This window comes from Gallibacter sp. Marseille-QA0791 (genome assembly GCF_965119705.1).
GTDB lineage: Bacteria > Bacillota > Clostridia > Peptostreptococcales > Anaerovoracaceae > Lentihominibacter > Lentihominibacter excrementipullorum.
The window spans coordinates 344917-402587 of sequence record NZ_CBCPMH010000001.1; the positions used below are offsets into that span (position 1 = coordinate 344917).

Consider the following 57671-nt stretch of genomic DNA (forward strand, 5'->3'; position numbering starts at 1 on the left):
AGACATCGAGTATTTCTGCTCCGGGGAAAGGATAGGGCAGCTTTTGAACCGAGCCATGGGAAGGGATCCGCAGTATCTTGATTTTCATGAAAGGCCTAAAGAGTACAAGGGATACGTTTTCGATGCTTTTTATCCCTTTGAGAAAGATGGCGTATACAGGGCCGGGAAAACATATGGAGTCAGGCTGAGGACCGTACGGGAAAATCTGGCGGAGTTTTTCCTGGAAAACCTGACTGGTGAGGAGACTGCGCACGTGAGATGTATGAAAGTGGATATCAGGATAATCCCAAGGAAGGACATCCAGAAGCTATACAGCCTGACGCCTGCTGTGATGAAGAATTATCCACAGGGCTACTGGCGTGACAACATGACTGTAGCGCAATTTGAAAAGCGGCTTACGGACAACCTTATGAAAAAGTATAAACAGTTGACTGGGACGGAGCTGGATGAGGATCTCATGTTGTACAACGGAATAAAATTTATCAACGGCAAACCTGTCAAGGTCTCGTATAAAGGGATCACGTTGCTTGGCGATAAGGTGGAGCTGTTGGCGGCCAATGAGGAGATGGCTCAGAAACTGCTGTACATGGCTCTTGGAACAGGGATATTGGAGAACAACGGAGCGTGCGGATGCGGATTTGTAGATTTTTTGTAAGGCGGGTGAGATGATGCTGCGGGACTGTATTGAGATTTTCAAAAAAATATATGATGAAAAGGGCGAAAGACTGATATTGGACAGCTATGAACTGAGTGCCGGTACTTACAGAACGATCCTCGTTGAAGACGATGCCTTCAGAGTCATTGAAACTGTCGAGATAGGGAGGACAAAAAAGGACGAAAATCAAGGGGACGGTATGGATCCCGGTCTGTATTATGAGCTGAAATTTTACGATTATCACAGTAAGCTGCTGGGGACAAATAAAGCTGTCGATACGAAAAAGGCTATACATTCCAATAACTACATGGCTTTTTTCGTCAAGAAGAACAGCATAGCTGAAGGGAAGATAGATGGCGGAGCCATGGACAGGTATTACGACACGCTTAAGGACCCTTTTATAAAGTACAAGAAAGGCAATACTGCCGATATATACAGAGAATTCGAGGGGACAAACGGTGCTCCGGACGGAGAACTGATCGAAAAGATAAGGCTCTTTGTCAAGTCGGGGAAATGCTGGGATGATATCGACTGCAGCCGGAAGGATTATCTGAAGATATTTTTTCTGCTGCCAGATAAGGATGAAACGGAGACGTTGTACAGAAAGGAAGGCGCGCGATATCTCGTTCCCAACCTGTATCTGAACAACGATTATAACATTTCCATGCAGGACAGGACCTTAGGTCTTCCCGGCAACAACATGGGAATGAACTCGAAGAAACCGTATCTTCTCCATAAGACGAGAATGGTGGAAACGCCTTATCTGCTGGAGCGGGAGACGGCCATGATGCAGAATCTGTTTTTCGACTATCTTCTGGGGAATGTATCGAAGGGAAAGGCCAATATCTATCTGGGAGACGGCGGAGGAAGGCCGATGATGATATCGGTCTCGGACTGGGAGACGCCGGGAGCGGTGAGCGACGGATATTACCTCAGACTGCAGAAGGGAAAGAACGGTGCTGAGATAATAAAGGCGGATGTGGTGACGCATTACAGTTCCAGCATGGAGGAACCGTTCATATTGAAGACTTACGTTCCCAGCGGGGCGAAGCCGGAAGAGAGCCGGCTGCCGTACGGGGAGAAGATACGTAAGCTGGAGAAATTAAAAGAGCTGATAGACAAGGTGTTTTTCAACGGGCTTCTCAGAAGCAACTTCTTCACGGATTCCAGGGATATTCCTGCCGGGGAAGCTGCGGTGAAGCGATGTATGCTGGAAAGCCGCGACACATTGCACAGCTGGTTTTACATGGGAAACCCGAGAAACGCAGACAGGGTGCTGGAAAAGGTCTCGTGGGAATTGATAAAAAGCTCATTGAGCAAAGAGGATGGGATATACGAAGCGAGAAGGAGAGGTAATCTGAGATGGTCCCTCATGGACTATTTCAGCGGTGATGAAAGGATGTGGAAAAGTATGGGAGATGTCAGGACAAGGCTCAGGGAGCATATAAACAGCGGGGAAGAATGGGTTTTCGATGATGGCAATGAACTGTCATATGCTATAGGGCAGGCTGTGAGATACCTGCTGAGCAAGAGCCGGGCCGCGAAGCTTCGGTCCGATGTGATAAATCCGTTTATACGCAGCAGGAATTTTGCCAGTATCAAGAGAAGGCTGCTCCAGCTGTACGAAAGATACAATTACGACATATACGCTGTGAAGGGCAACAGGGCACACAGTATGATGAGCCATATCCTGAGAGCGGGAGAGGACCTGGAGATGAGCAGGGAAATGATAGCGGCAGGCTTTATGGATGATCCTATCATCTATGAGCCGAAAGAGGACAGGAAAGGAGCAGAAGATGATGAATAAGAGAGTGTACGGTGTAATAGGGATATCGTCCATAATGGCCAACTGGAATGCCGATTTTTCCGGATATCCGAAGACTACGACGAAAAACCACATATTTGGCAGTGATAAGGCCGTCAAATATCCGGTGAAGAAAATGTGGGACGATGAAGGAAAGCCAGTCCTTTACATCAAGTCCATGACTTTCAACGAAAAGAAGGAGCTGGCGCCGCGAACTTTGAAGGAACGCTACGAGCAGATTTTCAAGGTAGAGGATCTTAAAAAGGAAAAGGACAGCAGGACAGTGTTGAAAAATCTTTTCACGGCTGTGGACGTGAAGAATTTCGGCGCCACCTTCGCTGAAGAAAAGAACAATATTTCCATCACGGGAGCGGTGCAGTTTGGACAGGGGTTCAACAGGTATGAGGATTCGGAGGTTCAGGAGCAGGAGATATTGTCTCCATTTAAGAACTCAAAGAAAGAGGACAGCGCCCAGTCCAGCCTGGGACGAAAGATCGTCAGCGATGAAGCTCATTATTTCTATCCATTCGTGATAAATCCGCTGGCTTACAGGGAATATGTGGAGCTGGGAGTGACGGAAGGCTACACGGAAGAGGATTATGAGAATCTCAAGCGGACATTGTTGGTGGCGGCTACTGCTTTCAATACCAATGCGAAGGCGGGCTGCGAAAACGAATTTGCGATGTTTATAGAGACTGATCCGGAATGTTACATCCCGGACCTTACAGGATATATCGAATTTGAAAAGGGCAGTGACGGAGACAGAAATAAGATACGGCTGATGTGCACGGATATGCTGAAAAAACTCAGTAGCAGGATAATCTCTGCGGAAATCTACTATGAGCCAAGGACTACGGAGCTTTCCGTGGAGATCGAAGGAGCCAGATATTTCGACATCGTGACCATGGAAGAGGTGTGATATGAAGAGCCTTAGATTCACCTTGTCCGGAAAGACCGGTTTTTTCAAGATACCGGAGGTCAATGCAATCCACTACTTCACCTACGGGAATATCCATAAACCTGCGCTTTTGGGGATACTGGGAGCAGTCGAAGGATATGGAGGATACACTCAGCAGAAGGAAAGGGGCAATGCGTTTCCTGAATACTATGAGAGGCTGCGGAAGCTTGGCATTTCCATCGTACCCTTGGCCGAAAATGGATATTTCGAGAAGAAGATACAGCAGTTCAACAATTCCGTCGGCTATGCTTCAGGTGAAAATGGTGGCAACCTCATCGTGTTCGAGCAGTGGCTGGAAGAGCCTGCATGGACTGTATATGTGAGGCTGGACTGTCCCGAGGCGGAAAAGGTGGCTGACAGGATGATGAGGGGCAACTGCATATATGTGCCTTATCTCGGGAAGAACGATCATCCTGCGTCCATAACCGATGTCGAGGTGGTGGAGCTTGAGGCCGCAGATGCCGAAGGCTGCGTGCTGGATTGTCTGACCCCCGCGGATATGAGGGAAGATGATGGCAGATACGATTTTCGCTATCAGGAATATCTGCCGGTGGAGCTGGAGCCGGACACCAATCAGTATATTTCACGCAAATTCATATTGACCGATGCTGAGCTTGTGCACTGTGATCAGCAGGTCTATGGGGATGAGGGAAGGCACCTGGTGTTTTATTGATGTTGAGGGCCGCAGGGCGGGAAATGTCCTGCGGTCTTTTGAGAGGTGGTCATGAAGGGTTATCTGAAGGAATTGCTGGAGCAACAGGAGTACGACGTGTACGCTCATCCGGGAGAGCTTCTGGAGGAACACGTAGCGCGCTGTCTGGGATATTTTGAGAAAATCGATGGCGAAAAGGACTTAAAAGGCATATTGGCCAGGTATATAAGGGAAAAAAGCGGAGTCGCTGACCCCGGTCTGCTGGACTGGGCGTGGCAGATGTTCAGGGACATAGTGACATCACACGACATAGGAAAAGTGACGCCTGAATTTCAGAGGCAGAAAATGAAAAACTGCAACGCGCCCCACGAGGTGCTGCTGGACGAGAGGGCCAGACACAGCCTGCTGTCGTCAGTGATATATCTCGACTATTACCTGGGAGAAATAAGGGGTTCGGAGCTTGATAAAGAGACGCAGAAGCTGCTGGAAAGACTGGCAAAGCTCAATTCGTACGTCATATCCAGACATCATGGAAATCTTTCCGCTGTAGGTGATTACTTCAACGGACTTAAAGAAGGCGATGGAAATGATGTGCTGACGGTCCTGCGGGAGGGGAAGCTCAGTGGGTGCGTCCCTGAAAATATCCGCAATAAAGATCTGAGGATGAGGTCAGAATATGACAGCTTCGATTACTTCTATTGCAGACTGGCATATTCGGTGCTGGTGGCATGCGATTATTACGCCACTTCGGAGAATGACAGTGGTATGAAAATGGAGGGATTCGGAAATATCCATCTGCCTGATGAGCTGGAGCGAGGATATGAAGGTACATCGTTGCAGCAGTCTATCAGGAAATTTGAACGGGAGCAATTCGGCAGAATGAAGGCAGAGGACGCGGAGGACATAGACCAGCTTCGAAGCACGATGTTCCTGGAAGCGGAGAGGGAATATGAGAAGGATGGAGCTGGAAATATTTTCTATCTAGGTGCTCCTACAGGGAGTGGAAAAAGTAATATAGCTCTGGATATAAGCATAAAGATGATGAAAAATCGCGGAAGGAAGCTGTTTTACATCTATCCCTTCAACACGCTGGTGGAGCAGAACAGGAGCACGCTGGAAAAGCTACTCCCCTCGGAGATGTACGATGAGATAGCCGTGGTCAACTCCCTGACTCCCATAAAGACCGGCGACGAAGACGGTGAAGGGCGACAGCGCTATGAGAAAGCATTGCTTGACCGACAATTTTTCAATTATCCTATCGTGCTGTCGACCCACGTCACTTTTTCGGATATGATGCTGGGAACGGGGCGTGAAAACGCTTTTGGGTTCCATCAGCTCAGCGGCGCTGTCGTAGTGCTGGATGAGATACAGAGCTATCGAAACAAGATCTGGGGAGAATTGATGATAATGCTTCAGAGCTGTGCCAGGCTCATGGATATGCAGATCGTGATCATGTCGGCTACGCTGCCGGATCTGACTGTACTCAGCGGGGTAACAGACGGAGTCTCTCGATTGCTGAAGGATCCCGGCAGATATTTTCGTCTGCCTTTTTTCCGGGACAGGGTGAAGATATCGTTGGAACTTCTTGAGATAAAGAATTTTTCACTGCAGCTGTTGAAAGACCATATCAGAAACAATCACGGCAGTGGTGAACGGGTTTTGGTGGAATTCATGTTCAAGAAAACTGCGGATGAGTTTTATCGGATGTTGCGGGAGGACGATACCATGGATATCCCGATCTTCTGTATAACAGGAGACGATTCCCTGTTTCAGCGTGAAAAGATATTAGCTCCCATAAAAAACGGAGAGATTAGGGAGTGCATATTGATTTCCACCCAGGTCCTGGAAGCTGGTGCCGACATCGATATGGACGTCGGATATAAGAACATTTCCAAGCTGGACAGTGAAGAACAGTTTCTCGGTAGGATAAACAGGTCCTGCAGAAGAAGCGGCATCGTATATTTTTTCCAGTTAGATGATGCCGGAGCGATATACAGGGGAGATTACAGGATGAGCAGGGAGTTGACACTTGAAAATCCCGGGATGGTGGATATCCTTTTAGATAAGGATTTCGACAGCTATTACGCATGTGTGTTGCAGACGATGAAAAAGTACGGACTTGAAAGCACAGGTGAGGACGGTCTGGAACGATTCGAGATCCATCAGCTGGGTATACTGGATTTTCCGGCTATCGCCCGAAGGCTCAGACTCATCGAAAAGGATAAACTGGTTCAGGATGTATTTCTTTGCCGGAAGATCACGCTGGAAAACGGTCAAGTACTCGATGGTGCAGAGGTTTGGTCTCAGTACAGAGCTTTGCTTTACGATGAGGATATGCCTTTCGCTGAGAAAAAGGTGAAGCTTTCCCGGGTGAGGGCCAGAATGTCACACTTCATCTATCAGATAAGAATGAAGGATGGAGCGATTCCGGATGAGCAGCTGGGGAGCCTGATGTTCTTTAAAGAAGGCGAGTCCTTTTTCAGGAATGGTAGGCTGGACAGAGAAAAGCTGGAGGAAATGGATGGGCTCTTTGTATAAGGAGGTCGACGTGTTGGAAATCAACGGTACGCTTGTGAATTATTATGTGCATTGTAAAAGGCAGTGTTACCTTCATGGCAACCGGCTTAATCTGGAGGATAACAGTGAACTGGTAAAAACAGGAAAGGCGCTTCATGAAGCGAAAGATGACGGGGCGGATACTGAACTGAAAATAGAAAATATAAAGGTAGATAAACTGACAAAAGATTATCTTATAGAAGTGAAGAAATCCGATGCCGATTTAGATGCCGCGAAATGGCAGCTTCTGTACTATTTATATGTATTGAAATCCAAAGGTATCGAGAGAAAAGGAAAACTTCAGATCATGGAAAGGAATAAGCGTGAAAAGAAAACGATGATAGTAACGCTTGACATTGAAAGCGAGGAGAGGCTGGCAGTGATGAAGGAGGAGATAAGGGAACTCATAGGCAGTGAAAGAATCCCTCCTGTATTGAAAAAGGTCACATGCAGAAAATGCGCATATTTTGAATACTGCTATATCTGATTATGGTCAAGGAGGTGTAGTTTATTGGGAAGCACCAGGTATATCACGTCTATGGGTGAATTGTCGAGAAAGGATGATTCACTTTGCTTCAGGAAGAATGGAAAAAACGTCTATATCCCTGTGGAAACGACGAAGGAGATTTTTTGCCTCAATGAAATCTCTATAAACAGTAAACTTCTCGATTTTATAGGCCGAAACAATATCGTCATGCATTTTTTCAATTACTATGGAGGCTATAGCGGAACATTCTATCCTAAGAATCAGTATATGAGTGGTAAACTTCTGATAAAGCAGGTAAAGACCTTTGAATGCGACAGAATAACCGTGGCGCGAGCCATTGTTGACGGAATTGGGAAAAATATCAAGGAAGTCCTTTATCATTACTATAAGCATGAAAAACCGGAAGTAAAGCCGGTCATAGATTGGTTGAGCGGAGAGTTTAGAAAATCGACAGAAGCCGCAGAAGATATTCCGGAGTTGATGTCTTATGAAGGAGAGGCCTGGGCCAGATTTTATGGGACCTTTGAATTTTTCCTTCCGGAAACTTTTATCATGAACAAGAGAGTGAAGAGACCGCCGGACAATCCCATAAACGCACTTATTTCGTTCGGAAACACTTTGCTTTATGCCAAGACCGTGTCAGCGATATACAGGACGCACCTCGATCAGCGTATCAGTTTTTTGCATGAGCCTGCAGAACGACGTTTTTCTCTAAGTCTTGATATTAGCGAGGTGTTCAAACCGGTAATCGTTTTTCGCACCATATTTGATCTTGTAAATAACAAGAGATTGCAGGTGGAAAAACATTTTGAGAGGAAAATCAATTATTGCGTTTTGAATGATGAGGGCAGAAGAGTGTTCATAGAAGCTTTCGAAAAAAGAATGGAATCGGTTTTTATGCATAGTCGTCTGAAGCGGAGGGTAAGTTATAGGACTGCGATAAAATTGGATTGTTACAAACTGATAAAATTCATAATGGAAGGGAAAGCGTTCGTCCCATTTTCATTGAAAGAAGGTGTGTGATGAAGAAGAAAGAGTATAATTATAATTACGCTTTTGTATTCTATGATGTAAATGAAAAGCGGGTACAGAAAATATTCAAGATATGTAAAAAATATCTGTCACATTTCCAGTATTCCGTCTTTCGAGGCGAAATCACACCGTCTTTACTGATAAAGCTGAAGAATGACTTGAGGGTAGCAGTGGATGAGAAAGAGGATTTTATCTGTATTATAAAGATGAAAAGTGAAAATATGTATGGAGAGGAGACGATAGGTAAAAAAGACAGGCAATCAGGAGAAGAGCTCATGATATAATATTATTCTCATTGGTAGCTTGAAGAAAGCAGGCAATAGAATTTTACCAGACGCCTATTTGAAGAAAAATCAACAGAACATTGATTTTTCAACAAACTAAAAGAAAAGAAGGTATAGATGAAAAATCAGCCGTGTACCTGGTAAAACAACTTGAAATCCTCCAAAATCAATGATTCCCGGTGGGGAATGAGAATTTGAGGGTGTAATTACAATGGTTTAACAGTAACAGTGGTTGTATTTAAATTGCTATTGTTTTTGGTTTGAATATACCCGATCTGGTTTAACAGTAACAGTGGTTGTATTTAAATCTTACCCATATAAGAAAAGGCCGAAGGCCGTCACGGTTTAACAGTAACAGTGGTTGTATTTAAATATAACGCGCCGCCCACGTTCCGTGGCGGAATACGCCGTTTAACAGTAACAGTGGTTGTATTTAAATGCAAATAAAGATGGTCTTTTACCACTTCTTTCGCTTGTTTAACAGTAACAGTGGTTGTATTTAAATATTATTCGGCAGGTTTTTCCTTTGTTTTATTTCATAGTTTAACAGTAACAGTGGTTGTATTTAAATGAACTCTTCCAACGCTTAGAATCATCACCCAATAGTTTAACAGTAACAGTGGTTGTATTTAAATGAGTCTTGATGTATGGCATCTCGGTGATGATTATTCGTTTAACAGTAACAGTGGTTATATTTAAATTTAGAACGTCGTGTATCTATTCTTTTGCTGATTGGTTTAACAGTAACAGTGGTTGTATTTAAATTAATAATGCTGGTGGCGGTGATGGTTTTGAAGTATAGTTTAACAGTAACAGTGGTTGTATTTAAATTTGCAACAGCGGAAAAAATCTTTTGTTGCAGCATCTTGTTTAACAGTAACAGTGGTTGTATTTAAATTCGTCTTTTGCTACCGGTATTATGTGGTGTACGGATGTTTAACAGTAACAGTGGTTGTATTTAAATATGGGGGGGCGAAGAAATGATTAACCTACGAGAAGAGTTTAACAGTAACAGTGGTTGTATTTAAATTGATTATTTTACATCTTCTCTTCCGTCTCCTCAAAAGTTTAACAGTAACAGTGGTTGTATTTAAATGAAGAAGAAGCTCCTGCACCATACCCAATAGATACGTTTAACAGTAACAGTGGTTGTATTTAAATACAATTATGGTCTAAAGAAGTAAGAAGAATTAAAAAGTTTAACAGTAACAGTGGTTGTATTTAAATTTTATTATTTCCTCCGAAAATCATAAGCAGAATGCAGTGATGAAAAAAAGAACGCCAAAAGGATTCATCTAGATAACGGATAAAAGTATGAATATCCGAAATCCTTCTATGGTAAAATGTTACATAAATCAGTGCCATAGGAGGATTTGCAAGAACATGGCAAACAGGCAGAATAGATTAAAGAAAGAAGTCGAAAAAAATTACAAAGATAAATCTGTGCCGATTAAACTTGAAAAGAAAAAGCTGCAAAACTGATATAGTAAATCTGGCTTGGAGTTTTGACTTAAAAAATCGATGAAAAATAACATCGAGACAGCAGAAGACATCGCTTTTAAAACAGAATAGGAGTGGCTGTATTCAAAGATCGAAATTAAAATTCCATACAAGATAAGGATTTCCTCCAGAGCATTAGGGAAATCAATGATGGAAGCAGCTGAAGAATGGATGAACTGACACCGATATACAAATTTTCTTGGATGTATGAAAGCTATGAAGCAATGATCCATTTCCAAGACACAGCCCTAAATCTGTACCTGGCAACATTACACGTCCGCAACTGGGCGTATGCAAAATCCAAACTTCCGGAAAGAACTAAAACAACAACCTTTTGAGGATTTTTTATGGCAAACAGGAAGAAATTTTACAAAGTTAAACCATTAAATGAAAACAAGAAAAACATCATGAGCTGCACTAATCGATGAATATAACATCGAGACAGCAGAAGACATTCAGGAACTCTCAAAGATCTTCTTGGAGGAGCATTAAAATAATTGGAAGCAGAAATGGAAAAGCAAGCAACAATCCAAATTACCGAAATGGAACTAAAACAAAGACTGTAAAGAAATTTTGGCGAAATTACTCAAGTACCACAGGACAGGGACAGTCATTTGAACCAGATTATAAAGAAACGCCAAAAGGATAAAATCAGAAAATCAGCATGTATGCAAGAGGACTGACAACAAGACAGATATCCGAACAGATAGAAGAACTGTATGGGTTCGAATGCAGCGAAGGATTCATCTCGGATGTAACGGATAAAATACTGCAGGATATCACAGATTGGCAGAACAGGCCACTTGACGATATATATCCGATCCTGTTCATAGATGCAGTGCACTTTTCAGTAAGAGAAGATCATATCATCAAGAAGCTTGCAGCATATGTGATTCTGGGAGTTACACTTGATGGCAGAAAAGATGTCATAAGCCTGCAGATCGGAGAGAATGAAAGCAGTAAATACTGGCTTGGAGTTTTGAATGACTTAAAAAATCGTGGAGTAAAAGATATCATGATAATTTGTGCCGATGGACTTACAGGAATCAAGGAAGCTATAAATACAGCTTTTCCTAAAACAGAATATCAACGCTGCATAGTTCACCAGGTACGAAATACGTTAAAATACGTTCCATACAAGGATAAGAAAGCTTTTGCCACAGACCTTAAGAGCATTTATCTTGCGCCTAACGAGCAGCAGGGACATGAGAATCTGGAGCGAGTGGCGGAGAAATGGAGTGAAAAATATCCAAATGCGCTGAAGAGCTGGGAACAGAATTGGGACGTTCTGACACCGATATACAAATTTTCTTCAGATGTAAGAAAAGTCATATATACTACTAATGCCATCGAGAGCCTGAACAGCACCTACAAAAAACTTAACCGTCAAAGATCCATATTTCCTAATGACACAGCCCTTTTAAAGGCTCTGTACCTGGCAACATTACAGGCTACTAAAAAATGGGGGCAGCCACTGAGAAACTGGGCAAAAGTATACGGGGAATTCAGCATAATGTATGAAGGCAGACTTCCGGACTGATCTGATTTTCTATTGATTACACAGCCTCTACAGGACCAGGCCGGATTATTTTACCAAAAAAAGTCAAGAAACCATAGAAATGAGCTCTTGACTTTTGTTTTTGATTAAATTATATTGTGATTATCAATTCGAGGATAGCTGTCTTTGGCAGACCTCACATCTAAATTACCATAGAAGGATATTTTACAGAAATTATTTCACACACGGGGGTGCGGACAAAAACCTGGACACATATAGGGCTCTGAAAGGAGTAATTGATGTATTCAGAAGAACAGAGAATAAAGGCGTTACGTATGTATCATCGAATAGGTTCTGTTACAGATACGGTGCGCCGATTAGGTTATCCCAGCAGAGAACAGTTGCATGCCTGGATTCGTAACGATGGAAAGCCAAAGGAAAGACGAAAGAAGCTGAACCTAAAAACACTACCGAACATCCTCGAAACCCTCCGGCGGAGTTTAAGATGGAAGCGCTTCGTCGTTGTTTTGAGAACGGAGAAAGTGTAAAATCAGTATCAGAGGAGGTTGGATACAGCCGAGCCAGCATATATATGTGGCGAAAGCGATATCTTCAAGGAGGTGCAGCTTCTCTGATGAATACGAAAAATATCAACCCTGAAAAATTACCGGACATGAATGAAAAGATATCTTCCGAAGAGGTCGAATCACTCAGAAAGCAGATGTATGAGCTTCAAATGGAAGTAGATATCTTGAAGGAGACAATCAACGTATTAAAAAAGACCCCGGCGTCGACTGGAAGGACCTAAAGAACAGGGAGAAGGTAGCGGTGATCGACGCCATAAAGGAGAAGTATCCGCTACCGATTCTGCTTCGAAAGATGGGACTATCAAGAAGTAGTTACTACTATCAAATGAAGGCTCTTGCAAAAGAGGATAAGTATGAGCCTCTGCGAAATGAAGTTACCAGGCTATTCTTCGAAAACAAAGCCCGATATGGGTATCGCAGAATACATGCAGAACTAAAGAAGATTGGAATAAAGGTATCTGAAAAAGTCGTTCGCAGAGTAATGAAGGACGAAGGGCTTGAAGTAAAGATCCGAAAAACGAAGAAGTACAATTCGTATAAGGGAGAAATCAGTCCATCTGTTCCCAACGAAGTGCAAAGGAACTTTCATAGCGAGAATCCATATGAACTCCTTTTGTCGGATATCAGCGAGTTTGCTATCCCTGCAGGCAAGGTGTATCTGTCGCCGGCAGTGGACTGCTTTGATGGAATGCTAGTCACATGGCGAATAAGTGAACATCCAAATGCTGATCTCGTCAATGGCATGCTCGACGACGTGATTGCAAATATGGGCGAGAAATCAAAACCGATTATTCATACGGATCGAGGCTGTCACTATCGCTGGACAGGTTGGATCGAGAGGATGGAGACAAACGGATATACCAGGTCGATGTCACAGAAAGGATGCTCTCCAGATAATGCTGCTTGTGAAGGTTTGTTTGGACGAATAAAGAATGAGTTCTTCTACAATCAGGACTGGCAGGACGTGACCATAGAGGAATTCTCACATGAGTTAGACCTGTACCTTCGTTGGTACAATGAAAAAAGAATTAAGAAATCGTTAGGGTATCTGAGCCCTGTGGAGTACAGGCGATCTCTTGGATTAACTGCATAGGCTGTCCAAGAAAACGTCCGCACCCCCCACTCTTTCCTCCTCTTCAAACACTTTTCCGTCGGTTTAACAGTAACAGTGGTTGTATTTAAATAACATAGATATCCCATGACTTCATCTTCGAAAAAGTTTAACAGTAACAGTGGTTGTATTTAAATCTGTTATTGTCGCCTACGATGTTAGCTACAGCCTGCGTTTAACAGTAACAGTGGTTGTATTTAAATTTACTGGTGTTTTCTGTGCGTTTACATTGATATCTAGTTTAACAGTAACAGTGGTTGTATTTAAATAAGTGCCAGTCCCTGCAACGTTGTAACTTACGTCGGGTTTAACAGTAACAGTGGTTGTATTTAAATTCGTTGTTTGTTACTGATATAGGGTAAGAACCGTCTGTTTAACAGTAACAGTGGTTGTATTTAAATCAAAATCCGATGTGGTCACCGTCTCCATCACCGTCGTTTAACAGTAACAGTGGTTGTATTTAAATTCACGCACATATGCTAATTTAAAACTGCTGTTCGTGTTTAACAGTAACAGTGGTTGTATTTAAATAGGTCTTGCGAAACACGGTTGACGGCATGTTCGGGTTTAACAGTAACAGTGGTTGTATTTAAATGTCGCATACGCCATAGTGATATCAGTTGCGTCCGGTTTAACAGTAACAGTGGTTGTATTTAAATTATTAAATGACGGGCTGGAATTTCAGGAGGCGTCAGTTTAACAGTAACAGTGGTTGTATTTAAATTCACGCGCTAAACTTTGGCACAGCTTCAAACGTGAGTTTAACAGTAACAGTGGTTGTATTTAAATTAATATATCTCATTGCCGTTCCCGGGCAGGATTAGTTTAACAGTAACAGTGGTTGTATTTAAATCGGTATGCGATGTTTCCAATGCCGCAGATCCGGGCGAGTTTAACAGTAACAGTGGTTGTATTTAAATGTGTTTTCAGTGTATGGATAAAATGTTTCCACCACTGTTTAACAGTAACAGTGGTTGTATTTAAATCAAGACCTTCTTCGTACAGCAATGAATTGTACGCGTTTAACAGTAACAATGGTTGTATTTAAATGGCAGCAAAGCGATGTTGAAAGCGGCGACATTGCTGTGTTTAACAGTAACAATGGTTGTATTTAAATCGGTAGGAAACATCGATATCGAATTAGAGGAGCCGAGTTTAACAGTAACAATGGTTGTATTTAAATTAGACCGCGTCCGGATGTACGATAGCTACATAGTAGTTTAACAGTAACAAGGCTTGATTGCCGGTAGGGACAGATTTAACATGGCACAAATCAGAGCTGGATATCTTAAAAGAATTTGAAAAGATGTGGACTGACGGCCTTATGAGGGCTGCAGAAAACAGAGTGGCAGTAGGCTCTGTGGGCACAGAAGTAAGGCGGCAGGCAAGGCAGAGGGTGCAGCCATTCGATATAACGAGGAGTGAGATTCTTGAAAATATGAAAAAGGTGACTGAAATGTCTCCTGTAGTCACGCTTGATGGTTCTGGGTTTGAAAAGCAAGAAGGTCGTTCGCTTTCGCAGGCCGTGATGGATTATTACGGAGGAGAGGAGTTTTACGCAAATAATCCGACCCTCGGAGAGGTGAGAGTCGGTAAGCGCGGGATAAAATCGAGCGTTCAGCACAGGCCACTATATGGCATGAAAATAGAAGGGTTTAAAGCACTCAAAGAGATAATATCTGATGGGGGTGGTTATTAATGCGTCTCGGAATTATGCAGGCAAGCGTAATGACAGAATATGTGTAGCGGCGCCAATCAGAATAGGAGATGATATTTATTATGCTGGAGTAATAATAAATAGAAATGCTGATGAAGATATGCAGAATTATTATCTGCATGACGTAATCACAATAGAAAAAAACAGTCTCTCCTTAAAAGATACGGAGGCTCAATATGAGTCTGCACGTATGGATGAAACTGTTTCTCCTTATACTATATTCCAACAGCTCAATAATATCAACAATTTATCTGAAAATGATGTGATTTCTGATGAGGGCAGGTTTTCCCTCCCGGATACCGATTCTGAGGGAAATAGCCTCACGGACGCCCAGAAAGAGTATTTCAAGGGCAGTAAAATTGTTAATGGCGAAGGCAAACTCATGCCTGTGTATCACGGAACTGCAAATGATTTTACTGAGTTTGACTATTTCATGAGGGGAAATAATACCCATGGAATAACTTCAGATTTGTTTTTTCTTTTCCAATGAATCTGATCATGCGGAGTATTGGAGCAACGAGGCGGCGGGAAACTCCAACATGGAAGGGACTCCACGCGTTATGAAGGTCTACCTTGATATTAAGAACCCGTATGAGTTTGACTTCGATTTGTTGAAAGACCAAAGAGATGACAATGGCAATACGTGGGAGGAAGATGTAGAGGAAGCCGCTTATATGGATGAATATGATGGCGTTATTGCAAGAAACGCGGAAAATGACGATTCGGGCAAAAAACGCACCATTATATTTACTTTTGAACAAGGCCAGATAAAGGTGTCGTCATATCAGTATGGCTTCAACAGGAAATACACCAAAATACTCCTGTCATGTGTTATAATAATCAAAAGTCCTTTTATCAAGGGATGACGAGGTATGTACTATGGAAAAGATACAGAAGTATTTCGATTTGTTGCATGATGCGGGTGTCTGCCGGGCGGAGAGGATACAGGCCGATTCGATCGTTACTGCGCCATGGACGATCTATAAATGCAGATATGGTTGTGATTTTTATGGAAAAAGCGCTTGCTGCCCTCCTCACGCGCCTACGTGGAAGGAGACGAAAGAGATCGTCGACTGTTATGATTTCGGGATATTGTTCAATACTAATGACGATAGTTGGACGGGGATTACGCCTCTTGCGGTGGAACTGGCCAGGGTGGCATTTTTGGATGGATACTATAAAGCCATCGCTTTCGGTAGCGGGCCCTGTGGGATTTGCGAGGAATGCAGTGTGGATCATTGCAGGTTTCCCAAAAAGACAGTACCGTCCATGGAGGGGTGTGGTATAGATGTGTTCGCTACGGCAAGGAACAACGGCTTTACGATAAATACTGTAAAGGAAAAAACGGATCAGCATAATTACTTTGGTCTCGTACTTTTCGAATAGCAGCGATGCCCATTCTCGGATATGACTGACAGGGGAAAGTCGCGGCCATACTTTCATGGATATATATTGACGTCATGATATCGCAGGTTTTTATAGAAAGGCTTGCGGTATTTTTTTTTGAAGGAGAAGCTCACTGGGATGATTTTTCCACAGTGATATATGGATAATAGTAACCGTGAAGAGTGATAGGCGGAGAAAGGAGCGGATCATGAGCGGATATTTTACTTATAACGGTTACATGGGATATGTGGATGGAAAGTACATGCTGTTTGCCAGCGAAGCGGATTATGCGGACTATATGGAGGAGTAATGAAATGAATGCTGTGTATATAACTATTTCAGGAACAAATCATTATTACGGAAACGAATTTATGAAAGCGGGAATGACTGTGGAACTGGTGAAGGAGCCGGACAATGAGCATGACTGTGAAGTTATCATTGCAAAAATGGATGGACTTGGACGAGTAGGATATGTGGCTAACAGTCCTTTCACCGTGCTGGGTGAAAGCATAAGTGCAGGAAGGCTATATGACAAGATAGGGGAAAAGGCGGAGGCTGTAATAGTATATGTATTGCCTAAAGGTGTTATTTGCCGTGTGGATACCGGAAGAATGCCGCAGGCATGAGGTTGAAGCCGGACTTTCTTTATAGTAAAATCGAAGAAGATTTAAGAAGAAAATAGACAAGGACGATCGGCACGCCAGAAGCACAGAGCAGGAAATGTTCGGGACAGGAGGAAGATATGGCAGTTTCAAACACGAAGCTGAGGACTTTATATATAATGAAGACTTTGCTGGAACGCAGCGATGAGGAGCACGTCCTGTCGGCGGCGGATCTGGAGAAGGCATTGAAGGCTCAGGGGCTTACAGCGGACAGAAAGACCATATACGGGGATATCGAGACGTTGGAGAGCTTTGGACTGGATATCGTTCAGGTCAAAGGCGGTGTAAAAGCCGGATGTTACATCGCGTCAAGGGATTTTCAGCTTCCGGAACTGAAGCTGTTAGTGGATGCTGTACAGGCATCCAAATTCATAACGACGAAGAAATCACGGGAACTGATTTCCAAGCTGGAAAAGCTGACTAGTGAAAACAACGCGAAGCAGCTGCAACGTGATGTTTTCATAATCAACAGGCCAAAAGCGGATAATGAGACCATATATTACAACGTGGACAGGATACACGAGGCGCTGTCGCGGGACAGGCGGATAGATTTTCAATATACTGAATGGAGCATGGAAAAGAAATTGGTACCGAAGAGAGGCGGGCGATATTATAACGTCAGCCCGTGGGCTCTCACCTGGGACGACGAAAATTATTATCTGATCGCTTATGAGGAAGAGTCCGGAAGAATAAAGCATTATCGCGTTGACAAGATGAGAAATGTGACGGTTTCCGGGGAGATGCGTTTGGGGCGTGAGAAGTTTGACGGTTTCGATCTGGCTTCGTTTGCCAAGAAGACTTTCGGGATGTATGGTGGAGTAGATGAAAAGGTCAGCTTGTTATGCGAGGCAAGACTGGTGGGAGTGATGCTGGACCGCTTCGGCAGGGAGATCACCATAGTGCCGGAAGGCAGTGAACGCTTCAGATTGACTGTTCCTGTTTCCGTCAGTCCTCAGTTTTTCGGATGGATAACCGGATTGGGAAGGGGCGTATCGATAGAAGGTCCTGAGGATGTAAAGGAAGAGTATAAACGGTACATCGAAGGTATATTGGAAAGATATGAGGGGTGATGGATGGTATGCAGACGATAGACCAGGCATTGGCCAGGCTCAGGACGTCGAAGTTCCGTGCCGGATTCCATCTGGATGATAAGGAACGGCGTTATGTGGAAGAAAAAGGTATGGAAGTCATCAGGAGCCACGCGGAAAGATTTATCGCTAAGCGGCTGGCTCCTGCAGAGATATCCAATGATGGAAAACAGACGCCTATGAGGGGCCATCCGGTGTTCAAGGCGCAGCATGCCTGTGGATGCTGCTGCAGAGGTTGTCTGGAAAAGTGGTATCGTGTCCCACGGGGGACGGAGCTTACGGCGGATCAGCAGAGGCGGATAATAAACTTGCTGATGGCATGGATAAAGCGGGAAATGGAGAATATATAGCGGTGAATGGGACCTGCAGTTTTAAAGCCTGCAGGTTTTTATTTGCGTTGGACAGGGTGACTGAAGATCGTCATGGAGTGCTTTTTGATTTGCCACAGGGAAAAGAGAAGAGAAAAATAATTTTTGAAAAACAGCAAAATTTGACGAAAATGAAATGTGAAAATTGCGGGGAGAAATCCATGAAAACATTGACATTTCAACGTTTATGCGGTATCATATGTACACAAAAATGCCAAAAAAGAGCGCAGAAAATGCACAAAAATCAGGTATACTGATTTTGAGTTATGTAAATTAAAATGGCGGAAAAGCGTTCCAAATGACGAAATTGAAAAGGGAAAACCCCGAGATGCGGCAGAAATACAGAGATGGTGACGTGGAAAAAAATCTCTGGGGAAAAATGGTAAGAAAAGGTTTTGAACCAAGAAAGTGATTTACATAATATAGATATGGTAACCACGAATAAACACTTTGCGTAAATGTGATGACTGGTATAAATGTTAAAAAAAGTCAGAAAGGAGGGGCGGTATACGGGATTTGTCATCACACAGGCTTGGCGAAACAGATGGATTTTTATCTGCAGATATTATTTCAAGATGTTTTAAAAGGAGGACAGAGGTGAAAAGACGAAGATTATTGGTGTTCGTGCTTTCACTGTGTATGATCTTTAACGGGGTATCTTTATTGGAGAGCAGCGCAGCGGAGGCAAATGACGGACAAGGGTCACAAACATCGGAGGAACCGCAGGTTCTGGAGGACGAAAACCAAACGAGAGAGGATTCTGTGACTTCGATGGATGTGAATGGTAACATCGAGGAGGTTGGCGATACTGACGGTTCGATGGAGGATGAGGCGGTGAAAAACCCGTCGGCTCAGTCGAAGCTCCGATCGGCCAGCAGTACGACATACGTTGTGAATTTCAATACCAAGAGTAATGAGACTACTTCATATACTGAGTACGGTACGGGAGCTTCAGGATACACCAATGGAGATTACGGTGCGGATGCGGCCTATCTTGGGACAGAGAATGGCAAAGTGAAGTTCATGCTGTCAGGAGTCATTGGCCTTGTCAGCAGCTCAGAGGTGGAAGTGATACCGCTGAGCGAGGCGGCGGTAGTCAGCGGATATTACGTCAGCAGTGGGAGACTCATCCATGGTATAGTGTGCGATATGACGACTCCGGGATACAGAACGACGCTGGATAACGGAGAGGCTCCTTCTTATCTGAAGTCGGGGACGACTTATTACAGCTATGATGGTCATTATTTCTATACTAATTATGCTACCATGCTGTCAGATTATCGGAACAACACGAGGGACAATTCGGTGAACCCCGACGACCCTTATTACAGTTACTATCAGTACCTGCCTATGAGAAGCACTACTTCCTATAGCAGCAGCACTCTCAATTCCATGATAAACAGCAAGGTGAGCAGCAGCTCCAAGATGTACAACATAGGGAGCACTATCGTCACCAACCAGGATACATATGGTGTCAACGGACTGCTGATGGCTGGCATAGCCGCCAACGAGAGCGCCTGGGGGACAAGCAACATCTGTCAGAGCAAGAACAATCTCTTCGGACTCAATGCGGTAGACAGTTCACCGGGCACCAGCGCCGATACATTTGCCAGTGTGGCGGCATGCATACAGGACTTCGCCAATGGATATATGTCCAGAGGGTATCTGGATCCTGAAGACTGGCGCTATTTCGGCGGATTTTTGGGCAACAAGGGCAGCGGACTCAATGTGAAGTACGCTTCCGACCCGTACTGGGGAGAAAAGGCGGCCAACGTGGCCTATACATTGGACAAGTCTCAGGGCAGCCAGGATTACGACAAGTATACTATAGGGATCAAGGATACTATAAATTCAAATCATGATACGGTCAATGTAAGGAATGGGGCGTCCACGTCCAGCACGGTGCTTTATGATACGGGAGCGGTATCTAATTACGCGGTACTGATACTGGATGAAACAGCTACCAACTCATTCTACAGGATACAGAGCGACGGCGTCCTCAACAGCGGAAGGACAGCTCTTAACAGCAGCTCCGGCCAGTACAGCTTCAGCAGTATGTATGCTTACATATCATCTGATTACGTGGATATCGTCAACGATGGGAGCAGCACTGAAGAATCGGAGCCTGAGCCGGCAACGCTTTCATCCATCTCTATAACCACGGCGCCGACTAAGACAAGCTATACGGAAGGTGAGAAATTCGACGCGACCGGTATGAAGGTGACTGCCAAATGGAGCGACGGCACTGCTACCGATGTGAGCGGTAGTGTTTCATATTCGACGGACGCTCTCAAAACCAGCGATACCAGCGTGACCATAAGCTATACCAGCGGAGGCGTCACCAAGACAGCTTCCCAGGCCATAACGGTAAAAGCGAAAGCCACTGTGGACGAGGTGAAGATCGATCCTTCGGAGATATCCCTTGAACAAGGCAGCTCCAGGACTTTTGGCGTGGCAGTATTGGGAACAGGAGATCCATCTCAGGAAGTGACATGGTCGGTACAGGGAAATGAGAGCGATTCGACATCTATAGACGAGAACGGAAAACTGACCATAGGCGAAGATGAGAGTGCGAAAACGCTGACGGTAAAAGCCACCTCGACGGTGGACAGCAGCAAGTCAGCTTCAGCAACGGTCACGGTCACGGCGAAAGCCGAGGAAGTGTCTGACGATCTGCAGCTTGTCGATGAAGAAACTGGTCTGGAAGTTTCCGCTGTCTTCGGCGACAGCGTGGATCCTGAGAAGGTTCAGCTGACCGTCGAGAGCATCGATGAAAAGAATGATTCTTACGAAACTCTCGTCGAGCCTGTTTCCGACATGGATATACTGGGTGTATATGATGTTTCTCTGAGCGAGACGGCCGAGTCCATCGTTCTTACCTTTGATGTGGGTGAGGAATATGATGGCAAGGATATAACAGTGCTCCATTATAAAGAAGTGGATGATGTCACCTATATGGAGACATATGTCGTGACGGCAGAGAAGGGGAAGGTAACAGTGGAGCTGGATAGTCTGTCTCCGATAGTATTGGCGGTGGAGAGCGCAGCAGATGACTCAGATACATCTGAAGATGATACTTCCGCAGGCAGCGATAATGCTGTCGACAACGGAGTCTCCGGCGGCAGTGAAAGCGACAGCACCGGAGGCAGCGGTGAAGAAGTTCAGTCGGATGATTCCGGGAATTCAGGTGATGCCAATGGTTCCGGCAATGAAGAGGGCAGCACGGATACCGTGACTGCTTCCAATGATCAGACGACGACCGGAGACGGCAACGCTGACGGAACTTCCGACACGACTGCCGGAAGTACAGACGCGGCGGCTCAGGATGATAAGAGTGCTGCAACAGGCGATGCATCTCTGATTGGACTGTGGATGATGTTGGCGACTGCAGCCGCTCTTGGAGCGACAGTACTCATCATTACCAGAAAGAAAAGGATCGATAGCTGAAAATAAGAGATAAAAAGGCTGCCGTGTTGACGAGATCCCTTCGTCGGCGCGGCGGCCTTTTTTCATATCGCTCTGAATCAGAGGACTACTGTTATCCTGGTACCTACTTCTTCCATAGTCAGGACCTTGAAATGGCCGCCGTGTCTGTCGACTATCCATTTGGCGATGGAAAGCCCCAGGCCTGTGCCTCCGCTTTCCTTAGCTCTGGCCGGATCGGATCTGTAGAACCTGTCGAATATATGGGAAAGGGCTTCTGATGATATCCCTATGCCTTCGTCCTGGATAGTGAATGCGGGACGGGCTGCTTCATCTTCTGAGATCTCCATGGATGTGCTCATGGTGATGGCGCCTTCTTCAGGCGTATATCTGGCTGCGTTTTCCGCCAGTATCCTGGCTGTCTGTTTCAGCATAGCCATATCACCCGTGACGCGTATATCGTCGTTCCATGGTTTGAAGATATATTTATGTTTTTCGTCTATCATCGAGGACTCGTCGCATACTTCCTTCATCATATCGTTTAGGGAGAACTCTTCCATGGTAAGTTTGGTCCTGCCGCTATCACTTCTGGCCAGGAACAGCAGCTGCTCCACCAGCTTTTTCATGTGTTCCGTCTCGCTCTTGATGGCGTCGATAGATTCGTCCAGTATCTTTTCGTCATCTTTGCCCCAGCGATCCAGCATATCCACATATCCCTGGAGGACGGAAATGGGAGTCCGCAGTTCGTGGGAGGCATCGGAGACGAAGCGCGACTGCTGACTGTAGCTTTCCCTCATCCTTTCCAGCAGGTGGTTTATGGAGGTTTCCAGATTTTCCATTTCTGAATTTCCCGTATGTATGCGGGCTCCTTCACCTGACGGGCTTATAGCGTCGATAGCGTCCTCAAGCTCCTGGAGAGATTGCTGGTCGAAACGGGCGGCATCGCTGAGGAATTGGGCTTTGAAAGCCAGTTCATCCAGCGGAGCCAGATAGCGCCTTATTTTCCGCGCTCCTGATATCAAAACGCCTGCTATGGTCAGCAGCTGGATGATGGCCGTGATATACACACATGAAAACAGGCTCAGCAGGAATGTGCCTGAATAGACGTGACGCATTTTGCCGCTGTCGTCCTCGTAACTGTACATGCTTTCTGCGAGAGTGTCTCTGAATTTCCCGGGAAAAACCGAGGAGATGTTGTTGTCCTTTGCTTTAAGATAATCGGCATATGCTTCGTGTATGTCCTGTGCATCGGAGACGTCTGAGCTTCCGTTTTTTTCATCAGGCTCGAGAGAAGTCACTGATGAAAAGCTCCGTTGATTGGAAATGCTGAATTTGTCGCCATTACCCGTTTCGGCGGAATGGCACCAGAAAAAGACGGCCATCACCACGATGATGATGTCCATCAGGATGAAGGAGGAGAGGAGTTTCCTCAGCAGCCGTCTGTTTATCTTTCTCGATATGGATCTGGTCCTTTTGTTATCGCTGTTTTGTCTTTTGCCGCTGTTCATTTTATCACATACCCCACGCTTCGGACTGTTTCAATGATTTTTTCGCCGAATCTGTCATCTATCTTATTCCTGAGATAATATATGTAGACGTCGACCACGTTGGTTTCTCCCATGTAATCATAACCCCAGACCTTTTCCAGGAGCGTGTCTCGGGAAAGGACGATGGACCTGTTTTCCATGAGGGTCTCCAGCAACAGGAATTCGCGGTTGGTCAGATCCACAGTCTGTCCATCGTAAGTGACGGTATGGGCGTCTTTGTCCAGCGTTAGCTTGCCTGCCGTCAGGACAGAAGAGGATCTGTCCGCAGACCGATTGCGTTTCAGTGCTACTCTGATGCGAGCCAGCAGTTCTTCGATAGCGAAGGGCTTGGTTATGTAATCGTCAGCGCCCATGTCCAGTCCCGAGACCTTGTCATTGACTGCATCCCGGGCAGTCAGCATGATGACAGGGATATCGGAGGAACGCCTGAGGCGCCTCAGTACTTCCAGTCCGTTGAGCTCCGGAAGCATGATGTCCAGCAGGATCAAGTCGAAGCGGCCGCTTTCGGCCGCTTCAAGCCCTGTCCTGCCGTTATTTTCCTTAGACACATCGTAGCCTTCGTGGGAAAGCTCAAGTTCGATGAATCTGGCAATCTTATCTTCGTCTTCGATTATCAGTATTTTTTCAGTCATATCTTACCTTTTCATATCCTTATCATCAGTTGAAGGGGCATCTTCCGATCCGGATCCTGTTTTGTTGGCATCTGCGTGAGCTCCGTCATCTGCGGCTTGTGTGTTCCCGTTGCCTTTTTCCGAAGAAGCCCTTTCGTGGTTATGGGCCTCTGAGATGATGTCAGCTTTTATGTTCTCTGCCATTTCGCTGGCCCTGCCCATGGCATTGTTGACATTGTCGCGTCCCAGTTCAGGGCCTGAGAAACCATAGCTGAACCCGCAGAACAGGCTGATGACCATCAATATCAGAAGTATCCAGAAGAAGCATATCATCAGGATCGCCATCAGAAGGACTGGCATTTCCATGATGATCTTGCTGTCTTTTTTTACTATGAAAGTATTTTCACAGCTCTTTTTCAGGACCAGCTTTATTGCTTTCCACAGTGTGTGAAAAGCACTGCGCTCCTTGTTCTCATGGTTTTTGGTATAATCCTCATAGCTTTTTGCCATTTCCTGCGGGCTTTTGGAGTCCTGTCCGCCGGCGCTGCCGTCGGTGGAGTAAGATGCGGTAGAGGCGTTTTTTTTCAGCTTTCCCTGGGACTCAAGCTTTACTACGGCTTCTAAGACATCCCAGTCACATTCCTCCAGCACAGCCTTTGCTTCTTCATATGATACGTCAGCTCTTTCCATGAGCTTTTCCACTTTTTTCAGGTTGTCCATTTTTCATTCCTTTCTCTCAAACAGTTTTTATTTATCCGATGATCAGATAGTAGACTATGGAGATTAAACGACTATTTGAGAAAAATTAGAATTCCATTAGAAATAACAGGAGCGCCCGGCGAAGCCGTATCCAATCGCAGAGTTCATTATAACACGCGAGCTTGTCGAAGCGTGTTTCAATGAATACTACCTTTCGGCGAAGCCGTATCCAATCGCAGAGTTCATTATAACACGCGAGCTTGTCGAAGCGTGTTTCAATGAATACTACCTTTCGGCGAAGCCGTATCCAATCGCAGTATTCATTATACCACGCTCCTGTACCACATCAAACCGCTATCAATGTGATTTCCGTAGGATAGATAGGGGAGCCTTTGAACCTGAGATAAAAATCGTAGCCCTCCGCCATCTCATCTATCATCTTCGGTATCTTCCACAGATCCTCATTACTGTGATATACGGAGATCAGCAGTTTGGGATGATCTTCCGCGATATGCCTTCTGGCTCCCAGCAGCGCCTTCTGTTCGAAGCCTTCGATGTCAGCTTTGATGAGTGTAAGGGGTTCACTGATGTCCTCATCCAGCGTAGTGACGATGATATCAGTGTCGAAGTCACAGTGGCTGCCCTGGTCCTCATCTGTTCCGGCTGCTGATGCTAATCTGTTGGCTGAGGAGCTGGCGTCATTGGTGGAGAGAGACATTTTCCCGGGTCTGTCGCCGATCCCTTTCATGCGAAAGTGGATATCTCTTAGTCCTTTGAGGTTCGTCTTCAGCATCTCAAAGACGTCGGGCGTGATCTCATAGCAGTAGATTTTCCTGTAATTGTCACCATAATTATTGATATATGAGAGGACAGTGTCACCGGTGAATGCGCCCAGGTCGGCGATGACTTCATTTTTACCGCACTTGACGATATCCAGGTCGAAGTAGTCGTCAAACATGTATTCCCTAGCCTGGGTCGTGGAGGTGAGATCGTATCGGTACCAGTTGTTGAGGATGGCGTAAAGAGTCTTTTTGGAGCGAAAGTCGGCCAGTCTGCCGTAGAGCCAGATGAAATCGTCTGTGTGGTCGTGCAGAGTTTCGGCTTTCATTTCTATTTCCTCGTATATATCATTGTCGGCATCCAGCTTTCCCCAGTAGTTGTAGCTGGCAAAGAAATCGGCGCAGCTTCTTTTTGTGGAAGCAGGGATGAGGTCGAAGGCATTTCGCATCCTGTGATAGATCTCTTTTTCGCTGAGGCGCCGCAGTTCTCCAGTCAGTTGATGGAATTCTCTGTCTATAATGTTCATAAAAAATCACTCCTGTCTGAATCTTATATGTTAATATATGAGAGTACGGCTTTCGATTTACAACAATTCTTGCCGGATTTAAAAAAATTGCCGCAAATCCGGCAGCTCATACATGAAGCCGTGCCGGATTGTATGAAAGGGAAAAGAATTCGGCAGCATAAATGGTAAAAAATACAATCAGAGGGGCAATGTGCATTTTGTTGCCTGAGACGGCGTGCCGGATTTTGAGCTTGTGATTGATATCCGGCAGGAAGTTGCCGGATTTAAGGAAAAAAGAAGGGCTTCGGCAAGAAAAGGTGTCGGAGGTGCCGGATTTTGGGCCTGTGGTTGATATCCGGCAAGAATCTCTGGCAGTGGTGCCGGATTTTAAGGAATTACTCAGGATACGGCAAGGAGTACTGTCAGGGAGGCGAAAGTTTCGCAGACAAAATCATGCAGCTGCTTGCAGCCGCATTTTGCCAGCTGCGGCAGGCCTTCGTAGTCGGGTCTTCACCGGAGCGTTGTAATGGGTGTGTGATGGGCTTTCACCGAATCTTTCCTTGATTCCACAGTATATAAGTGATAAAATATTGCCTGTGTAAAAATGAAAAGTGAGGTACATGATATCATGAGAGAAAAAATACTTGAGATATTGAGCGGAATAAGAAGCGACATAGATTTCGAGAACAGCACGAAGCTTATAGACGACGGCCTTTTGGAATCTCTCGACATCGTTTCTATCGTCGGCGAGTTCAACGATGAATTCGATATCGAGATCTCTGTTGAAGATCTGCTTCCGGAGAATTTCAACTCCGTGGACGCGATGGTCGAGCTGATAACCAGAGCGCAGGAATAAGAGCAGAAGGGAGAAGGGATGGCGTTTACTTCTTTTTACTTCCTGTTTTTCGTGGCGCTGGTGATATGCGTCTATTACGCCTTTCCTAAGAACGGCAGGTGGCTGGTGCTGCTGGCGGCCAGCTATGCCTTCTATCTGATATCCAGTCCCAGGACGTTCCTGTTCGTCATATTCACGACGGTCATAACCTTCTGCGGAGGCAGATATATCGGAAAGCAGAACAGCGAGCACAAGGCTTATCTCAGCCAACACAAGGAAGAACTTTCAAAGGACGACAAAAAGGCTCTCAAAGCCGCTGTACAGAAAAAAAAGCGAAAGATGGCAGCCCTCATACTGGTTGCCAATTTTGCTGTGCTTGCAGCAGTCAAGTATTCCTCTCCTGTGCTGGAGGCAATGGGGTTGGACGACAGGTTCGATCTGGGCGTGCTGATACCGCTGGGGATCTCCTTCTATACATTCCAGACAGCGGCATACATAATAGATCTTTACAGAAGCAAGATAGAAGCGGATCGGAACATACTGAAGTTCGCACTTTTCGTATCCTTTTTCCCGCAGATGGTGCAGGGACCTATCAGCCGGTATGATCAGCTGGCAGGTCAGCTGTACGAGGGACATGCTTTGACCTACAAGAATCTGACCTACGGCGCTCAACTGATGTTGTGGGGCTTCTTTAAAAAGCTGGTCATCGCTGACAGAGCGGCAATACTGGTCAATCAGGTCTTTGACAATTACGGTGACTATCAGGGCGGTGTCGTTTTCGTGGCGTTGCTGTTCTATACTATACAGATATATGGAGATTTCTCCGGTGGAATCGATATAGCCAGAGGAGCAGCCAGAATGCTGGGTATCGATATGACTCATAATTTCATGAGGCCTTATTTCTCAGACAGCATCTCAGAGTTCTGGCGCAGGTGGCATATGTCTCTAAGTTTCTGGTGCAGGGATTACATATTTTTCACCATTTCGCTTTCCAAAACCTTTGGAAAGCTGGGAAAGAGCCTGCGAAAAGTGCTGGGAGACCGGATAGGAAAGCTGTTCCCGGTGCTGGTGGCGCAGATGGCTACTTTCCTGACTATAGGTCTGTGGCACGGAGCTGAGTTCAAGTACATCGCATATGGACTGTACAATGGCGGGATAATCATACTGGGACTGCTGCTGGAGCCATATCTCAAGAAGCTGATATCGCTGCTGCATATCAATGTGGAAAGCGCCGGGTGGAAGGTGTTCCGTGTATTGAGGACATTTTTCCTCATCGTGATGGGGAGGATGTTCCCGAAGGCGTTGTCATTCGGTGCCGCCATATATATGTTCGGAGCTATGTTCCGAGGTGGAGGGGCTGTCCCGTTTTCAGAAGAGATACTGACACTGGGACTGGACGCCGCCGATTTTCTGATACTTCTCGGAGGCTGTATCGTATGGTTCATCATCAGCTGGAACCAGGAAAAGGGTACAGGAATACGGGACGCTATCGCCGAGAGACCGCTTGCTTTAAGATGGCTGTTGTTCCTGGCAGCCTTTGCCGCGGTGTTGATACTGGGCGTTTACGGACCGGGATACGACGCCAGCGCTTTCATATACAGAGGATTTTAAACGGATCGGATGAGACCTGGCAGAAGGGTCGCATAGAAAAAGGAATTTTCAGCTATCGGCAATGATAGCGTGAAAATTCCTTTTTTGATGCCCGATCATCGAGCATTAAATCGAGCGTTAAAAAATTATTTCCCGGGCCTGGGATATCGATGTTTTTTCACTGCAGCGACATCAGCTCGTTCCTCTTTATCTTACCGTTGAATGTTCTGGGGATGGAATCTATAATCTCGATGAACTTGGGCTGTTTACTGGCGTCCAGCTTTTCCGAGAGGAAATTTTTGAAGCCCTTCTGGTCATATGTATTGTCCGGCTGGAGGGCGATGAACAGCTTGGGAGCCTGACCTGTGAGAGGGTCTTCCACCGGGATGCAGGCGCAATCGGCGATGGCTTCATATTGCATGGCGACGCTCTCTATTTCCTCGGGAGCTATTTTGATACCGCCGTAATTTATCACGTCGTCTTTTCTTCCCAGCATGTAGATATAGCCTTCATCGTCGATGTATCCCAGGTCTTTGGTGTAGATGTACGGGGAGCCGCCTCCCGTAGCTTCGTCTGTCAGCTCAGGGGCATTGAAATAGCATTTCATATTTATGGAGCCGGAGCTGGCCAGGAACCCGGGGTTTTCCAGGGAAGAATCTATTTCGTTCTTATTTTCATCTACTACGATGAAATGGGCATTTTTTGCCGGCTTTCCTATGCAGCCGGGTTTTCCTGACATGGAGTTGAAATCGAGAAGACATGAACAGCCGGCTTCGGTGCTGCCATAGAAATTGTAAAGTCTGGTGTCAGGAAGTATACGGCTCAGGTGGAGCTTATCCTCTTCGGGAAGAGGCGCGGAGCCCAGCTGGATGTAGTCCAGTCTGTCCGCATAGTCTCCCAGCCTGTCCTTGGAAAGCTTGAATATGATGGAAAGCATGCTGGGGGACAAGTCCATGGCGGTCACGCCATAAGTATCCATCAGATCGAAAACCTTTTTCAGCAAAGTCACACCGTCAGCAAAGACGACGGAACTGCCGTTGACCAGGTTGGCATATGTCCTTCTGAGACCATGGGAGTGGCTGAGAGGCATAGGAACTATCTCCACATTGTCAGTTTTCATCCTGACGCCGAACATGACGTTTTCGGCCAGAGCCGTATCATTGGTATGAGTAAGGACGATACCTTTGGATTTTCCGGTAGTCCCTGTGGAAAACAGTATCTCGGCCACATCTCCTCCCGCGGGAAAGCGGACTTCATCAGGCGATGGGATGTAGCTGCTGTCGGCATCGGCGATGATGTCAGCGATATCCTTCATGGTGAGGAAGAGGGGAGCACCGTCTCCATCACAGACGGGCGATTTGCCGATATGTATGACAGCCTTCGTATCGTTTATTATTTCCCTGGCTCTGTCGGCAGACGCGTTCTTTTCCAGGGGTACGAAGACTCCGCCTGCCAGCTGTACGGCGAATTCACACGTCATATAGTCTGCGTCCTGGGTACATTCTATGACGACGCAGTCTCCCGCGCCGGTCCCTTTAGCTTTGAGAGCGTCTGCCAGCACCCATATCCTGCGCCAGAGCTGTCCATAGCTGTAAGCCTTCCTGTTATCGGCCAGAGCCAGCTTGTCCGGATCGGCCGCAGCATTGTGCGCTATGTTTTCCACTACCGATGGGTATATGTTCATTTCGTCCCTCCATGTTTTTAAAATCATTTTTCGATCATAACGCGCAAGGTCGTCGAAACGCGTTTCAATGCGACCATTATAGCATACTTTTTTCTTTTTCGCGAAAACACACGCAGTTTTCACAAATACACATTAGAATATACGAGTTATAAAAAAGTGCTTATAGCATCATAATCAAAAAGTTATAATTGCTGCGGTGCAGTGTGCCGGAGGCTGGGAAAAGAAAGGCAAAGGGAATGGATAAGTTCGTATCGGCAGGATATATAGAGACGATAGCGGAGATGAAGAACATATCGGCAGCGGCCGAAAAACTCGATATGTCTCAGCCGGCTCTCAGCGCCAGACTCAAGAAGACTGAGGAGCAACTGGGAACAGCGATTTTTGACCGCTCGAGACAACCGCTGGAGCTGACAGAGGCAGGAAAGGTTTATCTGGAATACGCGGAGAAGATGGATGCGCTGAACAGAGAATTCAACAGGCATATATCGGATCTGGAGGACATGAGGAGAGGAAGCCTGACGATCGGAGGTGCCAGCTCTTTCAATGTCAGTTATCTGCCGGAGGCTGTCAGCGTTTTTCTGAAAAAATATCCCGGCATAGATATCGAGATAATAGACGATAACATACCGGAGATCTCGGTGAAAGCATTCAACGGGATGATAGATCTTTTTATCGCCCACCCCATGGAATTCGATGAGCGTTTCTGCTACGAGAAGCTTTTCAGCGAAAGGATATACGTGTGTGTACCGCGGGACTGGGAGATAAATGACGCTCTGAAGGAGAAGGAGATACAGCCTGAGACTATCATGAGGGGACGGGAGGCAGGCGCAGCGCAGGAAACCTCGGAACTCATAGATCTTACTGTATTAAAATACATGCCCTTCGTCATGCTGAGGGATGACCAGCACATAGGGCTGTTGATGAACGAGCTGTTCGAAAGGTGTGGATTCGAACCCATAAGAAAGGTATGTGTGGAGCAGACTATGACCAGTTATGCCCTCACACTGGCAGGTGTAGGAATCTCACTGATGACAGAAAGCTGCATCAGAAACAGCAGATTCAGTCAGTTCCCGAGGTTCTACCTGACAGAGCCGGAGCTCTGCGCCAGGGACATATATGTGGTCTATCCGGCAAACAGGTATATGTCCAGAGCTGCGAAGGAGTTCATCGAAGTGTTGAAAAAGACCTTGATTTGACGCTGAAAGGGCTTGGCTCTTACGGCAGCATCGGGAGGAGAGACCGGCTGAAAGTTCGTTTTTAAAGCGTTTGACGCTTGCAATATTATTATTTATAAAGGAGAATGAAATGAAAAAGGCAAGAAAAATCATAGCGGCATCTCTGATAGCCGTCGTGGCGGTATGCTTCACTGCATGTGGCAGCGGAGATTCATCGGAAAGCGGTACGAAGACCCTGACCATAGCTCATCAGTACGGCATGGCCTACGCCCCATTCGAGGTGATGAAGGAGCAGAAGCTCATCGAGAAGTATTACGATGGGGTGGAAGTGGAGTGGTCCACTCTCAATTCGGGTTCGGCCATAAATGAAGGATTTGCGTCAGGGGACATAGATGTAGGAGGCATGGGAGTAGCTCCGGCTATCACAGGTGTGACCAGCGGCGTTCCGTACAAGATCGCGTCCAATATGTCGGCTCAGCCTCACAGGATAATGACCAACGATGACAGTATACAGACTCTTTCGGATATAACCGATGAGAAGATAGCTCTGGTCAATATAGGAAGCATACAGCATGTTCTCCTGGCTATGGCGGCAGAAGAGCAGCTCGGCGATGCTCACGCCTTAGACAATAATATCGTGGCGATGGCCCACCCTGACGGTATGTCGTCACTTCTCTCGGGCAGTGTTGAATGCCATCTGACCACATCGCCGTATGTGTACAAGGAAGCTGCTGAGGAAGGCATCCATGAGGTGGAGGCTCTGGAGTCGGTATGGCCTGATGGCAATTCATTCATATTGATGATGGCGTCAACAGACCTTTATGAGAATGATCCTGAGCTTTACCAGGCGGTGCTGAGCGCTCTGGAAGAAGCCATCACCTGGATCAATGAGAACAAAGAGGAAGCTGCCGAGATGCTGTGCGAAGCGGAAGACGTGGACGCGGCTACCATGCTGGAATGGCTCAACGATCCGGCCTGCGTATATTCGACGGAGACTAAAGGAGTCATGGATATGGCCAACTTTATGGCTGAGAACGATTTCCTTGAAAACGAAGGTCCTTCGTCCATGAGCGATCTGGCCTTCGATAATGTCGTGGGGAACTAGCGCGGAAGCAGGAAAGGCGACAGAGAAATGAAAGAAGGAACGAAACAGGAGATAAGAACACAGATAATTTTCATAATATGCTTCATCGCGGTATGGCAGATCGTTTACCAGATGCAGGCTTTTCCGGAGATAATGTTCCCTTCGGCGACGGAGATACTGAGAAGCTTCGTGGAAGGCTTCAAGGATGACAGCCTGCTGGAGTATACTTTGTATTCCATGAGCCTCATCGTCAGGGGTCTTGCCATAGGTATAGTGCTGGCTTTCATCTTTTCCAGCATCGCTGTGGTCAGCAAGATATTCTACGCTATATATAACCTGATAGTGTCCATATGCGACCTGCTGCCGGGTGTGGCGCTGCTGCCGCTGGCCATACTGTGGTTCGGGATAGGAGAGGGAACTATAATATTCATCGTGGTCCACTCCATTCTCTGGCCTATGTCCAGGAGCATCATGGATGGGTTCAAGTCCATATCGAGCATTTACATAGAGAGCGGCAGGAACATAGGGCTTAAGGGGCTGTCCCTCGTCATGGGAGTGTATTTGCCGGCAGCCTTCACCAGCGTTCTTTCAGGTATGAGAGTAGGCTGGGCCAGAGCATGGAGAGGACTCCTCAGCGTTGAGATGATCTTCGGTACGACAGGATCCGGCGCGGGGATAGGCTGGTATATATTCATGAAGAGGACCAACTTTGATATAGCCGGCGTATTTGCCACCTTGATTGTGATAATCATTATAGGTATAATAATAGAATATGGCGTGTTCAGGATAATCGAGAGGAACACCGTTAAGAAATGGGGGATGGTAAGATGAGCAAGTTACTGGAAGTAAAGAAACTCACCAAGAATTACCATGACGCTCCCGATTCCAGAGATATCATAAAGGATCTGGATCTGACGGTGAACCAGGGAGATTTTCTCTGCATACTGGGACCGTCCGGCTGCGGCAAGACGACGCTGATACGATGCATCGCCGGATTCGAGGACTACGAGGGAGATATCCTGGTTGACGGCGTAAAGGTCGATAAGCCGGGGATAGACAGGATAATGGTATTCCAGGATTTTAATCAGCTTTTCCCGTGGAAAACGGTGAAGAAAAATATCCAGTATCCTCTCAAGGTCAACGGACTCAAGGACAAGGCGGAACTCGAGCGTATAGCGCAGGAACACCTTGATATGGTAGGATTGTCCGATAAAGGCGATCTCTACCCGCATCAACTGAGCGGCGGCATGAAGCAGAGAGTGGCCATAGCCAAGGGCCTGGCGCTGAACCCCAAGATAATCCTGATGGACGAGCCGTTTGCCAGCCTGGATGCCATGACGAGGAACAAGCTGCAGGCTGAGCTTTTGCGTATCAAGGAGAAGGAAAACGCTACAGTCATCTTCATAACCCACAATATCCAGGAAGCTCTGGTCCTGGGCAATCGCGTGATGCTGATGTCCAGAAGAGGGGAGATCAAAATAGACATCGAAAACAAGATACCAAAGCCTGTGACTCCGGCATCGGAGGGCTACGGACAGATGTGGAAGATGTTCAACGACGCGCTGTGGGAGGAGAACGACGACAATCAGTAGTTTTCGGGGAGGAAAATGGAAGAAACCACATCTAAGAAAGGGTCACGGAAGAAGAAGGTAATAATACGCGCATTGATATTCGCGGTGGTGGCGGCGCTGCTGTTCATCTATCTGAACCAGGTGTTCAACATAGCCGATTCCGATTCTAACAAGGAGATATTCAACGCCTTTTACGAAGAAGAGGAGAACACCATCGATGTAGTGTATTTTGGCACCAGTGCCTCCAACAGATATTACATAGGGCCATACGCCTATAACGAGACAGGTACAGCCACTTTTACGCTGGCTACCATGGGAATGCCTCTGTTCTTCGTACCTTATCTGATAGAAGAGGTGGAGAAGACTCAGGATCCTCAGATGTATATCATCGAGCTGAGATGGGTTCTGAAGACGAAAGACCTGATAACCGACGCCCACATAAGGCGTGTCACCGACAGTATGGAATATTCGGAGAACAGGACTGACGCTATAAACAAGGCGCTGGAATTCGTTGAGGGAGCAGAAGGAGAGCTGAGCGATATCGATGACAGCAAATGGGATTATTACATCCCTATCATCAAATATCACAGCAGGCTGGAGACAGGCGACCTTTCCGTCAAGGATGTAACATTGATCAATACGAAAAACGAGACGAAAGGATTCGTTACAAGCTATAAGACACGGGAATCTGTGTCTCAGAAGGAGCCTGTTTATTCCGACGGCCGGGCAGATCTGTCGCCGGAAGCCGAGGAGACGTTGGTGGAGGTGCTGGACTACTGCGATGACCTGGATCAGGACATATTATTCGTCCTTTCACCGTATTCGATGAAGGACGGAGAGGCTGAGAAATTCAATACGGCTATAGATATGGTCGAAGAACGGGGATATCAGGTGCTCAACTTCAACACCCCTGAGATGGCGCAGGCTCTTGACCTGGACTGGGAGACCGACTTTTACAACAGTAAGCACGTCAACTTCCTGGGAGCTGAGAAATACACCGAGTATCTGTCAAAGTACCTGGAGGAAAACTACGACCTGCCGGATCACAGAGACGATCCCAAGTATGAAAGCTGGGAAGAAGCTTACCAGTATTATCTGGATTACGTGGAAGACGGGATACGGGAAGAATAGCATATGTTTTATCGAAGGAGCCGATGCGTCGAAACGCCGGCTCTTTTTCTGTGGGTGCGGCCGGCGGCCCTCTGTGGGGCGGATTTACAGACATTTTCGTTTTTTGCGATTTATCTGTAAAATTCAATGGGTTTGAGCAATCTGGACTTTTTATGTAAAGGGCTGGGAGAGCGTTTTGCCGGCTTTAATGGACTCGTAGGAGGGCTTCGGGCCTGCAAACGTTGAAAATTTTACAGACATCTTGTGAAAATCTCAAAATGTCTGTAAAACCTGACGCAATCGGTGGCGATGTCATGGTCGATTGACAGATCGCCAACTAAAGTTGGTTGAAGAAATGCGGGAAATCCGCGATACTTGTTCTGCGGCGGAAGAGGATCGCGCCGCGGAATAAGGTGAGGAACAAGTTAAGGAGAGATGAGCTATGAATTTCAACGAAAAACTCATAAGCCTGAGAAAATCCAAGGGGCTTTCCCAGGAGGAGCTGGGGGCGGAGTTGAAGGTCTCGCGCCAGACCATATCGAAATGGGAGTCGTGTCAGTCGTACCCGGACTTTCAGCGTCTGGTGCTCCTGAGCGATTACTTCGGACTGACTCTCGACGAGCTGGTGAAGGATGTGGATGTGCAGCAGGTCAGGGAGCGGAACATGAGCGAGGAAAAGGTGGATTCCATCTACAACGATGTGAAGACGGCCAAGAGCATCTTCAAATGGTATCTGATAATCGCAGGAGGCGCGGCAGGTATCGCGTTGATATCGATGCTGCACTTCATCGTCAATGCAGTGTACGGGTGGTAGCGTCGCAATCCGCCGATTCTACCTTCGGGCGGTATGAAAAATCCGTTGCCTGTGGTATTCTCTATACATGTTCGGGCTGCCTTTCAAGATGGTCCGGGAGACATCGAGGAGGATGAGGAAGATAAAATAAGGAACAGAGGGTACTTCAATCAGGGCGCGGTGATACTGCTGCTGGCAGCGGTGTGCGTTTTTCTGAGGGCCTGTATCTTCGACAACTTTTCGCTGAAAACGCTGATAACCGTCATCATCGCTGTGATAGTTGCCGCAGGTATGATAGTCCTGGCGATGAAGGGCGACGGAGACGACAGGAGAGGAGAATGACACACCATGGATCAGGCGAAGATAGGAAGGTTCATCGCGGAGCTGAGAAAGGAAAGGAAGATGACCCAGTCGCAGCTGGGAGAGAAGCTGGGAGTCAGCTACAAGGCTGTCAGCAAATGGGAGACCGGCCGGAATCTGCCGGACCCTTCCCTTTACAAACCTCTCTGCGATATGCTGGGCATCACATTGACGGAGCTTTTCAACGGCGAGCGGATAGAGGAAAAAGAGATGGCACGGAAGGCGGACCAGGTCATCAGCGATGTGATGGAAGGGACGAGGCCTGACAGGGCCTTGAGTATACTGTCGTCTGCCGTGATGGTGGCAGGGATAGCGCTGCCTTTCCTTTCCGTGGTGCTGGACCTGGAAACGACCCCGGCCATCGTCGTCGTTTCCGTCGGGTTGTTTTTTCTGTTCGCAGGCTTTTCCATAAAGCTGGCCGCATGGAAACAGGTCAACGACAAGACGGTGAAGAATTCGGGGATGGGATTCGCCAGCGCCCTGACCATCCTCTTTGCCGCCATGAAGCTGACCGGCTATACGGACTGGAGGTGGATATGGGTCTTTTCTCCGCTGTGGATGGGCCTGCTGGCAGTCCTGCTGCTTTTGGCGGTCATCTGGGTCATCGGGAGGATAAAGAAGAAGTGGTAAAGTCCGGAAACGGTGATATAATGAACGGGGGTACGGAGGCAACGCGGGAAAGCGTGGTCACGGGAAGATGAACAGAGAAAATGAAGGAGCGGACGAAAGATGGCCGGAGCGGATATGAAGCGGATATTGATACTGGAAGACGACGAGGACCTGGCGGAAGGAATCGAGATGTCCCTGCGCGATGATGACGTGGAGCCGGTCAGGTGCAGACTGGTGGCCGAGGCGGAGAAGCTGGTGCGGGAGAAGGATTTCGATCTTCTGATACTGGACATCAACCTGCCTGACGGCAGCGGCCTGGAGCTGTGCAGGAGGGTGCGGATATTCAGTCGGGTTCCTGTCGCCCTGCTGACGGTGAAGGACATGGAAACGGATATCGTCAGAGGTCTGGAATGTGGGGCGGATGACTATATAACAAAGCCTTTCAGCCTCATGGTACTGAGAGCCAGGGTGAGGGCGCTGCTGCGGCGGACTGCGGGAGAAAAGCAGGCCGAGTACAGAGACGACGTCTTCAGATTTTCATTTGACAGGATGGAATTCTATAAGAGAGGAAGCGCGGTAGAGCTCAGCAAGACGGAGCAGAGGATACTGTACCTTCTGGTTTCCAACGCCGGAAGGATACTCACCAGGGAGCGGCTCATGGAGTGGGTATGGCCGGAAGGGACGGAGTATGTGGAGGACAACGCGTTGTCGGTAGGAATAAGGCGGCTTCGGGATAAGCTTGAGGATGTACCGTCCAAGCCGGTATACATCAGGACGGTATACGGCAGAGGATACGTATGGGAGAGAGGATGATGGCAGGATATATTGCAATAGCGGCGGCAGCGGCAGTCGTGTGTCTCGTCGCGATCTTTGCCGCCAGACGTCATTATGAAAAGCGCGTGAAAGAGACTTATCGCCATCTGCTGGAAACGCTGGACAGGGCCCTGTCGGGAAAGCGAGGTGACGTGCGGTTCGACGAGTCCATGGACGCGGCCCTGACGGAGCGGCTCAACAGGCTGCTGAGGGCATATGATGTCAACCATGACGCGGCCGGACAGGAGCGAGATGCCATGAAGACGCTGATTTCCGATATTTCCCACCAGATACGGACGCCGCTGGCCAACATCATGCTTTACAGCGACCTTTTAAGAGAAAAGGAAGCGGAGGGAAAAGGCGCGGCGCTGGCCGGCAGGATACGGAGCCAATCGGAAAAGCTGGATTTTTTCATGAAGGAGCTGGTGAGGACATCGTATATACAGCAGGAGATGATATCGATGTCGCCGTCGATGACGGACGTGGAGGAGATCGTGGATATGGCATGTCAGATGGTGGAACTGGCGGCTATGAAGAAGAATATCACCATCCTGCGAAACTCCGGCGACGAGCGGTGCTGCGCCGACAGCAGGTGGACGGCGGAAGCGCTGGGGAACGTGCTGGACAACGCGGTGAAGTACTCCGACGAAGGGGCGTCGGTGCAGGTGGAGACTGTGCCCTACGAGTCCTTCGTCTGCATCCGGGTTCGGGATTTTGGCCCCGGAATCAGGGAAGATGAGCAGGGAAAGATATTTCAGCGCTTTTACCGTTCAGATGACGTGAGGGACAAACCGGGGTTCGGCATCGGCCTCTATCTGGTCAGGGAGATACTGGGAAAGCAGGGCGGATACGTGAAGGTGGAGTCGGAGCCGGGAAAGGGAACGACGATGAAGCTGTTCCTGCCGCGCTATGAAGAACTGGCCGGCGGAAACGGACCGGAAAGATATCTGTGACGAGGGCTTATGCACGTGATGCAGGTGCGGAGCCCTCTTTTTTATGAAATGTGACAAATCCGTCACCTTCAGGAAAGATTTGAGAAAGAACTCTCTGGTAGGATATGACCATAATGCGTAAGGAAGGTGAAATCATGGACATTTTGAAAACAAAGGATCTCAGAAAGTATTACGGTACCGGGGAGATTCTGGTGAAGGCGCTGGACGGCGTCAGCATTTCCGTCAGAGAGGGGGAATTCCTGGCCATCGTGGGGACCTCGGGCAGCGGGAAATCCACATTGCTCCACATGCTGGGAGGGTTGGACGTTCCCACATCGGGACAGGCCATCGTCGACGGCCGCGACCTGTCGGGAATGGAAAGGGATGAGCTGACTGTCTTCCGCAGGAGGAAGATAGGATTCGTATTCCAGAACTACAACCTGCTGCCTGTCATGAACGTGTACGAGAATATCGTTCTGCCCATCAAGCTGGACGGCGTCAGGCCGGACGGCAGGTACGTGGAACGGATAATAAGCTCACTGGGACTGGAAGAAAAGAAGTATCAGATGCCTGACAAGCTATCGGGAGGACAGCAGCAGCGTGTCGCCCTGGCCAGAGCGCTGGCGGCGAAACCGGCCATCGTTTTGGCTGACGAGCCTACGGGGAATCTGGACAGCCGCACCAGCCAGGATGTCCTGGGACTGATGAAGATGTGCGGACGGAGATTCGCTCAGACCATCGTGATGATAACCCATAACGATGAGATCGCTCAGATGGCGGACCGTATCATACGCCTTGAAGACGGGAAGATCTTCGGAGGTGAGAACAGCCATGCTTAAAGTCGAGAACAGAAAGGTGACCGGTGAGGTAGCCCGGGCCACCTACAGGGCTAATGTGAAACGCAACATTCTGATCATCTTCGCCATCATGCTGACGACCCTCCTGATCGCGGTGGTGATCGCCGTGGGAACAAGCTACTGGGAAGCCGTGTCTCAGCGGCAGATACGGATGGAGGGGATGGACTACGATATCGCGTTGACGGAGCCCAGGGACGACCAGGTGAAGGAGATACGCTCCATGGAAAACGTCAGGTATGCGGGAGTCGCCGTGAAGTGCGCGATAGTGGAGAAGTACGAAGACAGGACTCTGGACAAGACCAGGTTGTACTGGCTCGATGAGACGTGTTGGGAAAAGCAGACTGTTCCGGCTCTGGAAAAATACGAAGGCCGGTATCCGCAGGCCGAAAGCGAGATAATGATGAGCACTGCCGCATTGAAAGCCATGGGGATAGAGAAGCCTCATACAGGCATGGAGCTGCCGATGGCTTACTTCACGCTGGCGGAGGGAAGTGAGGGAGCGCTTTTGCACGGAAATTTCACCCTCTCGGGATGGTATACCGACTACAGCGGCAGCATGAGAGGATATGTGTCGCGGGATTTTTTCGAAACCACAGGCGCGAAGCAGACGGATTTTACCCAGGGTTCGCTGAAAATAACATTGGAAAATCCGCTGTATTCCGAGGCAGATATCATACGGATGCAGAATGAGATAGATATGGACAACAGGCAGATAATCGAAGCGGATTACGATACGGTGAGCAGCTTCTGCAAAACCGTGGCGTGTCTGGCGCTGCTGCTCCTGATGATTTTTGCCAGCGGCTATCTTTTCATATACAACGCCCTCTACATTTCCATCTCCAAGGATATTCGTTATTACGGCCAGTTGAAGACGATAGGGATGATCACAGGGCAGTTGAAGAGGATCGTCGTGTTTCAGGCTCTCTGGAACGCCGCGGCAGGTATACCTGTCGGGATTATAGCAGCGGCTGTCCTGTCAAAGGCTGTGATACCGGCCCTGCTTCACGCCGTCAACCCGGAGCTTTCCACAGACAGCAGCGGTCCGATGATAATATGGGCTCTGGCGGCTGCGGCAGTATTCGCATTCCTCACCAACATGACAGGCTGCAGGAAACCGGCTAAGATGGCAGGCGAGTGCTCGCCTGTGGAGGCCATGAAGTACGTCCCCGGCTCGTCCGCATCAGCGCGGCGCAGGCGCGGGAGGGAATCGGGCTCGGTGCCATCCATGGCTTTCCATAACGTGTTTCGCGACAGGAAACAGGCCGCCGTCATATTCGCTTCCTTCATCATCGCTATCTCCGTGTTCCTGGTGGTCAATGAGGTGATAAGGGAAAACGACGCCAGGCTCATACTGAACGAAACCTCCACGTGCGATATCAGCTTCAGGAATGAGACGACGCTGGACGATGACAGGAGGCAACTCATCACCAAGGAGAAAATATCCGAGGTCGAAGCCATTGCCGGGGTGAAAGAGGTGAGGAAGGTGACCTCTGCGGAAATGGTGGTCCCTTATCAGGAACAGGTTTACGGTCGATATTACCGGGAGCTTTATAAATCGCGATACAGCCCGGGAAACTACGAGAACGACATGGAAGCCTACAGGGCGGACCCATACGACGGCTCATTTACAGCCAGGTTCATCAGCGTCGATAAGGCGGGATTCGATGTTCTCAATGAAAGCCTGGGAGGCGTCCTTGACTGGAGCGATTTTAGGGATGGAAAGGTCGCGGCCGCGGCGAAGACGTTCACGGAAGGAGACGACGGGATACCCGGTAAGACGGTGCGGTTTTCACTGCCTGAAAGCAAGTCGCCGGAACAGGAACACGCCATTACGATAGCGGCCGTAGGCGACATTTACAGCAACCCGGCCTATTTCGCGGGCGGCTACACCCCTGACCTCATCGTCAGCGAGAAGTATGCCTCTGAGCTGATGGGCGATAAACTTTTTACGGAACTGATCGAAGTGGAATACGACGAGCCCTTCTCCGCAGCCACGGAGAAAAAGGTGAAAGCCGTCTTCGCGGACGACAAGCAGATATCCTGTGAATCCAAGCTGGACAGATACTCGGAGATGAAGACGTCCGAAAACCAGATAAAAGTGCTGGGAGGCAGCCTGGGAGCTGTTATAGCGCTGCTGGCCGTGCTGAACTACATCAACATGATGGCTGCCAGCGTCCAGAACAGGTCGCAGGAACTGGCAACGCTGGAAAGCATAGGCATGACCACGAAGCAGATCAGGAAGATGCTGAGGCTGGAAGGGCTGTGGTACGCGGCCGTTTCATCAGTCGTCTCGCTGGCGGTCGGCCTTCCGATGAGTTATATCGTCTTCAGAGGGATGAACGCCTACAGGATATCCTTCTCCGTGCCGTGGGTGATGGATCTGGTGCTGCTGGCGATCATATTCCTCATATGCGTGACGGCACCTGTAGTCGTGTATAGCAGGACCCAGCGGGGAAGCGTCATAGAGCGGCTGCGGCGGTGACGGCGGAGCCGGGGTAGCCGACGATACCGATGACAGCGCTGGCGGTGGCGCTGATGGCTCTGCCTTGCGTCACCGGCCTCTCGCTGCTCGTTTTTCTCTGCTCAGATTGTCGCTGTTTGCTTTTCTCTGCCCGGATTATCGCCACTGGTCTGATACAGGTGCCTTCACGATAGAATAGCCGTATTTCAGCGGATTTTTGAAGCGGCATTATCGCCAAACCCATGATCGATATGCTGTCAGTATAGTTTTTGAGGGGTTTCGAGGCGAATACTATACTGGACAGCATTTTTTCGTATGGTCGCGATATTACGCCTCTGAAAATGGAGTGAAAACAGGGCTTTTTATCGTGGGCGTGGGTTTATTACCGAGTGGCGATATTTTAACTGTCTGGCAGCCTGCCGCCGGCAAATAATCTGTTGAAAAAGCCATTGCCATCATATATAATGAATAACGGCTCGGAGACGAGCCGATCACTTCCGAATAGAGAACCCGCCCTTCGCGGCGGCGACAGTTCGAAACCATCCTGTCGGAAAACAAAACTAGGGACAACAAGATGAATAAGATGTTATTTTTGTGTTGTTGACATTCCCGGTTTCCGGGAATTTTTTTATGAGCTGCCAAAATCTTTGATTTTGCGCGCAGCTCAAACACAGAAATCGCAGGGCGTAAGCCCGTGGCGATTTTTCAGTGAAATGAGCTGCCAACCTGTGCCCTTTAGGGTAAATCTTTGATTTTGCGCGCAGCTCCAGTTATGGAGGTGAATGGATATGGATATACAGAACATGAGCCGCATGCAGAAGCTGACGTTCTCAGCGATGGTCATGGCTATCTACATCGTGGTGCTCTATCTTACTCAGAGCTTTTCATTCGGAGCGTATCAGATAAGGATAGCCACATCACTTTACGCTCTGGCATATATCTTTCCGTTCCTGGTTTTGCCACTTGGTTTCGCGAATCTGATATCGAATATGCTTTTCGGAGGTTTTGGGATAGCAGATATGGCAGGAGGCTGTATCGTTGGTATCGTGACTACTGCTCTTATCGTGCTGATACGGAAGAAAGGATGGCATTACGGACTTGCAGCCGTACCTGTCGTGCTGGTGCCGGGGCTGGGAGTGGCCACGTATCTGTCATATTTTCTCAACATGCCTTACTGGCTGATGGCGCTGAACTTATGTATAGGTCAGATCCTTCCGGGGATAGTAGGAGTGGTGATAATAAAAGTGCTGGAAAGAGTCTGGCGGCCGGCAGGGACGGTGGCCGCTCACAGCGGAAAGGAAGAGAGCCGATGAGTGGAAGAAACAAGAAAGAACTGGAAGGTGTTTCGCTGCTGGGGAACAGAGACGTGTCCTATCCTTCGGATTACGCGCCTCAAGTGCTGGAAACCTTTAAAAACAAGCATCCTGAAAACGACTATTTCGTTAAGTTCAATTGTCCGGAATTCACCAGCCTCTGCCCTATGACAGGGCAGCCGGATTTCGCGACGATTTACATATCCTACGTCCCGGGAGAATCGATGGTGGAGAGCAAATCGCTGAAGCTGTATCTTTTCAGCTTTCGCAATCACGGAGATTTTCACGAGGACTGTGTCAATATCATCATGAAAGATCTGATAAAGCTGATGGATCCTAAGTACATAGAGGTGTGGGGAAAATTTACGCCGAGAGGAGGGATTTCCATAGATCCATACTGTAATTATGGAAAGCCGGGAACGGTGTGGGAAAAGGTTGCTTTTGAGCGTCTGAGTCACCATGACCTCTATCCGGAAAAGGTAGATAACAGGTAGGAGGAGCACCATGATTTTTTATTTTTCGGGAACAGGAAACAGTCAGCTCATAGCGAAACGCATAGCGAAGCGTACAGGCAGGGACCTTTGCAGGATCAACGATTTCCTGAAAAGAGGAGAAAAGCTGACAATACCGGATAGTATCGCAAAATTGGAAGATATCGTTTTCGTGATGCCGGTATATGGGTGGAGGATACCCAGGGCTGTCGAAGAGCTCATCAGGAGATCTGCTCTGGAAGAGGGGACGGGTGTATATTTTGTACTCACCTGCGGCAGCGATATGGGGAATTCGCAGCGATATGCGGAGAAACTGTGCGCTGATATGAAGCTGAAGTATAAGGGCTGTGCCGAACTTGTCATGCCGGAGAATTATATAGCCATGTTCGATGCTCCGGAAGAGGCAGAGGCGCGCCGGATAATAGAGCTGGCACTCCCTCAGGCGGACCGGCTGGCGGGATATATCGAAAGACAGGAGGATTTCCCGGAAAAACGGGCCGGATTGATGGACCGGATCAAGAGCACATTGATAAATCCGCTGTTTTATAAGTTTTCAGTGAAAGACAGGAAATTCAATGCTGACGACAGGTGCACCGGATGCGGGAGATGCGCGGCTGAATGTCCTGTCAATGATATACTGATGAATGAGGGAAAGCCTGTGTGGCAGGGGCGATGTATCCATTGTATGGCATGTATAACGGGATGTCCGGAAGAGGCCATCGAATATGGAACGATAAGCCTGGGAAAGCCACGCTACAGGTGTCCTGATATGTCCCGAACAGAAGAAAAGGGGAACGGTGAAGTATGAGACGGACGTGGTCATCGCCAAAGAAGCAGACAACTGTATCTCGCCGCTGTATTTAGGCGCTGTATTTTGGCGCAAGAAAATACTTGAAAAGAGCCGGGCAAATAGATACAATAAAATTGTATGTTTGTGACCAATAAAATCAATATAGAAAAGAGGGAAAATAATGTTTAACAAACTGACAGAGCAGTTAAAGAACAATCCGCGAACTATCGTTTTCACCGAGGGTACGGACGCCAGGATACTGGACGCGGCGTCAAAGCTGTCCACAGGCGGGATCCTCAGTGTCATCCTGCTGGGTGAAGAGGCGGCAGTGAAAAAGGCCGCGGAGGATGGCGGATTTGACATCGGTAAGTGCCAGATCATCGATCCTGAGCAGTATGATGAGATGGACGCCATGGTGGATGAGATGGTAACTCTCAGAAAGGGTAAGATGACCGCCGATGAGGTGAGAGAAGCTCTCAAGAAATCGAATTACTTCGGTACTATGCTGGTGAAGATGGGCAAGGCTGACTGCCTTCTGGGTGGAGCTACCTATTCTACAGCAGATACGGTGAGACCGGCTCTGCAGCTCATCAAGACGAAGCCGGGCAACAAGATAGTAAGCTCATGCTTCATCATGGTAAGGGACGACAGCAAACTGGCCATGGGCGACTGCGCTATCAATATCAGCCCTAACGAGGATGAGTTGGCTGAGATAGCTGTCGAGACAGCCAAAACTGCCAAGGTATTCGGCATAGAACCTAAGGTGGCTATGCTTTCCTATTCCACTTACGGTTCGGGAAAGGGCGATATGGTAACGCTGGTAGCCAACGCCACGAAGAAGGTGAAGGAAGCAGCTCCTGATCTGGATGTGGATGGCGAATTGCAGTTCGATGCTGCGGTGGCGCCTGAAGTGGCTAAGGTCAAGTGCTCCGGCTCCAAAGTGGCAGGACAGGCCAACACATTCATTTTCCCTGACATAAACGCAGGAAACATCGGTTATAAGATAGCGGCTCGACTTGGTGGTTATGAGGCAATAGGGCCTATCCTCCAGGGTCTCAACGCGCCGATAAATGATCTCAGCAGAGGATGCAACGCGCAGGAAGTCTACAAAATGGCTCTCGTGACTGCCGCTCTCAGCTAAGAGAAACTGCATAAGGATTTTGACGGGCTGTCGCATCGACAGGAAGGGCTGTGATGATGGACAGCCCTTTTATTATAATGACATATGGCGGACGTATCCTGCTTGCTTTGCAAAATACCTGAGCAAGCAGAAACGGCCGTGGATCCAAGGACAGCGAGGCAATGCGAAGCAATGTGCGGGCAAGTATGAGAACGGGAAGGATATGTGGTAGTATGATGGAAGAAAAGAGAAGAGGGACACATGAAGGTGTCCACGGGAAGCTTGCGGTGCCGGATGCGGTGATAGGCGCTGTCACAGGTGATATCGTCGGATCCGTTTATGAGTTCCACAATATAAAGCGGACCGATTTTCCTTTCTGGAGTGATGGCAGCAGGTTCACCGATGATACGGTGATGACCATTGCCGTTTACAGTGCTTTGAAGGAATACATCAGCGGAGGCCGACAGGGCGACCTTCATCCTATACTGATAAGAAAAATGAAGGAGATCGGAAGGAGATATCCGGACTGTGGTTACGGGGGAAGGTTCATCAAGTGGATCGCAGGAGAGGACGACGGGCCTTATAACAGCTATGGCAACGGGTCAGCGATGAGAGTGTCGGCGGCGGGGGCGCTGGCCCGCAGTGTCCAGGAGGCCGGGGAACTGGGGAAGATCTCAGCCGAAGTCACTCATGATCACCCGGAAGGGATAAAAGGCGCTGTTGCCGTGGCGGAAGCCGTGTTCATGGCAGGCCATGGGTACGATAAAGCGGAGATACGTCAGGCTATGAAAAATCTCTACAGTCTGGATCTTACATTGGATGAAATAAGGCCGCATTACAGGTTTGATGTGAGCTGCCAGGGGTCGGTGCCACAGGCGCTCGAGGCGTTCCTGGAAAGCAGCGGGTTTGAGGATTGTGTGCGGCTGGCCGTCTCCATAGGAGGAGACAGCGATACTATCGCCGCTATGGCAGGAAGCATAGCAGGGGCATATTATGGGATCCCGGAGGACATCAAGGCGCAGGCCATGTCTCATCTGGATCGGTATCTGATATCGCTGCTGACGGGAGAGAGCCGGTGACGGCAGGGCGGGATCAGTGACGGCGGAGCCATCCGGCGAAGCTGTTTGAGAAAGGCGGGAAACAAATGAAGCTGATACACATGTCTGATCTTCACATAGGGAAACGGGTGAACGGTTTTTCCATGGTGGAGGATCAGAAATACATTCTTGAGAAGATGACAGATATCGTAAAAAACGAAAGCCCGGACGCGGTGCTCATCGCCGGAGATATATATGATAAAACAGTTCCTTCGGCGGAGGCAGTCCGGCTTCTGGATGATTTCATAGTCGAGCTTTCCGCTTTGACGGCCCACGTGTTTATCATAAGCGGCAACCATGATTCACCGGAAAGGCTGGCTTTCGGCGGACGGCTGATGGAGAAAGACGGTATACATATCTCTCCTGTGTATGAGGGCAGGGTAGAGCCTTTCGTGCTGGAGGACAGTCACGGTAAGGTGAATATCTATATGCTTCCATTTATCAAGCCGGCTCATGTGCGCCATGCTTTTCCGGAAAAGGCAGAGGAGATCGTCACATATGCCGATGCTGTCGCTGTAGCTATAGAGTCTATGGATGTGAAAAAGGAAAGGCGGAACGTATTGGTGGCCCATCAGTTCGTTGCGGGAGCATCAAGATCTGATTCAGAGGAGCCGCCTCTTTCAGTGGGAGGCAGCGACGATGTAGGGAAGGAAGTATTCACGCCTTTCGATTATGTGGCGCTGGGACATATACACAAGCCTCAGGATATCGGCTCTCAGCGGCTGAGGTACTGCGGGTCGCCGCTCAAATACTCATTTTCTGAGGCTGCGCATGAGAAGTCTCTGACAGTGGTGACACTGGAGGAAAAAGGCTCGTTATCCATCCGCGCCGTACCCTTGACGCCTATGCGGGATATGGTGGAGATAAGAGGCAGTTACAGCCAGGTGATGGCCAGGGATTTTTATGAAGGGACCAGTTACAGAGAGGATTATACCCACGTTATCTTGACCGATGAAGAAGAGGTGCCGGAAGCTATCGGCAAGCTGAGGTCTGTCTACAGGAATCTGATGAAAATGGACTACGATAACAGCAGGACGCAGAACGGAGCACAGATCGAGGAGGTGGAGCATATGGAAAGCAGGACGCCGGCGGAGCTCTTTGCGGCGCTGTACGAGGCACAGAACAATGCTCCCATGTCGAAAGAGCAGGAGAATATGATAGCACAGCTGATAGAAGAGATATGGGAGGATATGAGATGAGACCTCTGAAATTGACAATGTCCGCCTTTGGGCCTTATGCAGGGAGGACGGAGATAGATTTTGAAAAGCTGGGAACGGCGGGACTTTATCTGATAACAGGAGATACGGGAGCGGGGAAGACGACGCTGTTCGATGCCATAACTTTCGCTCTCTACGGAGAACCCAGCGGCGACAACAGAGAAACGGTTATGCTGCGCTCCAAATACGCCGACAGGACGACGCCGACGGAGGTGGAGCTGGTATTTTCCTGCGGTGAAAAGGGATACAGAGTCAGAAGAAATCCGGAATACGACAGACCCAAGGCCAGGGGAGAGGGGTTCACCACGGAAAAGGCCGGGGCTGAGCTGATTTTCGACGACGGCCATGTGATAACGAAGCTGAAAGAGGTCAACAGCGCCATGATCGAGATACTGGGCATCGACAGGGGGCAGTTCACTCGTATTGCCATGATAGCCCAGGGGGATTTCCTCAAATTGCTTCTGGCCTCCACTGATGAACGAAAAAGGATATTCAGGAAGATCTTTCATACGGATCTTTACAGCCGGCTTCAGGAGCGGCTCAAGGAGGAGAATTCCCATCTGAGATCCCAGCACCGTCAGGCCGTCGCCGGGATACGGCAGTATGCGGAAGGTATCGTGGCTCCCGGTGACGATGAAAAGGCAGTGGAGATACTGGAGAAGATATCAACCTGCTCCGGCGAAGAAGCGGCAGTTTGGAGCGGTGAGGCGCAGGAAATGCTGGAACGCCTCATAGACAGCGACCGACAGACACAGCAGGAGCTTATTACCAGGGAAAAACGGCTGGACGAGGAGATCGGGAGTCTGGACAGAGAACTGACAAGAGCGATGGAGCTGGAAAAAGCGGCGCGGCTGCGAAGTGAGTCTGAAAGGGCTCTTGAAACGGAAAAACCAAGGCTGGAGCAGCTTGAGCGGATCTTTCACGAGACAGAGAAAAGAATGCCGGAAGCGCAGCAGCTGACTAAAGAGATCGCGACTGTCGAAGCTCAGAAGGACGACTATGATAAGCTGGAAGAAAAGCTCAGGATGTTGAAGGCGGCTCAAAGAGATGTAGAAGAACTGTCAGAAAAGCTGGAGCGGAAGAAAGAGGCCGAGAGAATGCTCAGGGACAGAGCAGCAGCGTTGGATGAGGAGATGGAAAGGCTGGCCGGGGCCGACAGTGAAAAGACGATCCTGACAGCCAGACGCTCGCAGGCTGAGGATCGCAGCGGAGAGCTGAAACAGTTGTCTGCCGATGTAGTATCGCTGAAAGCCGTCGAAAAGGAACTGTCCTCCGCTCAGCGTCAATACATGGAAGCGGAGAAGAACGCTGTTGTCATGAAGGAAAAATATGAGACGATGAACAGAGCGTATCTTCACCAGCAGGCCGGCATATTGGCGTCCGGGATGGAAGCTGGACAGCCGTGCCCGGTCTGCGGATCCACATCTCATCCTCATCCTGCGTCTTTGCCTGATGGAGCGCCGACGAAGGAGGAACTGGAGTTTTCCAAAGAAGCTTCAGAGCAGGCTGAGGAAAAAAGACGAATGTGCAGTGAAAAATCAGGCAGGATCAAGGGAGCCTTCGAAGAGAAGAAAACAGCCGTGGAGAGGAAGGCACAGGAATTACTGGAAAGCCCTGCGGTGGAGATCCTGGATGAGGAGATCCGACGACAGTCACAGCTGCTGGAGGAGCTCGACGGTCAGCTGAAAGCCGTTGAGGCTCAAGTCAGCCGTAAGGCGGCTATAGAAAAGGAAAGACCGCGGCTGACGAAAGAACTGGACGAGATGGGAGCGGAGATAAGATCTCTGAGCGACAGCCTGACTCATCGTGCTGTTGAAGAGATGGCTGCTTCAGAGCAGGCAGACGCTCTGAGGAAGACCTTGAGGTATGACAGTCGGGACAAAGCTGACGAGGCTGTCGCTGCTATGGAGAAAAAACGGGAGGACATCGAATCAGCGGTGAGAGAGACACGGAAAGCTATGGAAGATTGTGATAAGAAGATCACCGTTTTAAGAGGGAAGATAGAGGAAACGACAAAGCTGTTGAAGAATGATGAAAAGGTGGACAGGGAAGAGGCGGATGCACGCAGGAAGGAGCTGGTATATGAGAAAAGGATCCTGCAGAAAGATATCGGCGATATCCGTTTGCGGTTATCGTCCAATTTGAGGACACGCGATGCTATGACGGAAAAGATGAAAGAGCTGAAGGCCATAGACAGCAAGTGGTCGTGGGTCGGCGCTCTTTCGGATACGGCCAATGGCAATATAGCAGGAAAGGAAAAAATCATGCTGGAGACCTTTGTTCAGACTGCTTATTTTGACAGAGTCATATCCAGAGCCAATGTACGCCTCATGGTCATGACAGGAGGTCAGTACGAGCTGAAACGCAGTCGACAGGCGGAGAACAACAGGAGCCAGAGCGGATTGGAGCTGGATGTTACAGACCACTACAATGGTTCGGAGCGCAGCGTCAAAACTTTGTCGGGAGGCGAGTCTTTCAAGGCGTCCCTGTCGTTGGCGCTGGGGCTGGCGGACGAGCTGCAGGCTACGGCCGGAGGTATACGTCTGGATACCATGTTCGTAGACGAAGGCTTCGGTTCTCTGGATGAAGAATCTTTGCAGCAGGCGCTTAAAGCCCTGGCCGATCTGGCGGAAGGGAATCGGCTGGTTGGCATCATTTCCCATGTCTCAGATCTGAAAGAACGTATAGACAGGCAGATAGTCGTCAAAAAGGACAGGAACGGAGGCAGCAGAGTCCAGGTGGTGATCTGAACATCGTGAGAAGATCTTTTAGAAGATATATTATGTGAATGCAAAACAGCGGGCCAGGTCGTCGGTCCGCTGTTTTGTTTTATCAGGAGAGCTTGCTGCCCCGCTGCCTCATGAATTGGGAGGGGTGAAGGCAGGCCTGTCAGCTTCTGTGTTTCCAAAGGCGCCGGCAGGGGATGGCGTGGACAGGTCGAAATACATTTTTGAATCGGAGGTGACTCCGAAATCTCTGTTGGATCCGGTATCCTGTACCTTATTGAAGGCTTCGCGGAACATGGCGTTGTGAGCTTCTTCTCTGTTGAGGAGAAAATCGATGGTCTCCTTGACCTTCTTGTCGTCTATCTGTCTGTAAAGATACTGGTAAACCACCTTGGCCCGCTGCTCAGATGCGATATTGGAGAGCAGGTCGGCGCATAGATCACCGGTGACTGTGACATAATCGCCTGTCCACGAATAGCCGGAAGAATTTACGAGGCCGGGATTGAGGCCGAAGAGTACATGGGATTGTATCTCGCCGGAGCCGACAGCGTCGGCATCCACATCATGGCCATTGAGCAGATTGATGGTCTGAGCCACCATTTCCATATGACCAAGTTCTTCGGCGGCTATATCAAGGAACAGGTCTTTTATCTCCTGATCCTTGATCCGGAAGCTCTGGGACATGTATTGCATGGCTGCCTTCAGCTCACCATTGCCTCCTCCCAGCTGTTCCTGCAGCAGCGCCGCGTAGTGAGGGTTGGGACCTTCCACGGCTACAGGATGGAATAACTGTTTTTCATGTTTGAACATACCAAAACTCCTTTCATATTTCTGTCGCCTCAAAGACGGCATAAAGGTATCATATGATATTATCCGCGAATGGTGGGGATATTATGCGCGTGAGAAAGGTCAATGGACAGACAGGGGCGGAGAAAGTGAAAAATTTTCTCTTTTACTGACAGCCGGCAGATATTGACACACAGTTGAGTATGGGTGTAGGATAACAGTGTTATATAACACTGTTATCCAAAGTTTTTGACCGGATGGCCACGAAAACGGCTATAGACGCAGCGGGTATCCGGCCGGAAAGGCAGGCAATGGAAAAAAGCGGAAGCAATACAAAAAAGCTCATAGAGCAGGCAGCCATAAAGGAGTTTATGGAAAGGGGGTTCATGGGAGCATCTCTCAGGCAGATAGTGAAGAACGCGGGGGTGACTACAGGAGCCTTTTACAAATATTATCCCACAAAGGAAAAGCTGTTCGCCGGACTGGTGCAGAAACATGCGGAGCATATATACGGTATATATGACGAGGTCCTGGAAGGTTTTGAAGAACTGTCTCCGTCCCAGCAGCAGACAAGGATGAAGAGTATTTCTCATAACGGGGTGGATCGCATTATCGAGTATGTGTATCAACACTATGATAATTTCAAACTGCTGATATGCAAGGCCGGGGGTACACCCTTTGCTGATTTCATACATCAGCTGGTGGAGAAAGAAGTCGCCGCCACTTACAGATTCATCGACACCATGCGGGGCCTGGGCATTGATGTCCCTGATATAGATCCGGAGCTTTGCCATATGTTGGCCAGCGGTATGTTTTCAGGCATCTTCGAAATAGTTGTCCATGATATGGAAAAGGAAGCGGCTAAGAAGAAGGTGGAACGGCTGAAGGAATTTTACACGGCAGGCTGGGAGCGGCTGTTCGGGATGAGCTTCTGATGTTTTGAGGACGGGCAAGATAAGACATGAGCGGATTGTCGGATCGGGAGATGATAAAAAATAACATGTAGTTAGAAATAACTAACCGCAGGACGTGACAGACATCTGAAATTTTTGGTGAAAAGAGGATGAAGAAGGAGGTAGAAAAGATGCAGGATAAGGACAGAGCCCTCGTGGAAGCTGAAAAATCCACGGTGGGCTGGATATTGGAATGGGCCGGGGAGAAAAGGAGTTATTATGCGCTCAGCGTAGCGCTGGCGATTTTAAACGTGGCCTTTAAGATAATACCGTATTTTCTCATCGGTCAGGTGATAGCGGCGCTGCTGTCGGGAGAGAGGGACACGGCTTTTTACGTGACGCGCATCGCGCTGGTGGCAGCGTCCTTTGTGGCAGCTGAGATATTCCACAGCTTTTCCACCGGCTGCTCTCATAAGGCTACGTTCACAGTACTGGCAACTATAAGGAAAAGGTGCCTCGATAAACTGGCGCGGGTACCGCTGGGATACGTGAAGGATACGCCGTCGGGCACATTCAAGAATATCATCGTGGAGCGGGTGGACAGCATAGAGACGACGCTGGCCCACATACTGCCGGAGTTCACCAGCAACCTGCTGGCGCCGCTGGCCGTCGTCGTCTACCTGTTCATCGTGGACTGGCGTGTGGCGCTGCTGTCGTTAATACCCATCGTGCTGGGGTTTTCGGCCATGATGGGGATGTTCGTCGGTTACGAGGAAAACTTCAGGAATACAGTGAAATGCACGAGAGAGCTGAACGCAGCTGCGGTGGAGTATATCAACGGCATAGAGGTGATCAAGGCCTTCGGCAGGGTGGACGGCTCCTACGAGAAGTTCACCGGAGCCGCCAGGCGGGGAGCTGACGCCTTTATCTTCTGGATGAGAAAGTGCAATCTTTTCCACAGCCTTACTCTCATCCTGGCTCCATACACATTGCTGACCGTCCTGCCATTCGGAGCCATATTCGTGGCAGGCGGGTCGCTGACAGTCTCCGATTTTATCATGTGCGTGATATTATCTCTCGGGATCGTGGGGCCTCTCATCAATGTCATGAGCTTCACCGACGATTTGGGTACCATAAGCACTGTATTAGGGGAAATAACCGGGATCCTGACCCATGGGGAACTGGAAAGGCCGGCCGTTTCCAATAAGAAGCCGGCCGACGCTTCCATCGCGTTGAAGAATGTTACCTTCGCCTATCATGACGAGGAGGTGCTTCACGGCATCGACATGGAAATGAAACAGGGGACTGTCAGCGCTATCGTAGGCCCTTCGGGAAGCGGAAAGTCGACTATAGCGAAGCTGATAGCGTCTCTGTGGGATGTGGACAGCGGAAGTATCTCCATAGGCGGAGTGGATATACGTGATATACCGCTGGAGGAGTATAACAGGATGATCGCCTATGTTTCTCAGGATAATTATCTCTTCAACGAAACTGTCAGGGAAAATATACGTCAGGGCCGTCCGGACGCTACCGATGAAGAAGTAGAAGACGTAGCCAGACGCAGCGGCTGCTACGATTTCATCATGGCGTTGGAAGATGGGTTCGACACAGTGGTAGGAGGAGCCGGAGGTCATTTGTCGGGCGGCGAGCGCCAGCGCGTTTCCATAGCGAGAGCTATGCTGAAGGACGCGCCTATAGTGATACTGGATGAGGCCACAGCCTATACGGATCCGGAAAATGAAGCGGTCATCCAGATGTCAGTCGCCGGACTGGTTGCAGGGAAGACCCTCATCGTCATCGCCCACAGACTGTCCACGATAGCCGACGCCGACAGGATATTCGTCATCGCAGACGGTCGGGTAGCCGAAGAAGGTACTCACGAAAGCCTGCTGGCGAAGAGAGGTATATACAGCAGCATGTGGGAGGCCCACGTGTCGGTCAGAGATACTGCGGAGGAGGTGTGATATATGTTTGGGATATTGAAGAAGTTCTTCGATTTCTGCGGAGAAGAAAACAGGCGGAAATTCAAGATCTCCATAGCGCTGGGGGCAGTACAGGCCATAGGGGAAGCTATGAAGATACCGGCCATCATGGTGATACTGATGGCTATGACCAGATATGACATATCGGCAAAGTACATATGGGCGTCGGTGGTCATCATGGCCGTTTCATTTGCTGTGTCATTTCTCAGTAAAAAGCGGTCAACGATGCTCCAGACAGAGGGCGGTTATGATACGGCCGCATTCAAGAGGATAGAGATCGCGAGACATCTGAGGTATCTTCCTATGGGGTATTTCAATGAAAACAGCCTGGGAGAGATCACGTCGGTCACCACCAATACCATGGAAAATCTGGGGAATGTGGCTACCAGGGTCGTGATGCTGACGACCCAGGGCCTTCTCAACACGGGGATAATACTGCTGATGCTCATATGCTTCGACTGGAGGATAGGAGCTATCGGAGCCGCTGGAACAGTACTGTTCCTTTTTCTCAACAGTCGTATGCAGAGGGCCGGGAAAAGCATTTCGGCGCGAAAAGTGGAGTCGGACGCTCAGGTGGTCAGCGAGACCATGGAGTATATCCAGGGCATATCCGAGGTGAAGTCATATAACATGACGGGAGAGAGGACAAAAAAACTGAATCATGTCATCGACAGGAATGCCGCGATCAATACGGAGATGGAGTTCGTATTCATACCTTTTATGACAGCGCAAAACAGCATAACTAAAATAACGGGAGCTGTCATGACTCTCTGCTCGGTACTCTTCTATCTGTCCGGGACGATGGACCTGATGGTATGCATCGGTATGACCATCTGCTCCTTCATCCTCTACACAAGTCTGGAACAGGCGGGAAGCTACAACGCGCTGCTCCACACGATAAACGTGTCGGTAGATAAAGCTCAGGCGATACTTGACCTGGATACCATGGACATCGACGGGAGCGATATAAGACCGGAAGACCATTCTATCGACGTGGAGGACATATCGTTCTCCTACGACAAGAGGAAGATCATAGACGGTGTTACGATCCATATACCGGAGAAGACGACGACGGCTATCGTAGGCCCTTCGGGAGGCGGCAAGACGACGCTGTGCAATCTCATAGCCAGATTCTGGGACGTGGACGAAGGCTGCGTGAAGCTGGGTGGCACGGACGTTAGGGAGTACAGCATGGACAGCCTGATGAAGAATTTCAGCTTTGTCTTCCAGAAGGTGTATCTATTTGCCGATACTATCGCCAACAATATAAGGTTTGGTCAGGAAGACGCCTCCATGGAGGAAGTCATCGCTGCGGCAAGGAAAGCCTGCTGCCATGATTTCATCATGGCACTGCCTGACGGCTACGATACAGTCATCGGTGAGGGAGGAGCATCTTTGTCAGGAGGCGAGAAGCAGCGTATCTCCATAGCCAGAGCTATCATGAAAGATTCTCCTGTGATAATCCTTGACGAAGCCACCGCCAACGTGGATCCGGAGAACGAAAAAGAATTGACAGAGGCCATAGAAGCGCTCACTAAGGACAAGACCATCATCATGATAGCCCACAGGCTCAAGACAGTCCGCCACGCCGATCAAATACTGGTAGTGGATGGAGGAAGGATCGTCCAGCAGGGAACTCACGAAGAGCTGCTGGAGCAGGACGGCATATACAGACGGTTCGTCGAGGCCAGGGAGCAGGCCGTAGGGTGGAAGCTGTGATGGCTGATCCGTGTTATAGCAAGCGTTGTAGCTTTAAAGTGACATCTTTACTTTTTCTCCGTCCGGAATTATCATAAAGTTAACTTTATTGAGAAAACGGAGCTTTTGAAGTAAGGAGGAAGGAAATGAGCAAGTTGGAATTTTGTCCATGTACGGATACGGGATGCCAGTTCAATCCGGCTAATCACGACCAGGGATGCAATCTCTGCGTGGAAGACAGCCTTAAGTGCGGGGAAATACCCAAATGTTTTTTCCTGAAAGTCGTCGACAGCGTAGAGGGGTTTGACGACTGGAGTTTCCAGCATTTTGCGAAGCTGGCTTTGAAACAGTGAGGGGCGTCAGGCAGACAGGCTGAAAAGTCGTGAGAAAGGATGGTGAACGATGGAATTTGCTGATATCATTTTAAAGAGCAACGCGGTATTTACGGGATGTGAGGATGAGCCATTTGCCGGAGGGGTGGCCATCAAAGGCAATAAGATACTGGCCGTCGAAAAGGGCGATGGCATCGATGCCTTCAAATCCGGGGAGACCAAGGTCTACCAATACGGCGACAACCTGATAATGGCAGGCTTTGTGGACGGACACGACCACCTGTGGTGGGGCGCCGTGGCCGACAGCGACCACGCGGTGGATATCACGGCCTCCACTTCGGAAGAAGAAGCCGTAGAGATGATAAAGAAGTACGCGGAGGAACATCCGGAGGAACCGAGGATAAGGGGATTCGGATGGTTTCCGGCCAACTGGAACGACGCGCCGCTGCCGACGAAGAAGTCGCTGGACAAGGCGGTGCCTGACAGACCTGTTTACATGAACAGTGCCGACGCTCATACAGCGTGGCTGAACACGAAGGCGCTGGAAGAATCGGGATACAGACCGGATATGAAGGTGGCGGCAGGTTCCATAGGCGTGGACGAGAACGGCGAAATGAACGGTCTGATATATGAGCCGGACGCCATGGAGAACGCGTTGAACAACTATTACGATTTTCCTGACGATCAGATAAGAAGTATAATGCATGATTTCATGAAGGGGCTGGCTTCGAAGGGAGTAACATCCCTCAGCGAGATGAGCGCTGACGACTATGTGGAAATGTTCCATCATAGATATCAGGTCTTCAAGGAGATGGCTGAGGCCGGGGAATTCACCAGCAGAGTACATGCCTATACTGCATTCATGAGACGTACCGATTTTACAGAAGCAGTCAAATGGAAGAAGGAGTTCGATTTGCCTACATTCAAGGTCGTAGGTGTCAAGGGGTTCCTGGACGGCGTCACTTCTACATATACAGGATTGCTGCTCGCTCCTTACGCGGATCGGCCGGATACTATCGGAGACGGAGCGCCTCTTGATAATCAGGAATCACTCAATGCCAGCGTAATAGCTGCCAACGCTGCGGGGCTGCCGGTGAGGATACACTGTATAGGCGATGGGGCCGTGCGTATGGGACTGGATGCTTACGAGGAATCTATAAAGGTCAACGGCAGACATGGTCTCATCAATACCATCGAACATATCGAGACTATAGATCCCGCCGATATACCGAGATTTGCCCAGTTAGGAGTAGTGGCTTCAATGCAGGGCGAACATTTGCCTCAGGAAAACAATGAGAAGGTGACGAGGCTGGGAGAAGAGCGATGCAGGTACGAATGGGCATGGCGTTCTCTTCTGGATGCAGGAGCGAAGCTGGCGCTGGGGACCGACTTCCCTGTAGTATACTATAATCAGTTCCCGGGGATCCACGCCACAGTAGCCC

General features: G+C 48.5%; 50 protein-coding genes, 2 pseudogenes and 2 CRISPR repeat arrays (2 of these 54 only partly in view). Of the genes and pseudogenes, 46 read left to right on the forward strand and 6 right to left on the reverse strand.

The window, feature by feature from the left end; translation table 11 throughout:
- The 20 genes and pseudogenes from ACQY69_RS01675 to ACQY69_RS01770 all read left to right on the forward strand — a co-directional run.
- A protein-coding gene (locus ACQY69_RS01675) for a CRISPR-associated endoribonuclease Cas6 (protein ID WP_428258084.1) crosses the window boundary here: on the forward strand, positions 1-655 show its 3' portion. 41 nt of this gene lie to the left of the window's left edge; the window shows 655 of its 696 coding nt (coding positions 42-696); the start codon falls outside the window, past its left edge; the stop codon is at positions 653-655.
- A 10-nt stretch (positions 656-665) separates the two neighbouring features.
- Positions 666-2462, forward strand: a complete 1797-nt coding sequence (locus ACQY69_RS01680; RefSeq protein ID WP_428258085.1) for a hypothetical protein — start codon at positions 666-668, stop codon at positions 2460-2462.
- Positions 2455-3378 (forward strand): type I CRISPR-associated protein Cas7, encoded by a 924-nt coding sequence (locus ACQY69_RS01685; RefSeq protein WP_428260990.1) that lies wholly within the window; start codon positions 2455-2457, stop codon positions 3376-3378. The genes ACQY69_RS01680 and ACQY69_RS01685 overlap by 8 nt, the downstream gene beginning before the upstream one ends.
- 1 nt (position 3379) lies before the next feature.
- Entirely contained in the window at positions 3380-4090 is a 711-nt protein-coding gene (cas5b, locus tag ACQY69_RS01690; protein ID WP_428258087.1) for a type I-B CRISPR-associated protein Cas5b, read from the forward strand.
- Positions 4091-4141: 51 nt separating this feature from the next.
- Positions 4142-6607 (forward strand): CRISPR-associated helicase Cas3', encoded by a 2466-nt coding sequence (cas3, locus tag ACQY69_RS01695; RefSeq protein WP_428258088.1) that lies wholly within the window; start codon positions 4142-4144, stop codon positions 6605-6607.
- A 13-nt stretch (positions 6608-6620) separates the two neighbouring features.
- Entirely contained in the window at positions 6621-7112 is a 492-nt protein-coding gene (locus ACQY69_RS01700; protein ID WP_428258090.1) for a CRISPR-associated protein Cas4, read from the forward strand.
- A gap of 24 nt (positions 7113-7136) precedes the next feature.
- Positions 7137-8135, forward strand: coding sequence for a type I-B CRISPR-associated endonuclease Cas1b (gene cas1b, locus ACQY69_RS01705; RefSeq protein WP_428258092.1), 999 nt, complete (start codon positions 7137-7139; stop codon positions 8133-8135).
- Positions 8135-8428, forward strand: a complete 294-nt coding sequence (gene cas2, locus ACQY69_RS01710; protein WP_428258093.1) for a CRISPR-associated endonuclease Cas2 — start codon at positions 8135-8137, stop codon at positions 8426-8428. The genes cas1b and cas2 overlap by 1 nt, the downstream gene beginning before the upstream one ends.
- 214 nt (positions 8429-8642) lie before the next feature.
- A CRISPR array of direct repeats spans positions 8643-9655; the repeat unit is 30 nt; unit sequence GTTTAACAGTAACAGTGGTTGTATTTAAAT.
- Positions 9656-10335: 680 nt separating this feature from the next.
- Positions 10336-11468: pseudogene (locus ACQY69_RS01715) on the forward strand (IS256 family transposase).
- 463 nt (positions 11469-11931) lie between these two features.
- Positions 11932-12054: pseudogene (locus tag ACQY69_RS01720) on the forward strand (helix-turn-helix domain-containing protein); the annotation flags it as partial.
- Between the two features lie 6 nt (positions 12055-12060).
- Positions 12061-12234 (forward strand): hypothetical protein, encoded by a 174-nt coding sequence (locus tag ACQY69_RS01725; RefSeq protein WP_428261063.1) that lies wholly within the window; start codon positions 12061-12063, stop codon positions 12232-12234.
- Positions 12198-13106 carry an IS3 family transposase gene (locus ACQY69_RS01730; protein ID WP_428260992.1) on the forward strand — a complete coding sequence of 303 codons (909 nt, stop codon included), beginning with the start codon at positions 12198-12200 and terminating at the stop codon, positions 13104-13106. Before ACQY69_RS01725 ends, ACQY69_RS01730 begins: the two co-directional genes overlap by 37 nt.
- 61 nt (positions 13107-13167) lie before the next feature.
- Positions 13168-14307: a CRISPR direct-repeat array (repeat unit 30 nt; unit sequence GTTTAACAGTAACAGTGGTTGTATTTAAAT).
- A gap of 57 nt (positions 14308-14364) precedes the next feature.
- On the forward strand, positions 14365-14823 hold the full coding sequence (locus ACQY69_RS01735; RefSeq protein ID WP_428258095.1) for a hypothetical protein: 459 nt from the start codon (positions 14365-14367) through the stop codon (positions 14821-14823).
- A complete protein-coding gene (locus ACQY69_RS01740; protein WP_428258097.1) occupies positions 14807-15331 on the forward strand; it encodes a hypothetical protein in 525 nt (174 codons plus the stop codon). The genes ACQY69_RS01735 and ACQY69_RS01740 overlap by 17 nt, the downstream gene beginning before the upstream one ends.
- Positions 15309-15707: a hypothetical protein gene (locus ACQY69_RS01745; RefSeq protein ID WP_428260994.1), complete on the forward strand. Its 399-nt coding sequence runs from the start codon at positions 15309-15311 to the stop codon at positions 15705-15707. Before ACQY69_RS01740 ends, ACQY69_RS01745 begins: the two co-directional genes overlap by 23 nt.
- A gap of 13 nt (positions 15708-15720) precedes the next feature.
- A complete protein-coding gene (locus tag ACQY69_RS01750) occupies positions 15721-16227 on the forward strand; it encodes a DUF2284 domain-containing protein (protein WP_428258099.1) in 507 nt (168 codons plus the stop codon).
- 314 nt (positions 16228-16541) lie between these two features.
- A complete protein-coding gene (locus ACQY69_RS01755; protein ID WP_428258101.1) occupies positions 16542-16853 on the forward strand; it encodes an HIRAN domain-containing protein in 312 nt (103 codons plus the stop codon).
- A 116-nt stretch (positions 16854-16969) separates the two neighbouring features.
- Positions 16970-17959, forward strand: a complete 990-nt coding sequence (locus ACQY69_RS01760; RefSeq protein ID WP_428258103.1) for a helix-turn-helix transcriptional regulator — start codon at positions 16970-16972, stop codon at positions 17957-17959.
- Positions 17960-17967: 8 nt separating this feature from the next.
- Positions 17968-18327, forward strand: coding sequence for a DUF4186 domain-containing protein (locus tag ACQY69_RS01765; protein WP_428258105.1), 360 nt, complete (start codon positions 17968-17970; stop codon positions 18325-18327).
- Between the two features lie 615 nt (positions 18328-18942).
- Positions 18943-21792, forward strand: a complete 2850-nt coding sequence (locus tag ACQY69_RS01770) for a glucosaminidase domain-containing protein (RefSeq protein WP_428258106.1) — start codon at positions 18943-18945, stop codon at positions 21790-21792.
- Positions 21793-21869: 77 nt separating this feature from the next.
- On the opposite strand, the gene ACQY69_RS01775 is transcribed toward ACQY69_RS01770, so the two are convergent.
- The 4 genes from ACQY69_RS01775 to ACQY69_RS01790 all read right to left on the reverse strand — a co-directional run bounded on the left by ACQY69_RS01775 (position 21870) and on the right by ACQY69_RS01790 (position 25931).
- Entirely contained in the window at positions 21870-23276 is a 1407-nt protein-coding gene (locus tag ACQY69_RS01775; protein WP_428258108.1) for a sensor histidine kinase, read from the reverse strand.
- The gene (locus ACQY69_RS01780; RefSeq protein WP_428258109.1) at positions 23273-23947 is read right to left on the reverse strand and encodes a response regulator transcription factor; all 675 of its coding nucleotides are present in this window, start codon (positions 23945-23947) and stop codon (positions 23273-23275) included. The genes ACQY69_RS01775 and ACQY69_RS01780 overlap by 4 nt, the downstream gene beginning before the upstream one ends.
- 3 nt (positions 23948-23950) lie before the next feature.
- Positions 23951-24646 carry a DUF4342 domain-containing protein gene (locus ACQY69_RS01785; protein WP_428258111.1) on the reverse strand — a complete coding sequence of 232 codons (696 nt, stop codon included), beginning with the start codon at positions 24644-24646 and terminating at the stop codon, positions 23951-23953.
- Between the two features lie 325 nt (positions 24647-24971).
- The gene (locus tag ACQY69_RS01790; RefSeq protein ID WP_428258113.1) at positions 24972-25931 is read right to left on the reverse strand and encodes an FkbM family methyltransferase; all 960 of its coding nucleotides are present in this window, start codon (positions 25929-25931) and stop codon (positions 24972-24974) included.
- Between the two features lie 607 nt (positions 25932-26538).
- On the opposite strand from ACQY69_RS01790, the gene ACQY69_RS01795 reads away from it, so the two are divergent.
- Together ACQY69_RS01795 and ACQY69_RS01800 are read left to right on the forward strand one after the other, a co-directional pair.
- A complete protein-coding gene (locus ACQY69_RS01795) occupies positions 26539-26766 on the forward strand; it encodes an acyl carrier protein (RefSeq protein ID WP_428258114.1) in 228 nt (75 codons plus the stop codon).
- Between the two features lie 18 nt (positions 26767-26784).
- A complete protein-coding gene (locus ACQY69_RS01800) occupies positions 26785-28356 on the forward strand; it encodes an MBOAT family O-acyltransferase (protein WP_428258115.1) in 1572 nt (523 codons plus the stop codon).
- Positions 28357-28513: 157 nt separating this feature from the next.
- Here ACQY69_RS01800 and ACQY69_RS01805 read toward each other — a convergent pair whose 3' ends face one another.
- Positions 28514-30019 carry a class I adenylate-forming enzyme family protein gene (locus tag ACQY69_RS01805; RefSeq protein WP_428258117.1) on the reverse strand — a complete coding sequence of 502 codons (1506 nt, stop codon included), beginning with the start codon at positions 30017-30019 and terminating at the stop codon, positions 28514-28516.
- A gap of 236 nt (positions 30020-30255) precedes the next feature.
- Between ACQY69_RS01805 and ACQY69_RS01810 the strand changes: the two genes are divergently transcribed.
- The 19 genes from ACQY69_RS01810 (at position 30256) to ACQY69_RS01900 (ending at position 50562) form a co-directional block, all read left to right on the forward strand.
- Positions 30256-31215 (forward strand): LysR family transcriptional regulator, encoded by a 960-nt coding sequence (locus ACQY69_RS01810; protein WP_428258119.1) that lies wholly within the window; start codon positions 30256-30258, stop codon positions 31213-31215.
- A gap of 109 nt (positions 31216-31324) precedes the next feature.
- Positions 31325-32299 carry an ABC transporter substrate-binding protein gene (locus ACQY69_RS01815; protein WP_428258121.1) on the forward strand — a complete coding sequence of 325 codons (975 nt, stop codon included), beginning with the start codon at positions 31325-31327 and terminating at the stop codon, positions 32297-32299.
- A gap of 27 nt (positions 32300-32326) precedes the next feature.
- Complete coding sequence (locus ACQY69_RS01820) at positions 32327-33109, forward strand: ABC transporter permease (protein WP_428258123.1); 783 nt, start codon at positions 32327-32329, stop codon at positions 33107-33109.
- Positions 33106-33870, forward strand: coding sequence for an ABC transporter ATP-binding protein (locus ACQY69_RS01825; RefSeq protein WP_428258124.1), 765 nt, complete (start codon positions 33106-33108; stop codon positions 33868-33870). The genes ACQY69_RS01820 and ACQY69_RS01825 overlap by 4 nt, the downstream gene beginning before the upstream one ends.
- Before the next feature lie 15 nt (positions 33871-33885).
- Positions 33886-34980: a hypothetical protein gene (locus ACQY69_RS01830; protein ID WP_428258126.1), complete on the forward strand. Its 1095-nt coding sequence runs from the start codon at positions 33886-33888 to the stop codon at positions 34978-34980.
- Between the two features lie 421 nt (positions 34981-35401).
- Entirely contained in the window at positions 35402-35773 is a 372-nt protein-coding gene (locus ACQY69_RS01835; RefSeq protein ID WP_428258128.1) for a helix-turn-helix domain-containing protein, read from the forward strand.
- Between the two features lie 33 nt (positions 35774-35806).
- Positions 35807-36094, forward strand: coding sequence for a hypothetical protein (locus tag ACQY69_RS01840; RefSeq protein ID WP_428258130.1), 288 nt, complete (start codon positions 35807-35809; stop codon positions 36092-36094).
- A 6-nt stretch (positions 36095-36100) separates the two neighbouring features.
- Complete coding sequence (locus ACQY69_RS01845) at positions 36101-36742, forward strand: helix-turn-helix domain-containing protein (protein ID WP_428258132.1); 642 nt, start codon at positions 36101-36103, stop codon at positions 36740-36742.
- Positions 36743-36841: 99 nt separating this feature from the next.
- Positions 36842-37534 carry a response regulator transcription factor gene (locus ACQY69_RS01850; protein ID WP_428258133.1) on the forward strand — a complete coding sequence of 231 codons (693 nt, stop codon included), beginning with the start codon at positions 36842-36844 and terminating at the stop codon, positions 37532-37534.
- On the forward strand, positions 37519-38487 hold the full coding sequence (locus ACQY69_RS01855; RefSeq protein ID WP_428258135.1) for a sensor histidine kinase: 969 nt from the start codon (positions 37519-37521) through the stop codon (positions 38485-38487). The genes ACQY69_RS01850 and ACQY69_RS01855 overlap by 16 nt, the downstream gene beginning before the upstream one ends.
- A 134-nt stretch (positions 38488-38621) precedes the next feature.
- Complete coding sequence (locus ACQY69_RS01860) at positions 38622-39305, forward strand: ABC transporter ATP-binding protein (protein WP_428258136.1); 684 nt, start codon at positions 38622-38624, stop codon at positions 39303-39305.
- Positions 39298-41805 (forward strand): FtsX-like permease family protein, encoded by a 2508-nt coding sequence (locus ACQY69_RS01865; protein ID WP_428258137.1) that lies wholly within the window; start codon positions 39298-39300, stop codon positions 41803-41805. Before ACQY69_RS01860 ends, ACQY69_RS01865 begins: the two co-directional genes overlap by 8 nt.
- Before the next feature lie 767 nt (positions 41806-42572).
- Complete coding sequence (locus tag ACQY69_RS01870) at positions 42573-43097, forward strand: QueT transporter family protein (RefSeq protein ID WP_428258139.1); 525 nt, start codon at positions 42573-42575, stop codon at positions 43095-43097.
- A complete protein-coding gene (gene queF, locus ACQY69_RS01875) occupies positions 43094-43591 on the forward strand; it encodes a preQ(1) synthase (protein ID WP_428258141.1) in 498 nt (165 codons plus the stop codon). The genes ACQY69_RS01870 and queF overlap by 4 nt, the downstream gene beginning before the upstream one ends.
- A 10-nt stretch (positions 43592-43601) precedes the next feature.
- Entirely contained in the window at positions 43602-44396 is a 795-nt protein-coding gene (locus ACQY69_RS01880) for an EFR1 family ferrodoxin (RefSeq protein WP_428258143.1), read from the forward strand.
- A gap of 163 nt (positions 44397-44559) precedes the next feature.
- Positions 44560-45519: a phosphate acetyltransferase gene (gene pta / locus ACQY69_RS01885; protein ID WP_428258145.1), complete on the forward strand. Its 960-nt coding sequence runs from the start codon at positions 44560-44562 to the stop codon at positions 45517-45519.
- A 278-nt stretch (positions 45520-45797) separates the two neighbouring features.
- Entirely contained in the window at positions 45798-46577 is a 780-nt protein-coding gene (locus ACQY69_RS01890) for an ADP-ribosylglycohydrolase family protein (RefSeq protein ID WP_428260995.1), read from the forward strand.
- A gap of 65 nt (positions 46578-46642) precedes the next feature.
- The gene (locus ACQY69_RS01895) at positions 46643-47794 is read left to right on the forward strand and encodes an exonuclease SbcCD subunit D (protein WP_428258147.1); all 1152 of its coding nucleotides are present in this window, start codon (positions 46643-46645) and stop codon (positions 47792-47794) included.
- Positions 47791-50562, forward strand: a complete 2772-nt coding sequence (locus ACQY69_RS01900; protein ID WP_428258148.1) for an AAA family ATPase — start codon at positions 47791-47793, stop codon at positions 50560-50562. Before ACQY69_RS01895 ends, ACQY69_RS01900 begins: the two co-directional genes overlap by 4 nt.
- 108 nt (positions 50563-50670) lie before the next feature.
- On the opposite strand, the gene ACQY69_RS01905 is transcribed toward ACQY69_RS01900, so the two are convergent.
- Complete coding sequence (locus ACQY69_RS01905) at positions 50671-51348, reverse strand: manganese catalase family protein (protein WP_428258149.1); 678 nt, start codon at positions 51346-51348, stop codon at positions 50671-50673.
- A gap of 287 nt (positions 51349-51635) precedes the next feature.
- Between ACQY69_RS01905 and ACQY69_RS01910 the strand changes: the two genes are divergently transcribed.
- From ACQY69_RS01910 to ACQY69_RS01930, 5 genes are all read left to right on the forward strand, one after another.
- Positions 51636-52259, forward strand: coding sequence for a TetR/AcrR family transcriptional regulator (locus ACQY69_RS01910; RefSeq protein ID WP_428258151.1), 624 nt, complete (start codon positions 51636-51638; stop codon positions 52257-52259).
- A 128-nt stretch (positions 52260-52387) separates the two neighbouring features.
- Positions 52388-54181, forward strand: a complete 1794-nt coding sequence (locus ACQY69_RS01915) for an ABC transporter ATP-binding protein (RefSeq protein WP_428258153.1) — start codon at positions 52388-52390, stop codon at positions 54179-54181.
- Between the two features lie 3 nt (positions 54182-54184).
- Entirely contained in the window at positions 54185-55918 is a 1734-nt protein-coding gene (locus ACQY69_RS01920) for an ABC transporter ATP-binding protein (RefSeq protein ID WP_428258155.1), read from the forward strand.
- 125 nt (positions 55919-56043) lie between these two features.
- Positions 56044-56250 (forward strand): DUF6485 family protein, encoded by a 207-nt coding sequence (locus tag ACQY69_RS01925; RefSeq protein ID WP_428258156.1) that lies wholly within the window; start codon positions 56044-56046, stop codon positions 56248-56250.
- Positions 56251-56299: 49 nt separating this feature from the next.
- Positions 56300-57671: the 5' portion of an amidohydrolase gene (locus tag ACQY69_RS01930; RefSeq protein WP_428258158.1), read on the forward strand. The gene runs 254 nt beyond the window's last position; only the first 1372 of its 1626 coding nucleotides appear in the window; it begins with the start codon at positions 56300-56302; the stop codon falls past the right edge of the window.

Coding starts and splice junctions, on each gene's coding strand:
- ACQY69_RS01825 (WP_428258124.1), top strand. CDS start 33,106: ATGAGCAAGTTACTGGAAGTAAAGAAACTCACCAAGAATTACCATGAC.
- ACQY69_RS01860 (WP_428258136.1), top strand. CDS start 38,622: ATGGACATTTTGAAAACAAAGGATCTCAGAAAGTATTACGGTACCGGG.
- ACQY69_RS01830 (WP_428258126.1), top strand. CDS start 33,886: ATGGAAGAAACCACATCTAAGAAAGGGTCACGGAAGAAGAAGGTAATA.
- ACQY69_RS01915 (WP_428258153.1), top strand. CDS start 52,388: ATGAAGAAGGAGGTAGAAAAGATGCAGGATAAGGACAGAGCCCTCGTG.
- ACQY69_RS01850 (WP_428258133.1), top strand. CDS start 36,842: ATGGCCGGAGCGGATATGAAGCGGATATTGATACTGGAAGACGACGAG.
- ACQY69_RS01820 (WP_428258123.1), top strand. CDS start 32,327: ATGAAAGAAGGAACGAAACAGGAGATAAGAACACAGATAATTTTCATA.
- ACQY69_RS01920 (WP_428258155.1), top strand. CDS start 54,185: ATGTTTGGGATATTGAAGAAGTTCTTCGATTTCTGCGGAGAAGAAAAC.
- ACQY69_RS01785 (WP_428258111.1), bottom strand. CDS start 24,646: ATGGACAACCTGAAAAAAGTGGAAAAGCTCATGGAAAGAGCTGACGTA.
- queF (WP_428258141.1), top strand. CDS start 43,094: ATGAGTGGAAGAAACAAGAAAGAACTGGAAGGTGTTTCGCTGCTGGGG.
- ACQY69_RS01725 (WP_428261063.1), top strand. CDS start 12,061: ATGAATACGAAAAATATCAACCCTGAAAAATTACCGGACATGAATGAA.
- ACQY69_RS01895 (WP_428258147.1), top strand. CDS start 46,643: ATGAAGCTGATACACATGTCTGATCTTCACATAGGGAAACGGGTGAAC.
- ACQY69_RS01805 (WP_428258117.1), bottom strand. CDS start 30,019: ATGAACATATACCCATCGGTAGTGGAAAACATAGCGCACAATGCTGCG.
- ACQY69_RS01740 (WP_428258097.1), top strand. CDS start 14,807: ATGGGGGTGGTTATTAATGCGTCTCGGAATTATGCAGGCAAGCGTAAT.
- ACQY69_RS01765 (WP_428258105.1), top strand. CDS start 17,968: ATGCAGACGATAGACCAGGCATTGGCCAGGCTCAGGACGTCGAAGTTC.
- ACQY69_RS01780 (WP_428258109.1), bottom strand. CDS start 23,947: ATGACTGAAAAAATACTGATAATCGAAGACGAAGATAAGATTGCCAGA.
- ACQY69_RS01775 (WP_428258108.1), bottom strand. CDS start 23,276: ATGAACAGCGGCAAAAGACAAAACAGCGATAACAAAAGGACCAGATCC.
- pta (WP_428258145.1), top strand. CDS start 44,560: ATGTTTAACAAACTGACAGAGCAGTTAAAGAACAATCCGCGAACTATC.
- cas3 (WP_428258088.1), top strand. CDS start 4,142: ATGAAGGGTTATCTGAAGGAATTGCTGGAGCAACAGGAGTACGACGTG.
- ACQY69_RS01855 (WP_428258135.1), top strand. CDS start 37,519: ATGGGAGAGAGGATGATGGCAGGATATATTGCAATAGCGGCGGCAGCG.
- ACQY69_RS01790 (WP_428258113.1), bottom strand. CDS start 25,931: ATGAACATTATAGACAGAGAATTCCATCAACTGACTGGAGAACTGCGG.
- ACQY69_RS01880 (WP_428258143.1), top strand. CDS start 43,602: ATGATTTTTTATTTTTCGGGAACAGGAAACAGTCAGCTCATAGCGAAA.
- ACQY69_RS01800 (WP_428258115.1), top strand. CDS start 26,785: ATGGCGTTTACTTCTTTTTACTTCCTGTTTTTCGTGGCGCTGGTGATA.
- ACQY69_RS01870 (WP_428258139.1), top strand. CDS start 42,573: ATGGATATACAGAACATGAGCCGCATGCAGAAGCTGACGTTCTCAGCG.
- ACQY69_RS01750 (WP_428258099.1), top strand. CDS start 15,721: ATGGAAAAGATACAGAAGTATTTCGATTTGTTGCATGATGCGGGTGTC.
- ACQY69_RS01760 (WP_428258103.1), top strand. CDS start 16,970: ATGGCAGTTTCAAACACGAAGCTGAGGACTTTATATATAATGAAGACT.
- cas5b (WP_428258087.1), top strand. CDS start 3,380: ATGAAGAGCCTTAGATTCACCTTGTCCGGAAAGACCGGTTTTTTCAAG.
- ACQY69_RS01680 (WP_428258085.1), top strand. CDS start 666: ATGATGCTGCGGGACTGTATTGAGATTTTCAAAAAAATATATGATGAA.
- ACQY69_RS01810 (WP_428258119.1), top strand. CDS start 30,256: ATGGATAAGTTCGTATCGGCAGGATATATAGAGACGATAGCGGAGATG.
- ACQY69_RS01685 (WP_428260990.1), top strand. CDS start 2,455: ATGAATAAGAGAGTGTACGGTGTAATAGGGATATCGTCCATAATGGCC.
- ACQY69_RS01845 (WP_428258132.1), top strand. CDS start 36,101: ATGGATCAGGCGAAGATAGGAAGGTTCATCGCGGAGCTGAGAAAGGAA.
- ACQY69_RS01900 (WP_428258148.1), top strand. CDS start 47,791: ATGAGACCTCTGAAATTGACAATGTCCGCCTTTGGGCCTTATGCAGGG.
- ACQY69_RS01795 (WP_428258114.1), top strand. CDS start 26,539: ATGAGAGAAAAAATACTTGAGATATTGAGCGGAATAAGAAGCGACATA.
- cas2 (WP_428258093.1), top strand. CDS start 8,135: ATGAAGAAGAAAGAGTATAATTATAATTACGCTTTTGTATTCTATGAT.
- ACQY69_RS01835 (WP_428258128.1), top strand. CDS start 35,402: ATGAATTTCAACGAAAAACTCATAAGCCTGAGAAAATCCAAGGGGCTT.
- ACQY69_RS01755 (WP_428258101.1), top strand. CDS start 16,542: ATGAATGCTGTGTATATAACTATTTCAGGAACAAATCATTATTACGGA.
- ACQY69_RS01925 (WP_428258156.1), top strand. CDS start 56,044: ATGAGCAAGTTGGAATTTTGTCCATGTACGGATACGGGATGCCAGTTC.
- ACQY69_RS01905 (WP_428258149.1), bottom strand. CDS start 51,348: ATGTTCAAACATGAAAAACAGTTATTCCATCCTGTAGCCGTGGAAGGT.
- ACQY69_RS01910 (WP_428258151.1), top strand. CDS start 51,636: ATGGAAAAAAGCGGAAGCAATACAAAAAAGCTCATAGAGCAGGCAGCC.
- ACQY69_RS01815 (WP_428258121.1), top strand. CDS start 31,325: ATGAAAAAGGCAAGAAAAATCATAGCGGCATCTCTGATAGCCGTCGTG.
- ACQY69_RS01840 (WP_428258130.1), top strand. CDS start 35,807: ATGAAAAATCCGTTGCCTGTGGTATTCTCTATACATGTTCGGGCTGCC.
- ACQY69_RS01865 (WP_428258137.1), top strand. CDS start 39,298: ATGCTTAAAGTCGAGAACAGAAAGGTGACCGGTGAGGTAGCCCGGGCC.